Below are 55,738 nucleotides of genomic sequence, written 5' to 3' on the forward strand. Positions count from 1 at the left end.
TTCACCGCTGCGCAGGCGCGGCGCGCCATGGTCGGCGAGCGTCCAGGACACCCACACCGGCTTGCCGCTCTCCGAGGCCGCGGTGACCGCCGCGCGCGCCTCATCGGCGGAAGCCATGGTCTCGCATAGAAACAGGTCGACGCCATCCGCCTGCTCCGAGACGATGCGGCGATAGATATCGAGCGTGTCCTCGAACGATATGGTCAGCGCCGGCGCGTAGCTGCCGAACAAAGGCGACAGGCAACCGGCGATCGCGGTGTCGCCGGCCTCGTCGCGAGCCTGCCTGGCCAGTTCGATGCCGCGCTTCTGCAAAGGCTTGAACAGGTCTTCCGCGCCCTCGCGCGCCAGGCGCTCGGGCGTCGCCGAATAGGTGTTGATGGTGATGACGCGGGCACCGGCGCGGATGAATTCCGCATGCAGATCGCGCACCAGATCGGGCTCGTCGATCAGCACCCTGGCCGACCATAGCGGCGTCGGTTCGGAACTGCTGCGCCGGACCAGTTCCTGGCCCATGCCGCCATCGGTGAGGATGACGGAGGTCATGCCCGCAACCTCTCGTTCTTCGGATCCCAAAGTGGCTCGTCGTTCTGCACGACGGCTTTGAAGCGATCGCCAAAAATCTCGACTTCGACTGCCGTGCCAGGTTGCGTGAGATCCGTGCGCAGCATGCCGAGCGCGATCGATTTGTCGATGCGGTAGCCCCAGCCTCCCGACGTCGTCTCGCCGACGATCTTGCCGTCGTGCCAGAGCGTCGACATAGAGGGCGCATCGCAGTCGCCGGGATTTTCGACGACCAGCGTGACGAAGCGCTTCTTCACGCCCTGCTGCTTCTCGTTGAGCAGCGCCGCCTTGCCGCGGAAGTCGGGCTTGTCCCATTTGACGAAGCGTTCCAGCCCGCCCTGCAGGATCGAATAGTCGGTCGAAAGATCACCCTTCCAGGCGCGGTAGCCCTTTTCGAGCCGCAGCGAATCCAGCGCATACATGCCGAACGGCTTCAGCCCGTGCTTCTGGCCGGCGGTCCAGACAGCCTCGAAGACGGTTGGGGTGTCCGTAGCCCTGGTGTGGATCTCCCAGCCAAGCTCGCCGGCGAAGGAGACGCGCACCAGCTTCGCCCGGCGTCCGGCGATGGTCGTTTCCTGATGCGTCAGCCAGGGCAGGGTCAAATCGGCATCGCACACCTCGGCCAGGATCTTGCGCGAGTTCGGACCGGCGAGGATCTGGGTTGAATATTCCTCGGTGCGGTCTCTCAGCGTGAAACCCGCATCGGCTGGCATGCGCGACTTGAGCCATTCGAAGTCGTGCCACTGCGCCACCGCGGCGGTGATCAGCGTCATCTGGTCCTCGCCATGGCGGACCACCGACATTTCGGTGACGATGCGGCCTTTGTCGTCGGCGAAATAGACGAGGCCGATGCGGCCGGGCTTCGGCACGAGACCGGTGACCTGCAGCGCCAGCCAGTCGGCGGCGCCCGGGCCTTGGAGGTTGAAGCGCGAGAAGCCAGGCAGGTCGAGGATGCCGGCGGCGTCGCGCACGGCAAGGCATTCCTCGCGCACACGCTTCTGCCAGGGTCCGTCGCGGCGGAAGGTCAGTGTCGCTTCCTCGGATGTGTCGTCGCCGGGCTGCGCGTACCATGTCGCGCGCTCCCAGCCATTATAGGCGTCGAACTGGCCACCCAGCGACTTGATGCGATCGTGCAGCGGCGACAGCTTGCGATTGCGCCCCTCCGGCCAGGCATGGCGGGGGAACTGGATGGCGTATTCGTTGCCGTAGATCTCCATGCCCTTGGCAACGCAATAATCTGGCGCGGACGCGAATGACGTGAAGCGGCGCGGATCGCAGGACCACATGTCCCATTCCGTCTGGCCCTCGGTCACCCATTCGGCCAGCACCTTGCCGGCGCCGCCCCCTTGCGCGATGCCGAAGGTGAAGACGCAGGCCTCGAAGGCGTTCGGCACGCCGGGCATCGGGCCGATCAGCGGGTTGCCGTCCGGTGCGTAAGGGATCGGTCCGTTGATAACTTTCGACAGGCCCGCCGTGCCGAGGATCGGCACGCGTGCGACGGCGTCGGCCAGGTAGTGCTCGAGACGGTCGAGATCGTCGGGGAAGAGCTGGAAGGAAAAATCCTCCGGCATCGGATCGTTATGGGTTGCCCAATGCGCGCGGCAATTGCGCTCATAGGGGCCGAGATTCATGCCGCTCTTTTCCTGGCGCAGGTAATAGGACGTATCGACGTCGCGCAGCAGCGGCAGTTTCTTTCCCTGCTCCTTCGACCAGGCCGCGAGCTCGGGAATTTCCTCGAACAGGATGTACTGATGGCTCATCACCATCATCGGCACTTCGCGGCCGAACATTTTTCCGACCTCGGCGGCGCGGTAGCCGGCGGCGTTGATGACGGTCTCGCAGCGGATCTCGCCTTGCGGCGTCGCGACCACCCATTCGCCATTCTCGCGGCGCACGCCGGTGACCGGACAGAAGCGGATGATTTTGGCGCCCATGTCGCGCGCGCCCTTGGCGAGCGCCTGCGTCAGCTGCGCCGGGTCGATGTCGCCGTCGCTCGGATCGTAGAGCGCGCCCTTCAATTCATGCGTCTCGATGAAGGGATAGCGGCGCTTGATCTCGTCAAGGCCGACGACGTCGATGTCCATGCCCTGGTAGCGGCCCATGCCCTTGGCGCGCTGGAATTCCTGCATGCGCTCCTTGCTATGGGCAAGCCGGAGCGAGCCGGTGACATGGTAGTTCATCGGATAGTCGACCGCGTCGGCGAGGCCCCGGTAGAGCTCGGTCGAATAGCGCTGCATGTTCATCAGCGACCATGACGAGGAGAAGGTCGGCACGTTGCCGGCGGCATGCCAGGTCGAGCCGGAGGTCAGCTCGTTCTTTTCCAAAAGCACGCAGTCCGTCCAGCCCGCTTTGCAAAGGTGGTAGAGCGAGGAGGTGCCGACGACACCGCCTCCGATGATCACCACGCGTGCCGTGGTCGGCAAACCGGCCATGCTTTTTCTCCCAGTTCAAAGCGCGCCTTCGCGCTTTGATTTTTGTTTGATGCATGCCGTTGTCCCAAAACCGCTGAACTCTTTTGGGCGGCATGCATTGGTCAATATACCGGCGGTGAAACCACCCAGATGACGACCGCCGGCTCGGCGCCTGGATTGCGCCAGCGGTAGGTTTTGCCCTCGAAGCGGAAGGAGTCGCCTTCGCCAAGCCGATGCCAGACGCCCGCTATCTCGATGTCGAACAATCCTGAGGCGATGTATCCAGCCTCCTCGGTCGGCCGCAGCGCGGGTGCCTTCATTTCCGCGCCGGGCGCGAACACAGAGCGCACCATCTCGAAGCTACCGCCGAGATCGGGTGACAGAAGCTCCTCCACCAGGCCGGATTCACTTGTGCCAAGCACACGCCGGCGGCCGGCGCGCACGATCACGCCGCGCTCCTCTTCGACAGGCACTTCATGGCTGAAGAACAGGCTGATCGATACGCCGAAGAGGTTGGCAAATGCCCTGAGGTCGCCGAGCGAGGGGATCGAGAGACCACGCTCGACCTGGCTGACCCAGCCGACCGAGCGGCCCAGCTTGAGCGCAATTTCAGCGAGTGTGAGGCCGCGCGCCTTGCGAAGCGCACGGATGTCGCCGGCCAGCAGCCGGTCGCCATTGTCCTGCTCCGATTTGGTTGCCGCCGGGGTCAAATGTTTCTCGTGAAAAAATCTGGATAAATTTCATGAGAGAGCAAACCGGTGAAAAAATCAAGAGGATTTTCATGGGCCGCAAGATTTGCTTGCGCGATTTCGGCGGTTGATGCAAAGGCTCGCGCACGAGCGGCGAGTGGGGCGTCCGGTCGGGGACCAGTTTAGCTTATAGTCTGCGGATGGTCGTTGGGGAAATCGGGTTGCGGGTTTCCGGCCATGCCTAAAGGGACGGCCCATGCTTGAGAAGAACATCCGGATCGCATCGGATGCGGAGATTGTCGACGAGGCGATCATATCGCGCCGGTCGGTGCGCGCCTTCCTGCCCGATATGGTCGATGATGACACGATCCGCGCGATCCTGGCGGTCGCCGCGCGCGCGCCGTCCGGCACCAACATGCAGCCGTGGCGCGTCTATGTCACCAAGGGCGAGGTCAAGCAGCGCATCAGCGACGCCATCCTCAACTCGGGCATCCGCGCCGAAAAAGCCGAGTGGGACGAGTACCGCTACTATCCCGACCAATTCTTCGAACCCTATCTCACGCGTCGCCGTGCCAACGGCTTCGGCCTTTATGGCGCGCTGGGCATCGGCCGCCGCGAGGTCGACAAGATGCGGGCTCAGCACGACCGCAACTTCATCTTCTTCGACGCGCCGGTCGGCATGATCTTCACGATCGACCGGAGACTGAACCAGGGCTCGTGGATCGACTACGGCATGTTCCTGCAGAACATCATGGTGGCGGCGCGGGGCAGGGGGCTGCATACCTGTCCGCAGGCGGCCTTCGCGCCCTATCACAGGCAGATCAGGTCGGTGCTCGATATTCCGGACGAAGAGATCGTCGTGTGCGGCATGGCGCTCGGCCACGAGGACACGTCGAAGCCCGAGAACGAGTACCGCACCGACCGCGCGCCGATCGAGGATTGGGTGAGGTTCGCGGAATAGCGTCGGCGCAGGCGTTAGTCGGTGCTCATATGGGCGCCATGACCGCTGACATGGGCGCCGTCCTGCGGCGTCAGCCTCAGATAGGCCGACAGCGCGCAAAGCGTGATCAGCCCTTCGATGACGAACAGGATGCGGTAGTCGTTGATGCTGGCCTTGCCGCCGCCGGCAAGCAGCGACAGCAGTGCCGCCGCGAGGCCGACGCTGATCGCCACCGCAAGCTGCCACAGGATGTAATAGAGCGCGCTGAAGCGCGCGAGCTGCTCCGGCGCGATATCCGAATAGGAAAGATTACCGGTCGAGGCCCATTGCACGGAGCGGAAGACGCCGAAGGCGAAAATATAGGCCAGCACAATCCAGGCCGGCAGGCTTTCGTGCATCAGGGCAAAGCCCGCGACCAACAGGGCGACGATCGGCGTGTTGGTGACCAACACGCGCCTGAAGCCAAAGCGGTTCAAAAGGCGCGGCATGAAGAAGCGCATCATCAATGACCCTATCGCGGCGACGAAAGTCAGCGATCCGGCCTGCACGGCGCTCATGCCGAAGCCGAGCTGGAACATCAGCGGCAGGAGGAAGACCACCGAGCTCAGACCGATCGTGTCGAGACCGCCGCCGGTGAGGAAGGAGATGCGGAAGGTGCGAATGCGCAGCAGCTTGAGGTCGAGCAGCGGATTGCGGGCGCGCAGGCAGTAGAAGGCGGCAACCGTCAGGATGATGATCGCCAGGCCGAGCTGCAGCGCCATGCTGCTTGCGGTCGCATCTTTGGCAGCGACCGAATCCATGCCGAAGACCAGCAGCGCCATGCCGCTGCCGACGAGCAGGAAGCCGGGAAAATCGAATGGCGTGCGAACCGGCTTGGTCGTCGTTGGAAACAGCGAGGCGGCCAGCAGCGCCGCGGTTAGCGCGATAGGGATGTTGATATAGAAGATCCAGCGCCACGAGACATAGGTGGTGAGCGCGCCGCCGACGAGCGGCCCGACCAGCGGCCCCGATTGGCCGGCGAGCGAGATATACATGTTGATCTTGAGCGTGCGGTCGCGCGGGAAGCTAGACAGGATGACGACCTGGCCAAGCGTGCCCATCAGCGCGCCGCCACAGCCTTGCAGGGCGCGCGAGCCGACCAGCATCCAGATATTTTCCGAAAGGCCGCAGAGCGCCGAGGCGCTGGCGAAGACGAGCAGCGCGAAGCAATAGACGTTGCGCAGGCCGAAGCGGTCGGCCAGCCAGCCACCGAGCGGCATGGTGACGATGAGGCTCGCGACATAAACGGTGATCAGCAGGCCAAGCTGGCTTGGCGGGCGATCGAGGCTCTCACCGATGCCGGGGAGCGCCGTGACCACGACGTTCTGGTCGAGGCTGGTCATGAACACGCCGCAGGCGACGGTTGCCGGCAGCAGCATCGACGGGACGTCCGCCGGAGCAAAGCGGGTCGTGGCCGTCGCCGAAGTCTCAACAGTCATGGAAGGGTATGGTCGAACTGGTTGCCTGAGCGGACGTTTGCCATGGCAAACGCCGATGATTCCTTATCTATCGGCCCTGCCGGCCAACGCTCAAGCAGCAGTTGTAGCCGTCGATAGTGCCAGATACCGGCTGGACCGAGGCGTTGGCCCTACTGCACCTCGTAGCCGACTTCCTCGCTGGCGTGGCACAGCGCCTTCCAGAACGAGCGTGCGAATGAGCGGAAGACATAGATGTCGAACTGGTCGGCGCCGCTGCGCTGGATCTGGGCGAAGATGTCGTGATGGTTGGTCGAGCGGCCGGCGCCGAGCGGGAAGGCCGGCAAGGCGAAGTCGATGGCAAAGAATTTCGCCATCACCCATTCGGCCTTCGGGCCGGCGATGCGGATCGCGGTGCGGCCATGCGAAAGATCCGTCAGCGTACCGATGGCCGGCGTGATGGCGCCGGCGAAGGCAGCGGCCAGGCCTTCCGCCTCATCCACCACGGTGAATTTTCCCGGCGCGAAGCCGAAAACGGCATGGCCACCGCTGCTCACGCCGCCGCCGGCGCCGTCGGGCAGAGCGAGCCCGGTGACCTTGCGGATGGCTTCGATCAGCCGCTTTTCTTCGCCCGGCCATGCGGCGAGCTGCAGGATCGAGCCCGGCCGGGTTTCGGACAGGATGACATCGACGCCATGTTCGAAATTGCCATGCGAGCCCGGGTGATACTCCGGCTCGAGGGGCGATTGGCGCTCGGGCAACTGGTGCTCAGCCATGCATGCGGCTCCCGTCCGGATCGTAGAAGTGGTTGGAGACGATCTCGATCGGCCCGAACCGGTTGCGCAGCGGATCGGAGACGAAGGCGCGCGTGCCGTGGCGGCCCTTGCCGCCCTCGACCAACGCAAGCGCTATGTATTTGCCGAGCGCCGGCGAATAGCAGCAGGCGGTGATGTGGCCGATCGAATCGTGCGGATTGGCTTCGTCCAGCTCCTCGACGATATGTCCGCCGCCGTTGAGCGGCCGGTTGTCGAGAGCGACCAGGCCGACCAGCTCCAGCCGGTCTGACGCGACCAGCCCCTCGCGGTCCATCATGGCCGAGCCGATGAAAGGCTTCTTTTTCGACAGCATCCAGTCGAGGTGGAGATCGCGCGCCGTGGTGCGGCCGTCGATCTCTGCGCCGGTGACATGACCCTTCTCGATGCGCATCGTGCCCAGCGCCTCGAGCCCATAGGTGACCAAGCCGAACGGCCTGCCGGCTTCGATCAGAGCCTCCCACACGTGGGTGCCGTGGCCGGAGCCGGAATAGACCTCGAAAGCCATTTCGCCGGAGAAGGACAGCCGGCAGATCAGCACCGGGACGCCGGCGATTCGGCCATGAACGATGCCCATGAAGGGGAGGGTGGCGTTGTCGACGGCGGTGCCGGTGACACAAGAGGCGAGGATGGCCCGCGCGTTCGGTCCGCCGATCGCAGCACCCGCCCATTCGTCCGTGACGGAGGTCACGGTGACCTTCAGCTCCGGCCAGATGACGTCGAGAAAATACTCCAGATGCTGCATCACCTTGCCGGCATTGGCGGTGGTGGTGGTCATCAGGAATTCCTGCTCGCCGAGCCGCCAGGTGGTGCCGTCGTCGAAAGCAAGCCCGTCCTCGCGCAGCATCAGCCCGTAGCGGGCCTTGCCGACGGCTAAAGTGGAGAACATGTTGATGTAGACGCGATCGAGGAACTCGGCCGCGTCCGGTCCTTGAACCGCTATCTTGCCCAGCGTCGAGACGTCGACCATGCCGGCGCTTTCGCGCGTCGCCTTGGCTTCGCGGACATAGGCCTGCTCGACCGTCTCGCCGGCAAGGCCGTAGATCATCGGGCGGTACCAGAGGCCGGCCGAATACATGGTCGCGCCATTGGCGATGTGCCAGTCATGCATCGGCGTCAGCCGTTCGGGCTTGAGGTCGCCGAAACGCTCGGCAGCGAGCGAGCCGATCGACACCGCCGTGTAGGGCGGGCGGAAGCGCGTCGTGCCGACTTCGGGGATCGGCTTGCCCAATGCCTCGGCCATGATGGCCAAGCCCGGCACGTTGGAGTTCTTGCCCTGGTCGGTCGCCATGCCGAGCGTGGTGTAGCGCTTCAGGTGCTCGACCGAGACGAAGCCCTCGCGATGCGCGAGCCGCACGTCCTCGGCGGTCACATCGTGCTGGAAGTCGACAAAACTCTTGCCCTTGGCCTTGATCTCGAAGACCGGCGCCGGATCGGGATCACCGGGGGCGGCTTCGACGACGGGAAGTGGAGCGGGTGATGCAGCCCCGCCGGCGGCCTGAAGGCCAGCCGCACGGCCTTCGGCGATGGCCTCGGCGGTCGAGAAGCTGCCGGTGAAGGCGCCGGCGCCGATCCAGCGCTGTGTCGGTGGCGGCGGCAGGAAGGCCTGCCGGGCCGCATCCCATTCGGCTCTGGCGCCTGCCTGGCTGGCGAGATGGATGGTCGGCGACCAGCCGCCCGACATCAAAAGGCTGTCGGCATGGATGCTGCGATCGTCGCCGCTGAGCGCACCGCTCATGGCGTCGAAGCGTTGCACCTTGAGGCCGGTGAGAGCCTTGCCGCCCTCGGTCGCAACCACGGCATGACCGGCAAGCAGTTCGGCCTCGGCTTCGCTCGCCAGCTTACGCATCTCGTTCGAGACATCGCCGCGGACGTCGACGATGGCAACGACCGCGGCGCCGGCCTTCTTCAAGGCAAGGGCCGAGCGGTAGGCGCTGTCGTTGTTGGTGAAGAGCGCGATGCGCTGTCCCGGCAGCACGCCATATTCATTGGCGTAGCGTTCGGCCGCATGCGCCAGCATGACGCCGGGACGGTCATTGCCCGGGAACACCAGCGGCCGCTCGAAGGAGCCGGTGGCGAGAACCACGGTGCCTGCGCGGATCGCCCAGTAGCGCTGGCGCGGCTCGCCCTTGGCGGCCGCTTCCTTGTGGTCGGTCACCCGCTCGAGCGCGGCAAGCGTGTTGCCGTCGTAATAGCCCCACACCGTCGTGCGCGGCAGCAGGCGGACATTGTCATTGCCTTCGAGTTGCCCGACCGTGCGCTGGGCCCAGTCGGCGGCAGGCGTGCCGTCGATGGTTTCGCCCGACCAGTTGGCGGAGCCACCAAAATGGGCTTCGAGCTCGGCGAGGATGACGCGGGCGCCCTGGTCGGCGGCGGCCTTCGCCGCCATCAGGCCGGCCGGACCGGAGCCGACGACCAGCACGTCGCAAAACGCGTTCATGCGCTCATAGCGCGATGGATCGGGCGCGGTGCCAGCTTTGCCGAGGCCGGCGGCGCGACGGATGAAATGCTCGCAGAACATCCAGAAGCGCGTGCCCTTCAGCGGGCCGATCACCGGGCCCATGAAGGTCTTGTAGTAGAAGCCGGCCGACAGGATCTTGCCGCCGAGCTGGTTGAGCGCGCCGATGTCCCAGGCGAGCGAGGGGGAGCGGTTCTGGCTGACGGCGACGAGCCCGTCATAGATCTCGACCATGGTGGCGGCAATGTTCGGTTCGCGCACTTCGCCGCGCAGCACCGTCACCAGCGCGTTCGGCTCCTCGACGCCGGCGGAGAGCAGGCCGCGCGGGCGGTGGTATTTGAAGGAGCGGCCGAACAGCGTCACGCCATTGGCGAGCAGCGCCGAGGCCAGCGTGTCGCCGGCATGGCCGGTGTAGGGCGCGCCGTCGAAGGTGAAGCGGATGGTGCGCAGCCGGTCGATCCGGCCGCCGGTTTCGGCACGGCGCGGGCTCACGAGCGGCCCTCCGCCTTGTGGCCGCCACGGGCGAAGGCAGTGCTCCGGATCTCATGCGTGAGCGTGTTGCGCACGACCCTCAGGTGCGCGCGGCAGCCGCCGGAATGCTGCCAGATCTCATTGTGGTCTCCCGCCGGGTTCAGCCGGTCATAGACATAGGCGTTCCAGGCGTCGAGGTTCTGCGAGGCCGGCTGCGGCCGCTCGCGGTTGCCGTCGCCCTGGTAGGTGAATTCGATGACGTCGCGCGGGCCGCAATAGGGACAGGTGATCAGCATTTTTGTTCCAGACCCTAATGCAGCCGCGGCGTGGCGCCTTGGCCTTTGTCGTCGATGACCAGGCCGCGATAGAAACGGTCGAGCGTGAAGGGCGCGTTGAACTCGTGCGGCTCGTCCTTGGCAATGGTGTGCGCAAAGCACCAGCCCGAGGCGGGCGTCGCCTTGAAGCCGCCGTAACACCAGCCGCAATTGAGATACATGCCCGGCAGCGGCCCGGTGGTGATGATCGGCGAGCCGTCCATCGTCATGTCGCAAAGCCCGCCCCAGGAGCGCAGCATGCGCACCCTTGCCAGGCCGGGAAACAGCGCCACCATCTCGCTCATCACCTCATCGACGATCGGCAGGCTGCCGCGCTGGGCGTAGCTGTTGTAGCCGTCGAGGTCGCCGCCATAGACGAGGCCGCCCTTGTCGGACTGCGAGATGTAGAAATGGCCCATGCCGAAGGTCAGGATGGTATCGATGATCGGCTTCAGCGATTCCGAGACGAAGGCCTGCAGCACATGGCTTTCGATCGGCATATGCGAAATGCCGGCAAGCTGCATGACGCGACCGGTGCTGCCGGCAACCGCAAGCGCGACCTTCTTGGCGCGGATTTCGCCGCGCGTCGTCGACACGCCGGTGATGCGGCCGCCGTCGCGCAGGAAGCCGGTGACCTCGCAATTCTCGATGATGTCGACGCCGCGCCGGTCGGCGCCGCGCGCATAGCCCCAGGCAACGGCGTCGTGACGGGCGCTGCCGGCGCGCCGCTGCATCAGACCGCCAAGAACCGGGAAACGGGACGACCCGGATACGTCCAGCGCCGGCACAAGCCGCTTGATCTGGTCGACGCTCATCAGGTCCGCGTCGACGCCGAGATGGCGCATGGCGTTGCCGCGCCTCGCATAGTCGTCGAGTTGGGCAGGTGTGTGCGCGAGGTTCAGGCAGCCGCGCTGCGAGAACATGACGTTGTAGTTCAGATCGTGCGAAAGGTTCTCCCACAGCTTCATCGAATGTTCGTAGAAGCGGGTGTTCTGCGGCAGGAGATAGTTGGAACGCACCGCCGTGGTGTTGCGGCCGACATTGCCGGAGCCCAGCCAGCCCTTTTCCAGCACCGCGACATTGGTGATGCCGTGTTCCTTGGCAAGGTAATAGGCGGTCGAGAGGCCGTGGCCGCCGCCGCCGATGACGATGACGTCATAGGAAGCCTTGGGATCCGGCTTGCGCCAGGCGGGCTTCCAATCCTTGTTGCCGGTCAGCGCGTTCTTGAGCAGCGAGAAGGCTGAATATTCCGCCATTCGTCCTATCGTCCTTATGATGCGAGGCGGCAGACTATAGAGCAGGCGGGAAGCGCAAAGCCAAGATTGCGCCATCGCTTTTCGACAGGCCGACTCTCGCCGACACGATCGGGACGGCTTGCCGCCTGATAGGCCGGTCTTTATCAAGGGCGGAAATTTCGAGGATTTTCCGGCCGCGATTCGCCACAACGTCATGTTCTTCCGACTGCTACGCCTGATTCTGGTCGCCATTGTCGCTGTCTTCGGGCAGCCGGCGCTCGACGCGTCGGCGCAGGCGATCGGCCATGGCTCGTCGCAGCTCATCGCCGACCAGACGAAGGTCATCCAGGACCTGACGGCCAAGACCGACGGCCTGGAGAAGAAACTGAGCGACCCCGACCAGGACGATGCGGGGCTTGTCGACATCCGGTTGCAGCTCGAGGATATTTCGCGGGCGGCGCTGACCAGTGCGCTGGCATTCCGGCAGCGCCTCAACGACATCAACAACCGCGTCGAAGTGCTCGGCGCGCCACCGGCACAGGGGCAGCCCCCCGAGCCGGCGATCGTCAGCAACGAGCGCGGCGCGCTCGCCTCGGAGAAGGCCGAGATCAACGCGGTCGTCGCCAGCGCGCAAAACCTGTCGATCCGCGTCAACGGTCTGGTCGACAAGATCGCGGTGATGCGCAGCGAGCTTTTCCGCAGCGTCATCACCAAACATTATGACCTGACCGAAGCGCTGAGCCCGCAGGCCTTTTCCGACGCGCACGAACAGATTACCGGCCTCTACAAGGCGGTGTCGTCCTGGCTGAGCTTCGCCGTCAAGTTCAAGTTCCAGGCGATTCTTGCCGCAACGCTCATGGCGTTGGCGCTGGCGGCCGTGCTGTTGATCGGCGGCAGGCGCCTGTTCGGCCGCATATTCGAGGCCGATCCATCCGTCGATGATCCGTCCTATCTCAGCCGGCTGTCGGTGGCCTTCTGGTCGACGCTGCTGCCAACGCTGGCGCTCGGCGTGTTCTTCGCCTCGGTCGTGTTCTTCTTCAATTATTACAACGTGCTGCGGGGCGATATCGGCACGTTCCTCATTGCCTTGCTGACGGTGATCGGCATGGTGTTCTGCGTCAACCGGCTGACCAATGCAGCGCTCGAACCGCGCCTGCCCAACTGGCGCCTGATCCCGGTCGCGACCGGTCCCGCGCGCTGGCTCGTCGGGCTGACGACCGCCATGGCGCTGGTGCTCGGCTTCAATTACTTCTTGTCGGTCGTCAACGAGAAGATGGGCTCGCCGCTTTCGCTGACCATCGCCAGGAGCTTTGTCGCCACCATCATCATTGGCGTCATCCTGATCCTGATGGGGTTGCTGCGGCCGTTCAGGGCGGCCGACGGCTCATGGCGTCCCTGGCCGGGCTGGCTTCGTTTCATCGCCATCGGACTTGGCCTGTTCACCATTGCCGCGACACTGCTTGGCTATATCGGCCTGGCGCTTTTCGTGTCGTTCCAGGTCGTGGTGACCGGGACCGTCCTGGTGACGGCCTATATCGGCTTCCTGTCGGCCCGGGCGATCGGCGAGGAGGGCGGCTTCGCCGATACTTCGGTCGGGCGCTGGCTTTCGACAAATTCCAGCTACGAGGATACCGCCCTCGATCAGCTCGGCCTGGTCGTCAGCATCGCCATCAACCTGATGATCGTGCTGGTCTTCCTGCCGTTGATCCTTTTGATGTGGGGTTTTCAGCCCGGCGATATCGAGGCCTGGGCCTACAAGCTGGCGACCGGCGTCACGATCGGTTCGGTGACCATCTCTTTCCTCGGCATCCTCAGCGGCATCGTCGTTTTCGTCATCGGCTATTTCCTGACGCGCTGGTTCCAGGGCTGGCTGGACGGCTCGGTGATGGCGCGCGGCAAGGTCGATGCCGGCGTGCGCAACTCGATCCGCCTGGGCGTCGGCTATGCCGGCGTGGCGGTTGCCGGCCTGGTCGGGATCTCGGCGGCTGGAATCGATCTTTCCAACCTGGCGCTGGTTGCCGGCGCGCTTTCGCTGGGTATCGGCTTCGGCCTGCAGAACGTCGTCTCGAATTTCGTTTCGGGCCTCATCCTGCTTGCCGAGCGGCCCTTCAAGGTCGGCGACTGGATCGTAGCCGGCGACGTCAGCGGCACGGTGCGGAAGATCAGCGTGCGCGCCACCGAGATCGAGACCTTCCAGCGGCAGTCGGTGATCCTGCCCAACTCGAACCTCATCAACAATGCGGTCGGCAACTGGACGCATCGCAACAAGCTCGGCCGCGTCGACATCAAGATCGGCGTCGCGTATGGCAGCGACGTCAAGCGCGTCCATGCCCTGTTGACCAACATTGCGCGCGCCCATCCGATGGTGCTGAAGAATCCCGAGCCGTTCGTTCTTTTCGCCAATTTCGGGCTTGCCGCGCTCGAATTCGAAATCCGCGTGTTCGTGGCCGACATCATGAACGGCAGCATCGTGCAGAACGATATCCGCTTCGCCATCTTCGATATCTTCGCGGAGGAGCAGATCGAGATCCCGTCCACACCGCGCGCCGTGGTCGAGACCAAGAAGCACGAAGCCTGGCCGATCGACGATGACAAGATCGAGGCCGAATTCGCGGAGCGCCAGAAGCTGGAGGCGGAAGCCGCCGCCGAGGAGGCACGGCTCGCCAAAATGAAGCGCAAAGGGCGCAAGCCAGATCCCAGCTAGGCTGCATCGGCGTTCAGTTGAGGCCGGCCTGCAAATGGCGGCACGCTGCGCTCATCCGGCGCCGAAACCAATTGTGGCATGAATGCGGCATTCAGTTGCGGTTCAGGTAACATCTCATATAAGCTTCGATGCAAAGGGCGAGAATGCCTTGCAAATTTGAACAGAGGCGGTGTGTGAAACACCGGAATTGCAATGTGGAAGTCTGTCGTTGCCGCCATCGCTTTGCTGGCCCTGGGCGGTTCGGCTTTCGCCGCCAGCGCGATCAACAGGGACGCTCAGACGCGGACCTTGGTCGTGACCGAAGGCGGCGCCAAGAGCGAGCTGACGCTTGGTGCCGGCGAGACGGTGGAGTTCTGCTCGAACGGCTGCTTCGTCACCCTGCCCAATGGTGACCTCGAAGCCCTGACCGGTTCCGAGACGGTCGAAATTTCGGGCGGTGCGGCCCGCATCAAGTAACCGTTGCCGCAAGATTGGCGGCGCAATATTGGCAAAGGCCGGACAGACGTCCGGCCTTTTATCGTTTCCGGTAGCTGTCGCTTAACGATGACGCCGAAAACCCGGAATGACAATGCGTTGCAACCGGGCGTTTTAACGTTCGCTCCGTCATCCCCCGCTATATCCAACCCGAGGACGCCGACACAGGCGTGGGTTGAATTGGCGCGTGGTCCTTTCCGAGATCGGAGTTTCGGGATCCTGCGCTCGATCGGGGCAGGACAATGGACGCGAGATCGGACAGGAACGCAATTCCGCTCGCGGTCGATCTCGACGGCACGCTGATTGCAACCGACCTTCTGTGGGAAGGCCTGTTCATCCTGCTCAAGAAAAACCCGCTCTATTTCTTTCTCCTGCCGTTCTGGCTGACCGGCGGCCCGGCGCGGCTGAAACAGGAGATCGCCAAACGCGTCGACATAGATCCGGCCTCGCTGCCATATCGCCAGGACTTGCTCGACCGGTTGCGCACCGAGCATCGGGAGGGTCGCAGGATCGTGCTGGCGACGGGAACGCCGCGCAAATTCGCGGAAGCGATCGCGGCGCATCTCGGCATTTTCGATCACGTGCTGGCGACCGACGGCCCGCACAACATGACCTCCGGCAGGAAATGCGCCGTGCTGGTCGCCGCCTATGGCGATGCGGGCTTCGACTATGCCGGCAACAGCCGCCACGACCTCAAAGTGTTCGACGCCGCGCGCAACGCGCTCGTCGTGGCGCCCGATCGCAGCGCCCGGCGCTGGCAGGCAGCGCATGATGCCGAGGCCATCCCGGCGCCGAAGCCGACGCTCAGGACATACGTCAAGATGCTGCGCATGCATCAGTGGCTGAAGAATGCGCTGATCGCCGTGCCGATGGTGCTGTCGCACGAATATTTCAATCCGAACATGATCTGGCAGTGCCTGCTGGCGTTCGTGTCCTTCAGCGCCGTGGCGTCCGCCATCTATATCCTCAACGATTTCTTCGACCTCGCACTCGACCGCAAGCATCCGACAAAGCGCAACCGGCCTTTCGCCAGCGGCGCATTGTCTATCCCGTTCGGCCTCGGCGCGATTTCCGCGTTGCTTGCGATCGGCATAGTCGCCGGCCTGTTCCTTCCGATCGAATTCCTCGGCGTGCTTGCCGGTTATTTGGCCGTCACCACCGCCTATTCGCTGTCGTTCAAGCGCATGCTCTTGGTCGATGTGTTGACGCTCGCCGGCCTCTACACGATCCGCGTGCTGGCCGGTGCTGCCGCCACCGGCGTCGACGTGTCCTTCTGGCTTCTTGCCTTCTCGATCTTCTTCTTCCTGTCGCTGGCGCTGGTGAAACGCTTCGTCGAATTGCGCACCACCGCCATTCCGCCGGGCGAGCGCATAGCCGGGCGCGGCTATCGCACCGAGGACCAGGAAATCGTCGCCCAGGCCGGCATGGCATCGGCCTTCTCCTCGGCGCTGGTTCTGGCGCTCTATATGGACAGCCCGGCGGTGCGCGAGCTCTACCCGCATCCGTGGTTGATATGGCCGCTGGCGCCGATCGTGCTTTATCTCACGATGCGCGTCTGGATCCTCGCCCGGCGCGACGAGATGCATGACGACCCGGTCGTCTTCATGATCCGCGACTGGCGCAGCCAGATCGTCGTCGCCATCGGGGCGGTCTTTCTCGTCGCCGGAGGCTGGTGATGGACGCCAAGCGCTTCGGCAGCTTCGGATTGGCGACGCCGCCGGCGCGCAAGGCGATTTCGGCGGACGAGGCGATCGCGCTTTTGAAAAACGGCACGGCCATGCCGGGATCGCTGCTCGGCTACGGCAATGGCCGCTCCTATGGCGACAGCTGCCAGAACGATGCCGGCATGGTGGTCGACATGCGGCCGCTCAACCGCATTCGTTCCTTCAACGCCGAGACCGGCCTGCTCGAAGCGGATGCCGGCACGCTGCTTTGCGACATCATCGCCTGTGCCGCGCCCCATGGCTTCTTTCCGGCCGTGGTTCCAGGCACGCAGTTCGTGACGCTGGGCGGCGCGATCGCCAACGACGTCCACGGCAAGAACCACCATCGGCGCGGTAGCTTCGGCTGCCATGTCGAGGCCTTTACGCTGCTTCGGTCCGACGGCCGAACCTATCGCTGTTCGGAGACCGACAATGTCCGCCTGTTCAGGGCAACGATCGGCGGCATGGGGCTGACCGGGCTGATCCTTTCGGCATCGATCAAGCTGATGCGCGTGCCGTCGCTCGATATCATTGAAAGGGCGACGCGGTTTCGCGACCTCGGCGAATTCTTCGATCTTGGCGAGGCGGCCGACCAGGCCAACGAATATGCCGTCGCCTGGGTCGATCAGCTTGCCGGCGGGCGCGGCCGCGGGCGCGGTCTTTTGTTCACCGGCAATCATGCCGAGCACGGCTCGCACGCCGCCGCGCATGCCGGCGCCCGGCTTTCGGTGCCGGCGCAGCCGCCATTCAATGTCCTCAACCGGCCTTTCCTCACTGCCTTCAACGCGGCCTACCGCTGGAAGAAGGGCAAGTCTCCGGCCCCGCGCCAGGCGGGCTATCAGGGCTTCTTCTTTCCGCTCGATGGCGTGCGTGACTGGAACCGGCTGTACGGGCCGCGTGGGCTTTTCCAGCACCAAAGCGTGGTGCCGGAGGCCAATGCCCGCCACACCGTGCCGGCGCTGCTCGATGCGGCACGGCAAGCGGGCCAGGGGTCGTTCCTGACGGTGCTCAAGCGTTTCGGCGATGTCCGCTCGCCGGCTCTGCTGTCGTTCCCGCGGCCCGGCTACACGCTGACGCTCGATTTCCCCAACCGGGGAGAAAGGACGCTGCGGCTGCTCGCCGAGCTTGACCGCATCACGATCGAGGCGGGAGGGGCGGTCAACCCCTACAAGGACGCCCGGATGGGTCCTGAGATTTTTGCCGCGTCATTCCCGCAATGGCAGCGGCTGGAGGCGCTTCGCGACCCGGCTTTCCTGTCGAGCTTCTGGACGCGGACGGCAAAAAGACTGGATGCGGGAAGAGGAGTTGCGGAAGCCGCGGAATAGATAGGATTTGAAATGAAGTGCTAAACCCAGATTTACTCAAACATTATCGCGGCTTCACGAAATATTTGCAGGTCTTTAGTAGGACTGCTCAAGGCGGGTGGCAACAATGAAATACATAATCTTCATTCTCTTCACTGTGATGACCAATGCCGCGGCGCAGCTGATGCTGAAGCAGGGCATGATGTCGATGGGCTCGATCTCCTTCGAAGGCGTCAATCCGCTCGTCAAGCTCTTGCAGATCGTGTTCAGCCCCTGGGTGTTCCTGGGCCTGTGCACCTTCGTCATCTCGATGGCATCGCATCTTTATGTGCTGTCCAAGGTCGAGCTCAGCTTCGCCTATCCGTTCCTCAGCCTCGCCTATGTCGCCGTGGCGATCTTTGCCTATTTCGTCTTCCGCGAGGACCTCAATGGCTGGCGCATCGCCGGCATCGCCTGCATCTGCGTCGGCACCGTGCTGATTGCGCAGAGTGGCCGAGAAATGGGTGGACGCGGGCATGAGGACCAGACCGCCTCCATCACTCCCGACAAGATCGGCACAAGCGAGATCGTTCGATGAGACATGTGATTTTCGGCGGCGACGGTTTCGTCGGCCGTCACCTTGCCCCCGGGCTCGTGGCGGACGGCGAGAACGTCGTCGTCGCCGACATCGTCAAGAGCGACTTGCCGCATTACCGCTCGGTGCGGTTCATCACATGCGACGTCACCGATCCGGCCTCGGTTGCCGCAGTCGGGCTCAGGGCGGACGACTTGGTCTATAATCTTTCGGCCAAGATGCTGTCGCCGATCCAGGTGCGCGCCAAGCGGCATGATTTCTTTTTCCCGGTGAATTTCCACGGCACCGAGCACATCATCCAGGCGATGGACAAGGCCGGCGCCTCGAGGCTCGTCCACTACACGACCGACATGATCTACGGCCACACGGTGGTGCTGCCGATGACCGAGGATCATCCGGTATCGCCGCTCGGCGAGTACGGGCTGTCGAAGCTCAAGACCGAGGAGCTCGCCGCCGAATGGCGCAAGCGCGGCATGTCGATCTCGCTGTTCAGGCCGCGTCTGATCATCGGACCCGGCCGGCTAGGCATCCTGGAGAAGCTGTTCAAGCTGATCGACTGGAATTTTCCCGTGCCGATGATAGGTTCGGGCAGGAATCCCTATCAGTTCATCTCGGTGTTCGACTGCGCGGAAGCCGCCCGCGCGGCCTGGAAAGCGGGCGTGCCGAACGAGGCCTATAATCTCGGCTCGCTCAATCCGCCGCCGGTACGGAGACTGCTGGGCGACCTCATCCGCCATGCCGGCTCGAAGTCGATCCTGCTGCCGACGCCCGGCTGGGCGGTCAAGCGCACGCTAGACCTGCTCGACCAGTTGAACATGCCGATCATGGATCCGGAACAGTATCTGATCGCCGACGAGGAATGCGTGCTCGACGTGTCCAAGGCCGAGCGTCAGCTCGGCTGGGTGCCGCAACATCGCGACGAGGACATGCTGATCGCCGCCTACAGCGAATACCGTGCCAAGAAGGACGGCCACGCCGTCGCCACCGAACACGTGCCTGCCGAATAAGGGCGACGAAGGGGAGATTTCGAGATGACCGTCATGGCCAAGCCGGAACACACGGGCGCGCGCACGCTGGTCGAAGCGCCTGCGCTTTCGCCCGCAGCAATAGCCAAGCCCGACCTGATCAGCGTCGAGCAGGCCAAGGCGATGGACGTCGCCCGCATCACCGACCTGTTCAAGGCGCATCTTAACCCGGGCCAGTTGCATTTCATGAAGCTGCTCGGCTTCCACAGGGTCAAGATCGAGCGCGCCGAGGGCATGTTCTATGTCGACCAGAACGGCCGCAAGATACTCGACTTCTTTGGCGGCTTCGGCTCGCTGGCCTTCGGCCACAACCATCCGCGCATCCTTGAAGCCCGGACAAAATTCCAGGAGGAAAAGCGCCAGGAGATCGCGATCGCCTTCATGTCGCAATATGCGGCCGCCCTTGCGCACAACATCGCCAAATGCTCGCCGGGCGATCTCGACATGGTGTTCTTGGGTTCGTCCGGCTCGGAGGCCATGGAGGCGGCGGTGAAGCTTGCCGAGCGCGCGGCGGGTCCGAAGCGGCCGAAGGTCGCCTATGCCGAGAATTCCTTCCACGGCAAGACCAAGGGCGTGCTGGCGATCACCGACGGCCAGCTCTACCGTGCCGATTTCAAGGTCGCCGACAATGTCGTGCGCGTTCCCTTCGCCGATATCGACGCCGTCGAGCGCTTGTTCAAAAGTGATCCCGAGATCGGCGTCATTGTGCTCGAAACCATTCAGGGCGGCGGCGGCATCATCCAGGCAGAGGCGCAATACTGGCAGAAGCTGCGCACGCTCTGCGACCGGCATGGCGTGCTGTGGGTCGCCGACGAAGTGCAATGCGGCTATGGCCGTTCAGGACGTTTCTATGCCTTCGAGCACTATGGCGTGGTGCCGGATGTGACGGCGCTGGCGAAATCGCTGGGCGCCGGCAAGGCGGCGGTCGGCGCCATGATCGCCAAACGCGATGTCTACATGAAAGCCTATGGCACGCCGAAGACGGCGATGATCCACGCCATGGCGACCTTCGGCGGCATGGGCGAGGCCTGCGTCACCGCGATCGAGGGGCTGAACGTGCTCTACGACGAGGGGCTGATCGACAACGCCGCCTCGACCGGCGAGTACCTTTTGCAGCGTCTGCAGGCGCTCAAGGAAAAGTACCCCAAGATCATCAAGGATGTGCGCGGCAAGGGCTTCATGATCGGGCTCGAGTTCCACGATTTCTCGCAGACATTGCCGATGGTGCTGCGCCCGGTGGTGAGCGTGCTCGACGACAAGCTGAAGGGCTCGCTGTCGGGCTTTGTCGGCTCGCTGCTGCTGCGCGACTATGACGTGCTCGTCGCCTTCACCGAATACAATCGCAACGTCATCCGGCTCGAGCCGCCGCTGATCTGCCAGCCCGAGCATGTCGACCGCTTCGTCGATGCCTTTGACAGCCTTTTGTCGCGCGGCATCGTGGCGATCGTGAAGGATTTCGTGAAAAGCCAAGTCGGTAAATAGAGGCCGCTGACGATGCTGACCAGGCCGCCCGCTCCGACCAATCCGCTGGAACGGTTGACCGGCGCCGGTCTGGCGTGGGGCGAGGGGGCTTATGCGAAATGGGCCGCGTCGATCGGTGCGGCGGCCTTCTCGCTCTATATCCTGCTCACCGCGGTGACTGCCTGGTTCATGCCCGACGCCAACTGGGACATGTTGCCCTATCTGGCGATCGCCGAGGAAAGCACCTATCCCGATCCGCAGGCCCTGCATGACTATGCCTACAGCACGGTCAGGGAGGGCGTGTCGGCGGGCGATTACAAGACGCTGACCGACGATGGTGGCGGCTTCCGCAGCCATATGGCCGAGAATGCCGCCGACTTCCATTCGCTGCTCGGCATGTACCGGATCAAGTTCCTGTACGCCGAAATCCTGTCCAGCCTCAGCCATGTCGTCTCGCCGGTCGATGCAATGCGGCTGGTGCAGGTGTTCTCGGTGCTTTTGTTCGGCGCCATCACGCTCGCCTGGCTGCGCGCGGAAGGCGCGCTCGCGCTGGCGCCGGTCGTTGGCGCGGTCCTGATCATGGCCGATTTCGGTGACGCGGCGCGTGCCTCGACGCCCGATCTATCGTGCTCGGCGCTGTTTCTCGGCGGGCTTCTTGCCTATGTGCGCAAGCGCGAGGCGGCGACGGCGGTCCTGCTTTTCCTTGCTTTCATGGCCAGGCCCGACAACATCGTCTTCCTCGCCATCTTCGCCGTGCTGCTCGTCGCTTACCGCGAGAGGGCGTGGGGCGCGCTGGCCGGCTTCGCGGTATCCTTCATCGCCTATTTCGCCATTTCGAACTGGGCGCAGCATCCGGGCGGGTGGCCGCATCTGTGGTTTTCCAGCATCGAGCAGCATTACAATATGGTCGGCTTCGAACCGCCGTTCTCGGTAGCGGCCTATCTCAAGGCCTTCGCCGCTTCGGTGATCCGCGCGATCAGCGTCAACAGCTGGGTCGGAGTGTCGGTATTGGCACTGGCCGGATGGTATGGCCTGAGCCGCGCGGGCTTCGGGCTCGACCGTCGCACCGGCATCCTGCTTGCGGCGCTCGTGCTTGGCGTGCTGGCAAAGTTCACCGTTTTCCCGATCCACGACACCCGCATCTATTTCCCCAATCTTCTGCCGCCCTTCCTGCTGCTGGCCGCGCCAACGATGGCGCTGTGGGCAGCGGCCAGCCAGGGCGGGCGCCGCGCCGCGCTGCAGGTCATTCCCGGAGACAAGTCATGAGCTCGCTGTCCAGCTTCGCGCGCGTCTTGCTCTCGCTCAGCCTTCCGTCAGGCCTGCTCGATCGTGGACCGGCGCTGCATGGCACGAAGTTCCTGGCCAAGGCGGCGCTCAAGGCGCGTTTTGGCGGACGGCCGTTCCAGATGGTCAATGTCGGCGCCTGCGACGGAGCGCTGTTCGACGACGTGACGCCCTGGCTGCACCGCATTCCGGGCGCGCGCGCCATGCTGGTCGAGCCGATCCCCTACAACCAGAAGCGTTTGCGCGCCAACTACCCCGATACCAGCCGCTTCGTCATAGAACCGGTGGCGGTGACCAAAACGAAGGGCACGATCACCGTCCACACCTTCGACGCCGCGGCGCTCGAGTCGGGCACGCTTCCGATAGAGTTCATCGGCTGCTCGTCGGTCACCGACACCAATTTGATGTCGGGCAAGAATGCCTGGGGCGAGGCGGACGCCAATTTCAACAGGTTCGCGCCGCATCTGAAGGACATAGAGGTGCCTTCGGAGACCTTGCAGACGCTGCTCGACCGCAACGGCATCACCCATATCGACGCTTTCCTGGTCGACTGCGAAGGCGCCGACTGGATGGTGTTCGATCAACTCGACCTGCAGCGCTACCGTCCCGGCATGATCAAGGTCGAAGTCGGCGCGCTGCCGGCTGCCGAGATCGGCCAGGTCGTGGTCAAGCTGAAGACCGCCGGCTATCAGGTCGGCTTCCAGGCCGAGGACATCTGGGCCTTCGCCTAAGTTTCGTGGGCTGCCTTGTGTTCACGACGGCAATGAGCCGCAATTGCCGGCCGAAGGCGCTTGACAAGATGGCGCCGGCCCGTTCAACCTAAGTCATTCACCAGGGGAGTCCCGGCAAGGGGCTGAGATACTGCTGGCTTTTGCGGCGCAGTGACCCGTTGAACCTGATCCAGTTCATACTGGCGTAGGGACGGTGCAAGCGCTTGCGGGAGATCATGCCCGAGGACCTGTCTCATGCAGCAGGTCGAAGCGTCCTTTCATCCTTCCGGCACAGAACTGGGTCTCCAATGCAACGAGCAAAGGAGCCTCAAATGAATGCCTTGACCCCCACCGTGTCGTCCGGACCGCTGCCGGCGTCGCGCAAGATCCACAAATCCGGCGTCTTCCATTCGCAGGTCAGGGTGCCCATGCGGGAGATCGCGGTCCACCCGACTGCCGGCGAGCCGCCGGTGACGGTCTACGATCCGTCGGGCCCGTATACCGACCCCGCGATTGAAACGGACATCGAAAAGGGTCTTGCCCGCCATCGGCAGGACTGGATCGCCGCACGCGGCGATGTCGTGCCTTATGACGGCCGCCATGTCAGGCCGGAGGACAACGGATTTGCGACGGGAGAGCGCCTGACGCGGGAATTTTCCGTCCGCAACCCTCCGCTGAGGGCAAAGGCAGGCAAGGCGGTAACGCAGCTTGCCTATGCGCGCGCCGGGATCATCACGCCCGAGATGGAATTCGTGGCCATCCGCGAAAACCTTGGCCGCGAGATCGTGCGCGGCAGGCTGCAACAGGATGGCGAGGCGTTCGGCGCATTGATCCCGGATTTCGTCACACCGGAGTTCGTGCGCGACGAGGTGGCGCGCGGCCGCGCGATCATTCCTGCCAACATCAACCATCCCGAAAGCGAGCCGATGATCATCGGCCGCAACTTCCTGGTGAAGATCAACGCCAATATCGGCAATTCCGCCGTCACTTCCTCGATGGCCGAAGAGGTCGAAAAGATGGTCTGGGCGATCCGCTGGGGTGCCGACACCGTCATGGACCTCTCGACGGGCCGCAACATCCACAACATTCGCGAATGGATCGTGCGCAACTCGCCGGTGCCGATCGGCACGGTGCCGCTCTACCAGGCGCTGGAGAAAGTGGATGGCGTCGCCGAGGATCTGAGCTGGGAGGTCTATCGCGACACGCTGATCGAGCAGGCTGAGCAGGGGGTCGACTATTTCACCATCCACGCCGGTGTGCGGCTGCACTACATCCCGCTGACGGTTGGACGGGTTACCGGCATCGTCAGCAGGGGCGGCTCGATCATGGCGAAATGGTGCCTGCACCATCATCGCGAAAGCTTCCTCTATGAGCATTTCGAGGAGATCTGCGACATCGCCAGAGCCTATGATGTCTCCTTCTCGCTCGGCGACGGCCTTCGTCCCGGCTCGATCGCCGACGCCAATGACCGAGCCCAGTTCGCCGAGTTGGAAACGCTTGGCGAATTGACGAAGATCGCCTGGGCAAAGGACTGCCAGGTGATGATCGAGGGCCCTGGCCATGTTCCCATGCACAAGATCAAGCAGAATATGGACAAGCAGCTCGCCGTCTGTGGCGAAGCGCCATTCTACACGCTGGGGCCGCTGACCACGGACATAGCGCCGGGCTATGACCACATCACCTCGGGAATCGGCGCCGCCATGATCGGCTGGTTCGGCACGGCGATGCTCTGCTATGTGACGCCGAAGGAACATCTCGGCCTGCCGGACCGCAACGACGTCAAGACCGGCGTGATCACCTACAAGATAGCCGCGCACGCCGCGGATCTCGCCAAGGGGCATCCGGCGGCGAAGATCCGCGACGACGCGCTTTCGCGGGCGCGGTTTGAGTTCCGCTGGGAAGACCAGTTCAACCTGTCGCTCGATCCCGAGACGGCGCGCTCGTTCCACGACGAGACCTTGCCCAAGGAAGCGCACAAGCTGGCGCATTTCTGCTCGATGTGCGGGCCGAAATTCTGCTCCATGCGCATCTCCCACGACATTCGCGCCGAAGCCCAGAAGGAGGGGATGGCGGCCATGGCGGAGAAATATCGCGCAGGCGGCGATCTCTATATGCCCGTCGAAACGCCCGGGGCGGAAAAACAGGCTTTGGCCCAGAAAGATCAGGAGACGCGCTGAGCTATGCGCCGCGTCCTTGTCAAGGGCGCCGGTGTGGCAGGCCTCACCGTCGCCCATGAATTAGCTGTGCGGGGTGCGTCCGTCACGGTTGCTGAAGTTCGGGGCCAGATAGGCGGCAATGCCTCCTGGCTCGCCGGCGGCATGCTCGCCCCTTGGTGCGAACGCGAAAGCGCCGAGGAGGCCGTTATTACCCTGGGCGAGAATGCGGCCGACTGGTGGGAAAGGACACTGCCCGGTCTCGTGAGTAGGGCCGGCACTCTCGTCGTCGCCCATGCGCGCGACGCCTTCGAGCTTGCCCGCTTTGCGACCCGCACGCGCAATCATCAGACCGCCGACGAAAAGGCGATTGCCGCCCTCGAACCCGACCTTGCCGGTCGCTTTCGCCAGGGCTTGCTCTTTGCCGGCGAAGCCCATCTCGATCCCCGTCGGGCTCTCGAAGCCCTCGCCGGCAAACTGCGCGCGATGGGGGTCGTCTTCCTTTTCGAGGCGGGCGAGGTTGCCCTTTCCGGCTTCGATCAGGTGATCGACTGCACGGGCATCGCGCGAGCCGATGACGACTTGCGCGGCATGCGCGGCGAAATGCTGATCCTGCGCACGCAGGAGGTCTCGCTCGCCCGGCCCGTGCGTCTCCTCCATCCGCGTCATCCGATCTACATCGTGCCGCGGGCCGATCATCACTTCATGGTCGGCGCGACCATGATCGAAAGCGACCACGACGGACCGATCACCGCCCGTTCGCTGATGGAACTCCTCAATGCGGCCTACGCAGTCCATCCGGCGTTCGGCGAGGCCGAAATCGTCGAGACAGGAGTGGGCGTGCGGCCAGCCTATCCCGACAATCTGCCGCGGGTGAAGCGTTGGGGGGACGGCGCGATCACGATCAACGGCCTCTACCGGCACGGTTTCCTGCTCTCACCGGCCATGGCGGACCAAGCTGCCGGCCTTCTCTTCAATTCATCTGCCGACCTGGAGTCTGAAAATGAAGCTGATCGTCAATGGCGAAGCGCTTGAGGTCGAGGCGACGACGCTCGACGCCCTTTTGAGGGAGCTTGACTATGAGGGCGGCTGGCTCGCTACCGCGCTGAACGGCGACGTCGTGCCCGCGGCTGGACGGGCGGAATTCCGGTTGAGCGAGGGTGACCGGATCGAAATCCTGTCACCCATGCAGGGAGGCTAGCCATGTTCGATCTTTTCGGGACAAAGCTGGCGTCGCGCCTGCTGCTGGGCACAGCCCAATATCCTTCGCCGGCGATCCTTGCCGATGCGGTCAAGGCGTCGGGGACCTCGGTGGTGACCGTCTCGCTGCGCCGTGAAATGGCCGGCGGCAAGGCCGGCGAGAAATTCTGGTCGCTGATCCGCTCGCTCGGCGTGAGGGTCCTGCCCAACACTGCCGGCTGCCATTCCGCGAAGGAAGCCGTGACGACCGCGAGGATGGCGCGCGAGGTCTTCGGCACGCCCTGGATCAAGCTCGAAGTCATCGGCAACCACGACACGCTGCAGCCCGACGTCTTCGGCCTGGTCGAGGCCGCGCGCATCCTTTGCGAGGACGGTTTCATCGTGTTCCCCTACACCACCGACGACCTTGTCGTCGCCGAGCGGCTGCTTGAGGCTGGCTGCAAGGTGCTGATGCCGTGGTGCGCGCCGATCGGTTCGGCGCTCGGGCCGGTCAACATCATGGCGCTGCGCTCGATGCGCGGGCATTTCCCCGACGTGCCGTTGATCGTCGATGCGGGGCTCGGACGGCCGTCGCACGCGGCAACCGTCATGGAACTCGGCTTTGACGCCGTGCTGCTCAACACGGCGGTCGCCAAGGCCGCCGATCCGGTGGGCATGGCGCGCGCTTTCAGCAAGGCGGTCGATGCCGGCCGCGAAGCCTATGGTTCGGGACTGCTCGAGCCGCGCGACGTCGCCGTGCCGTCGACGCCGACATTGGGCAGGGCGGTTTTTTCATGAAGCTCGATCCCTTCTACCTGATCGTCGACAGCGCTGCCTGGATCGAGCGGCTGGTGCCGCTCGGCGTCAGGCTGGTGCAACTGCGCATCAAGAATATGGACGAGGGCGGGCTGCGCGCGGAAATCCGCAGAGCGAAAGCCTTGTGCGCCCGACACCATTGCCAGCTCATCGTCAACGATCATTGGCGGCTGGCGATCGAGGAGGGCTGCGACTTCGTACATCTCGGCCAGGAGGATCTCCAGACCGCCGACCTCCTCGAGATACAGGCGGCCGGCATCAGGCTCGGACTGAGCACCCATGATCATGCCGAACTGGAGACGGCCATGGCGGCCGGGCCCGACTATGTCGCGCTGGGTCCGGTCTATCCGACCATCCTGAAGAAGATGAAATGGGCGCCGCAGGGGCTCGAAAGGATCCGGGCCTGGAAGGGCAGGGTCGCGCCAATTCCGCTGATCGCCATCGGCGGCCTCAATCCCGAGCGGCTCGATGGCGTTTTCGAGGCCGGCGCCGACAGCGCGGCGGTGGTGACGGACGTAACGCTGAACCCGGATCCCGAGGCGCGCACCAGGGAATGGATCGAAAAGACGGAGCAATGGCGCTGAAGCAAGACCCGCATGTGCTTGTCGTTGGCGGATCGGATTCCAGCGGAGGTGCCGGGATTGCGCGCGACATCGAGACGATCTCTGCCATCGGCTTGCGCACCTGCCTTGCCATCACTGCGGTAACGGTGCAGACACACGACGCCGTCAGGGATATCCGTCCTATGCAGCCTGGCCTGGTGGCTGATCAAATGCGGGCGGCATTGCAGGCCAACGAGGTGGCGGCCATCAAGATCGGCATGCTCGCAACCGGGCAGATCATCGCTGCGGTCGCCACCGTGCTGCGCGAAAATCCGCGGATACCGGCAGTGCTCGATCCGGTGCTGGCCTCCTCGTCCGGCGGGCCGCTGCTGCAAGCGCGCGCGATCGGCGTCATGAAGCGTGATCTCATGCCGCTCTGCCGTCTCGTCACGCCAAACCTCATAGAGCTGGCGATCCTGACGGGATCGGAACTGGCCGGGGACGACGACGATGCGCTGCGGCAGGGAAGGCGATTGCTCGCGGCCGGGCCGCGGGCGCTGCTCATCAAGGGCGGCCATGCGGCGGGACCCAGATCGACGGATATCCTGTTGAGCTTGGAGCAGGAGCCCATCCGCCTCGACATGCCCAGGCTTGCCGGATCGATGCGCGGGACCGGCTGCATGCTGGCCAGTGCAATCGCCGCGCGTCTGGCCGGCGCGAAGCCGCTCGAGGACAGTGTGCGCGAAGGCAAGCGGCTTGTCTTCGAGAAGTTCCTGCAGAGTTTCGAGCGCGAATCCGGCTCCGGCGCATAGGGAAATCCTCACCGGTGACACCCCGGGCGAGACGCGTTCGGCCGTCAGGGTCGCTCGGCCTTTTCCTAATGTCGCAAACAGGCTTCAATCACCCTACCGCTCGGCCCTATAGTCCGCGCGCTTTACCACTTGGGAGTCGCGGGTCATGGCAGAGTTTCCGAAAAAGGCGAAGGTCGTCATCGTCGGTCTGGGCGGTATTGTCGGCGCATCTGTCGCCCATCACCTTATCGAGCGCGGCTGGGACGACATTGTCGGCATCGACAAGTCGGGCATCCCGACCGATATCGGCTCGACGGCGCACGCTTCGGACTTCTGCTACACGACCAGCCATGACTTTCTCTCGTGCTGGACGACGCTCTACTCCATCGATTTCTACGAGAAGATGGGCCACTACGCGCGTGTCGGCGGCCTTGAGGTCGCGCGCGTTGGCGACGATGCCCGCATGGACGAGATCAGGCGCAAGATCGCCTCGGCCAAATCCTTCGGCACCCGCGCGCGGCTGATCGAGCCGGCCGAGATCAAGCAGAAATTCCCGCTGATCGAGGAGCATCTGGTGCAGGGCGGTCTCTGGGACCCCGACGCCGGCCTCGTCATCCCGCGTTCTCAGACGGTCGCCGGCAAGCTGGTCGACCAGGGTGTCGCATCGGGCAAGCTGCAGGCCTTCGCCAACACCTCGGCCAAGTCGCTGATCGTCGAGGACGGGCGCATCAAGGGCGTGGTGACCGAGCGCGGGACGATCGAGGCCGACTATGTCGTCGTCTGCACCGGCATCTGGGGCCGGCTCACCGCGGCGCTGGTCGGCGAAGACCTGCCCGTCATGCCGATCGACCATCCGCTCACCTTCTTCGGCCCCTACAACGAGTTCGCCGGCACCGGCAAGGAGATCGGCTGGCCGCTGCTGCGCGACCAGGGCAACTCCGCCTATATGCGCGACACCGGCGACCCCAAGACCGCCGAGGGCGGTCAGATCGAATGGGGCTATTACGAGGAGAACAATCCGCGCCTCTGCCATCCGCGCGATCTCCTGGAAAAGGATCAGGCGCGGCTCTCGCCGTCGCAGCGCGACCTCGACATGGAGCAGATCATGGCGCCGCTGGAGCGCGCCATGGAGCTGACGCCGATCCTCGGCGAGCTCGGCTACAACGAAGGCCATTCCTTCAACGGCCTGCTGCAGGTGACAACCGATGGCGGCCCGTCCATGGGCGAAAGCCAGAAGGTGCGGGGCCTGTGGTACGCCGTCGCCATCTGGGTCAAGGACGGCCCCGGCATGGGCAAGCTGATCGCCGACTGGATGACCGACGGCCGCACCTCGATCGACCATCACGCCATCGACTATTCGCGCTTCTACCCGCACCAGACGCAGGAACAGTTCATCTGGGATCGCTGCACCGAGACGGCGATGAAGGTCTACAATCCGGCAGTGCATCCGCGCGAGCCCTTCTCCAAGGGCCGCAACATCCGCCGTTCGCCGTTCTGGGAGCGCGAGAAGGAACTCGGCGGCTATTTCATGGAACTGGGCGGCTGGGAGCGTGCCCACGGCTACGCCGCCAACGAGCATCTGCTCGAAAAATACGGCAACCGCGTGCCGGTGCGCGAGAACGAATGGGACAACCGCCATTTCTGGCGTGTCTCCAATGCCGAGCACCTGGCGATGAGCGAGGATTGCGGCATCGTCAACCTGTCGCATTTCTCGATGTATGACGTCGAGGGGCCCGACCACGTGGCGCTGCTGGAATGGCTGTGCGCCGCCAAGATCGGCGGCGACAACAACATCGGCAAGGGCATCTACACCCACTTCCTCGATGAGGAAGGCATGGTGCGGGCCGACTTCACCGTCATCCGCATGGCCGATCGCTGCCGCGTGATCGACGGCGCCGATGCCGGTCCGCGCGACTTCCGCTATATGCAGCGCACCGCGCAGGACAAGGGTTTTGACGCCACCGTCACCGACGTGACCGAGAAATACGTCACCATCGGCATCTGGGGTCCGAATGCCCGCACGACCCTGCAGAAGGTGGTCGAGAATCCGGACGGCCTTTCAGTCGAGAACTTCCCGTTCGCGGCGATCAAGCCGATCCGCATCGGCGGCAAGGACGTCACCGCCTTCCGCATCTCCTATGTCGGCGAGCAGGGCTGGGAACTGCATATGCGCTACGAGGACGGCCTGGCCGTCTGGGACGCGCTGCGCTCGACCGGCGTCATGCCGTTCGGCGTCGAGACCTATGCCAACACGCGCCGCATGGAAAAGAGCCTGCGGCTGCAGAACGCCGATCTGCTTACCGAGTATAATCTGCTCGAGGCCGACCTTGCCCGTCCGAAGGTCAAGGAGAACGACTTCTGCGGCAAGGCCAAGCATCTGGAGTATCGCGCGCGCGAGCACCAGCCGGCGATGCTGTGCACGCTGGTGATGACCGACAACACGGATGCCAAGGGCGTCGCGCGCTATCCGGTCGGCATCATGCCGGTGCAGGACCCCGCGACCGGCGAGACGCTCGTCGACGAGCTCGGCCGCCGCTCCTTCACCACTTCGGTCGCCTACGGTCCGACGATCGGCAAGAACATCGCGCTTGCCTATCTGCCTTGGGCCTATGCCCAGGAGGGCCGCAAGCTCAATGTGGAATATTTTGGCGAGACCTATCCGGTCGAGGTCGCTGGTGTCGGCTACAAGCCGCTCTACGACCCGGAGAACCTCAAGCCGCGCAGCTGAGACCGCAGGCGCAAAAGCCCGAATGCAAAAGCCCGGCTTCAGTCGGGCTTTTTTCTTTTGCGCGGCAAGATTCTCGCATAGCGTTGCGTCGGGCGGAGTGGGCATCGTGCAACGGTTCGGCTGGGACAGGAAGAACGACGCGTTCGTCTTCAGGATGAAGGGAAGCATTCCCGTTCATGTCAGCTGGACTTTTGCCATTCCCGCCACGCTGCCGTTCCTGCATGAATGGTCGACCCGTCCCAGGAGCGCGCTGACTCATAGCGTCATATTTGGGGTGCTTTTGTTCCTGTCGGTGTTTCTGCATGAGCTTGCCCATGTGTGGGCGGCGCGGCGGCGAGGCATCGGCACCGAAAGGATAGACCTCTACCTCTTCGGTGGGATTGCCTGGTTCAAGCGCGGTGCAGCCTCGCCGTATGGCTGGGCCTGGATCGCCTTCGCCGGGCCTTTGGTAAACATCATCCTGGCGGCGGGCTTTGCCGCTTCCTATTGCCTTTTGGCCCGGTCCTCGTTGTCTGTCGAGGTGGACGGCTTTTTCAACTCGCCTCCGCCGAGGCCGGACACTCTTCTGGAGTGGGCGCTTTGGCTTGGCGCATTGTTGAATACGGTTCTGGCCGTGCTCAATCTTCTCCCGGCCTATCCGCTCGATGGCGGCACGATCGCCAGGCATCTGCTTGCACCACGGTTCGGCGCAGACACTGCCGCACGGATCGTCGGCTTCTGCGGCGTCGTCCTCTCGATCCTGCGCTTCGCGGTCATCCTGCCTGCGGCAACAGCCGGAATCCTGCTCTGGATCCCGCCGTCCTTCAGGCCGAACTGGCGGGTGTTTCGCGCCACCGGCAAGAAGCCCGTCTCACAGCTACCGCCGGCTGAGCCTGCCGATAAGGTGGGCCTGTCAAAAAGTGACCCGCGGCCAAACAGTCTGAACAACTGACGCTTCGGCTTGATGTGCGCGAGGCCAACAGCTTATGTGACCCGTAAGAAGCCCGCGAAAGCAACACGCCCCATGCGCATCCTCTCCGACGCCTTCATTCCCGAACTTCCCAATCGCTACAATGGCAAGGTGCGCGAAAATTACGACCTGCCGGACGGGCGGCGCATCATCATCGCTACCGATCGTCTAAGCGCGTTCGACACGATCCTGGCCTCGATCCCTTTCAAGGGGCAGGTGCTCACCCAGACAGCGCGCTACTGGTTCGAGGAAACCGCCGACATCTGTCCCAACCACGTGCTGGAATATCCCGACCCCAATGTCGTCGTCGGCACGCGGCTCGACATGCTGCCGGTCGAGATCGTGGTGCGCTGCTATTTGGCGGGGACCACCAGCACCTCGATCCTGACCAAGTACAGGAAAGGCGAACGAAGCTTCTACGGGCATAGTTTTCCGGATGGTCTGCGCGACAATGAAAAGCTGCCCTCGGCGATCATCACCCCCACCAGCAAGGCCGCCAGCGGCGGCCACGATGAGCCGCTGTCGGAAGCCGAGATCATCGATCAGCGGCTGCTCACGCAGGAGCAGTGGGACACCGTATCGCGCTATGCCCTGGATCTGTTCGCCCGTGGCCAGCAGCGTGCCGCCGAACGCGGCCTGATCCTCGCCGACACCAAATATGAATTCGGCACCGCGCCGGATGGCGCCATCATGCTTGCGGACGAAATCCATACGCCCGACAGCAGCCGCTATTGGATCGCGGCGAGCTACAATGAGGCGTTCGAAAACGGCGGGCGGCCGCAGAGCTTCGACAAGGATTTTATCCGATCGTGGGTGTCAGCGCGCTGTGATCCCTACAAGGACCCGATCCCGAGGATCCCGGAAGAGATCGTCAATCAGGCCTCGGCGGTCTATATCCAGGCCTACGAAGCAATCACCGGCGCAAAGTTCGCGCCCGACCTTTCCGGCGATACCGTGCTGGAACGCATCCGTTCGAATCTGGCGCGGTATTTTTAAGGTCCTGCGCCGGCGGAAATGCGATGCCCGGGAATTCCCGGCTTTTGCACGCGGCGATTTTCGCCTAACCTTTGTCCCATGTCTGCTTATGCCCGCGTAAGGCATATCGTCTCAGGCAGTGCCGCGCTGGCGCTGGCGCTTTGGCTGACATCGGCAGCTTCTCCCGCCGAGCCGGTCGATGTCGAACTGGTGCTGGCGGTCGATGTTTCGCTCTCCATGTCGCCGGCCGAGTTGGAGATCCAGCGTCACGGCTACGCTGCGGCGCTCACCCATGACAATGTGCTGAAGGCCATCGCCGACGGCGCCAATGGCAAGATCGCCGTCACCTATGTCGAATGGGCGGGCACGACCTGGCAGCGGGTGATCGTGCCGTGGACGGTGATCGCGAACCGCGACGATGCCGAGAAAGTGGTGGCGCAACTCAATGCGCGCCCGCCGGACAGCGCCCGGCGGACCTCGATCTCCGGTGCGCTGACCTTCGGCAGCGACCTGTTCGCCGAAAGCGGCTTTCAGGGCCTGAAGCGCGTCATCGACGTTTCGGGCGACGGGCCCAACAACCAGGGCGCGCCAGTCGACCTCACGCGCGACGAGGTGGTCAAGCAAGGCATCACCATCAACGGACTGCCGCTGATGACGCGGGGCGGGTTCAGCAGCGCCTTCGATGTCGCAAATCTCGACCGCTACTACAGCGACTGCGTCATCGGCGGACCGGGCGCCTTCATGATCCCGGTCAACGACTGGACGCAGTTCCCAGAAGCGATCCGTCGCAAGCTGGTGCTCGAGCTTGCCGGTTCCGCTTCGCCGCGATGGGCGGCGGAAGAGGCCGCGCATCCGCCGGTCGTGTTCGCCGACGACAGGCCGGCCACCGACTGCCTGGCCGGCGAGAAGATGTGGCGCAACCGCGGCTGGGGTCTGGATAGCCACTGAAATGCGAAGCCGGATTGGACCATCGTCCAGTGGGGGCTCCACTTCATTGACAAGCCTTTTGGCGTCTGTGAGACAATCTGCGCTCACCACAAAAAAGGGGAACCACAATGAACAGAACCTCCATCTTCGCGGCGGCGCTGACGGCGGCCGCCGTGCTCAGCGCACCGGCGATGGCCGCCACGTCGCTCACCATCGGCATCAGCGGCTGGACCGGATTCGCGCCACTGACCTTGGCCAAGCAGGCCGGGCTTTTCGAAAAACACGGGCTCGACGTCACGCTCAAGAAAGTGCCGCAGGCGAGCCGCCCGCTGGCCATTGCCAGCGGCGACCTGCAATGCGCGGCGACCACGGTCGAGACCTGGATGGTGTGGAATGCCAGCGGCGTCACCACCAAGCAGATCTTCCAGCTCGACAAATCCTACGGCGCCGACGGCATCGTCGTGCGCAACGACATCAAGACCGTCGCCGATCTCAAGGGCAAGAATGTCGCTTCGTCCGCGCCTGGAACGTCGCCCTATTTCCTGCTTGCCTGGGTGCTCAACAAGAACGGCATGTCGACCAAGGACGTGACGGTCGTCAATCTGGAGCCGGATGCGGCGGCACAAGCCTTCCTGGCGGGGCAGAACGATGCCGCCGTCACCTATGAGCCGTTCATTTCGGCGGTCCGCGACAAGACCGACCAGGGCCATATCCTGGCGACCACGCTCGACTATCCGATGGTGTTGGATACTGTCGGCTGCACGCCCGATTTCCTCAAGGCCAATCCCGATGCCGCCAAGGCGCTCGCCGACAGCTATTTCGATGCGCTCGACATGATCAAGAAGGACCCGCAGAAATCCTATGAGATCATGGGCGCCGACGTGAAGCAGTCGGCCAAGGAGTTCGAGGACTCGGCCAAGTACCTGAAATGGGCCGACAAGGCGGAGAACAAGCAGTTCTTCACCAAGGATTTCCAGGACTTTTCCAAGACCGCGGCGGACCTGCTGCTGCAGATGGGGCTGATCAAGGAAGCGCCGGATGTGACGACACTCGCAGACACCAGCGCGGTCAACAACTGATCGCACGTCTTCCTGCAGGCGGCGGCGATAAGCCGCCGTCCCTCTCTTCAAGGACAGTCTCTGATGCTGCGTCCCTTGCATCCCGTTGCGCCGGGCACGCGAACCGTGTTCGGCATTGCCTTCTTCGTGCTGTTCGTGGCGTTCTGGGCGTGGATCACGCTCGGCGGCCATGTGAACCGGATCTTTCTCGCCGATCCGCTGTCGATGCTGAAGGATGGCTGGCGGCTCCTCGCCGAGGATCGTTTCTGGCTCGATATCCTGATCACCATCTGGCGCGTCTTCGGTGGTTTCGTGCTGGCATCGGTCGTGGCGGTGCCGATCGGCATTGCCATGGGCGCCTGGAAGCCGGTGGAAGCCTTCCTCGAACCGTTCGTGTCCTTTGCCCGCTATTTGCCGGCATCGGCCTTCATCCCGCTGCTCATCCTGTGGGCCGGCATCGGTGAATTTGAAAAGCTGCTGGTCATCTTCGTCGGCTCGGTGTTCCAGATCATTCTGATCGTCGCGGTCAAGGTCGGCGGCACGAGGCGGGACCTGGTGGAAGCCGCTTATACGCTGGGGGCGACCGACAATGGCATCGTCAAGCGCGTCATCATGCCGGCCAACGCGCCGGAGATCGCCGAAACGCTGCGGCTGGTGCTGGGCTGGGCCTGGACCTATGTGATCGTCGCCGAGCTGATCGGCTCGTCGTCGGGCATCGGCTACATGATCATCAACAGCCAGTCGCGGCTGGCGACGGGGCAGATCATCTTCGGCATCATCGTGATCGGGCTGATCGGGCTTTTGTCCGATTTCGCCTTCAAAGCGCTCAACCGCTGGCTCTATCCATGGAGCCTGGCGTGAGCAAGCTTCTGATCGAAGGCGTTTCGCGGACCTTTGCAGGGGTCGGGGGCGGGCAGCCGGTACAGGCGCTGCGGCCGGTTGAGCTGTCGGTCGCGGCCAATGATTTCATCACCATCCTCGGGCCGTCCGGCTGCGGCAAGTCGACATTGCTGAGGATTGTCGCCGGACTGGAGGCGCCGAGCACGGGTCGCGTGCTGCTGGACGGCAAGGCGGTCACCCGGCCGGGACCGGACCGCGGCATGGTGTTCCAGTCCTATACTTTGTTTCCCTGGCTGACGGTTGCCGAAAACATCGGCTTCGGCCTGCGTGAACGCAGCATGCCAGAGCGGGAGCGAACCGAGATCGTCGCTTCCTACGTCGATCTCGTCGGCCTCAAAGGTTTCGAGAACCATTGGCCGAAGCAGCTTTCGGGCGGCATGCAGCAGCGCACGGCAATAGCGCGGGCGCTTGCCAACGACCCGGCGATCCTTTTGCTCGACGAGCCGTTCGGCGCGCTGGACAATCAGACGCGCGGGCTGATGCAGGAATTGCTGCTCGGCATATGGGAGCGGCGCAAGAAGACGGTTCTGTTCGTCACCCACGACATCGAGGAGGCGATCTTCATGGCGTCGCGGGTGATCGTGATGAGCGCCCGGCCCGGCCGCATCAAGTCGGACGTGCCGGTCGACCTGCCGCATCCGCGCCACTATACGCTGAAGACCAGCCCGGAATTCTCAGCGCTCAAGGCGCAGCTCACCGAAGACATCCGCGTCGAGGCGATGCGGACGGCGCAGGGGCAGTCCACTTAGACTGCGTTTGCCTGCTTAAGCCGCCAGCAATTGCTTGCGGTCGACGCGCTCCTGCTGCGGCGAACGGGCGTAGAGCTCGCGGTAGCATTTGGAGAAATGCGAGGCGGAGACGAAGCCGCAGGCGACGGCCACCTCGACCACCGGCATCGACGACTGGATGAGCAGGTGCCTGGCGCGGTCGAGCCGGATCTCCAGATAGTAGCGGGCAGGGGAGCGGCCCATCTCGGTGCGGAACAGGCGCTCGATCTGCCGGCGGGAAAGATCGACATGGTCGGCGATCTCGATCAGCGACAGCGGCTCGGAAAGGTTCGCCTCCATCAGCTCGATGATGGTGAGCACCTTGGAGTTCTGCACGCCGAGGCGGGCGCGCAGCGGCAGGCGCTGGCGGTCGGTCGGGCTGCGCACGCGGTCGGTCAGCACCTGCTCGCAGACGCGGTTGACGAGGCTCTCGTCGAAATCGTCGCCGATCAGCTTCAGCATCATGTCGAGCGCGGCGGTGCCGCCGGCGCAGGTGTAGACGTTCTGATCGATCTCGAAGAGGTCGGCAAAGACATTGGCTTTCGGGAAGGCTTCGGAGAAGCCCGGCAGGTTCTCCCAATGGATGGCGCAGCGCTTGTTGGACAAGAGGCCGGCGGCGGCCAGAATATGCGCGCCGGTGCACAGGCCGCCGACGGCGACGCCGCGATTATACTCCTCGCGCAGCCAGGCGAAGGCCGACTTGTTGTGGTAGCGCTCGACATTGACGCCGCTGCAGACGATTGCCATGTTCGGCCTGTCCGGCCCGGCCATCTTCTTGCGCTCTTCCTCCAGCGAGGTGTTGACGGCGCATTCGACGCCGTTCGAGGCGCGCACCGGCTTGCCATCGATGCTGGCCAGACGCCAGCGATAGGCTTCGTAGCCGAGCATCCGGTTTGCCGAACGCAGCGGGTCGAGCGCCGTGGCGAAGGCGATCATGGTGAAATCAGGAATAAGGAAGAACACAAACGATCTCTTGATCGCATGCTTTACGGCATTCACGGGGTAACCTCACGCTGCCATGACGCGAACAGGATGTCGCGAACAGCATAGCGACATCAGGAAAAACCATTCCTGTCAATCGGGTAGGCGGCTAAGTGAAGATTAAATTTGCGACACGGGTCGCAAATGGGCAATTCGTGCAGCCGCAGCGGGCCGCTGCAGGGGGGACGCGTGCCAGCGCCCAAGCGAAAACGCCGCCTCGGCGAAGCCGGGCGGCGTTGAATTCAGTATACCGATTGTCTCAGGCGACGAAGCCGAGGCGGGCAGCGGCCACGGCGCCGGTCTGGCCGGGCATGGTCTTGGCAAGGCGCTGACGCTCGAGAGCGGTCGTCAGGTTCATTTCGCGGCGGGCGAACAGGCGGGCAAAGAGCTTCATCATCATCTCCATTTGGTTGCTCAGACGGGTCGCCTTCGCTTAAGGAGTGGGGCAGCTCGTTTGCTGACGCTGATATAGGCTCGCTTCAGCAAAAACTAAATCGCAAAAACGAAGCGCTTGATATGAAAAGCGACATGATGTGCGACATTTTTGGGCGGCATGCCCAAAATTTCCTATCATTTACAATGATTTAATTCGCAAATTAACCCGCTATGCGATTGGTTCATATGCGTCATGCAGTGGCCGCATGGCTGGAAAAGTCGTTTGAATGCAAACAAAAAGGCCTGCCGAGCTGACACGGCAGGCCTTCAGAACTCCTTACACACTTTGATTACTTTGCTCCGGCCCAGCTTCCGATGCCGAGGCGCAAGCCGTTCTTGGCATCGGCGGCTTCCGGCCAGCCGATATCCTTCTGCAGTTCGATCGGCAGCGCATGGATGGCGCGTTCGGTCTGGTAGCGGGCGCGAGCCGCGCTGAATTCGGTCGCAAGCCGACCGATGGATGACAGGATAGACATTTTCTTTCTCCTCTATGCGGGCTGGGAGGCGCCCGACATTGCGTTAAGTCAGGTCTGTTTCAGCTTCATTTCATGTCGATTGCAGGACTGTGTCAGGGTCGTTTCGTGGCTGCTTTTGGCAGCATCCTGCATCGATCGAGTTGACTATGCGCCTGGAGTGATGTTCAATCAAACGAAATGGAATGATGGATTGCATCAGAAAAATTGAAGGCAGACCGCCATGAATGCCCCACTCAATCATCCTCTACCGCTGCTTGATCTCGATGTGCTGCGCACCTTCGTGGCGATCGCCGAGACCGGCAGCTTCACCACCGCGGCCAATGCGGTGTTCCGCACGCCGTCGGCCGTCTCCATGCAGATCAAGAAGCTGGAGGACATCCTCGGCCGTTCCGTCTTCGCGCGCGACGCGCGTTCGGTGACGCTGACCACGGATGGCGAGATGCTGCTCGGCTATGCCCGCCGGCTGTTGTCGATCAACCGCGAAGTGGTGTCGAAGTTCATCATTCCCGACATCGTCGGCGTGGTGCGCCTGGGTTCGCCTGACGATTATGGCGAGCGCGTGCTGCCGCATGTGCTGAAGCGTTTCGCGCAGTCGCATCCCTCGATCGCGGTCGACGTCACCATCGACCAGAGCATCAATCTGCGCCGCCGCATGGATGACCGCGCGCTCGACATCACGCTGCTCACCAATTCCTACAAGACAAGCGCGATCGGCGCCGAGGTTCTGCTCACCGAGCCGATTGTCTGGGCCGGCGCCAAGGGCGGCTGCGCGCATCTGCGCGAGCCGTTGCCGGTGTCGCTGTGGGAGGAGGGCTGCGCCTGGCGGGCCGGCGCCCTGGAAGCGCTTGGCCGCGAGGGCCGCAACTACCGCATCGCCTATATGAGCGCCCACACGGCCGGCCAGCGCGCCGCGATCATGGCCGACCTCGCGGTGGCGCCGCTGCCGAAGTCGTTCCTCGGCGACGACATGGTCTCGCTGGGTGCCAAGGACGGCATGCCGGAGATCGGCACCTACAATCTCGCCATGGTGGTGGCGCCCGACGCCAGCGCGCCGGTGAAGGCCGTCGCCGACCATATCCGCGCGACGTTCGAACTGTTCCGCGAAACCGGTAAGTTCTGAGCTATTCGACGGCCGGCGCGGGGCGGGCCGCGAAAGCGGCTTTTGTCCTGCGCCGCGCACGGGCCCGGCGCGCGGCAGGAACGCTAAGGAAATCGACGATGCTGTCGCGCGCGCGGCGCGCTTCCGGCATCTCGATCAGCGGCCAGACGTGGAACATGCCCTCCTCGTAGACCACGTCGACCTCGACGCCGGCGGCGCGCGCGCGTTCGGCGAAGATGAGATTGTCGGGGCTGAGCAGATCGCGCGAACCGGTCAGCAGCAGCGTCTTCGGCAGCACCGAAAGATCGCCGTAGAGCGGGCTGATGTGCCAGTCGGAGCGCTCGAAGCCGGCGCTGTAGAGCCGGATCGCTTCCAGTCCGCCCGGAATGCCGAGCCAGGGATCGTTGCGCTCGGCCTCGAACACTTCCGGATTGGACAGCGACATGTCGAGGCCGGGCGAGATCAGCACATGGCGCGATGGCGAGGGCAGGCCCTCCTCGGCGGCCATCATGGTCAGCACGACGGCCATGTTGCCGCCGGCGGAATCGCCCATGAAGACGATGTCCTCGGCGTCGGTCCCTTCGAGCATGCGCCGGTAGACGTCGCCGACCATGCCGAACATGTCATGGAAATCATGCTCCGGCGCGATCGGATAGACCGGCACGGTGACGCCGAAGCCGAGACGCTCGGCCATCTCGGCGATCAGCCCCCAATGATATGACGTGATCTGAAAGACAAAGGCGCCGCCATGCATGTAAAGGATGCGCCGGCGCTCGCCCGCTTTCGGGGCGATCTCATAGACGGGAAAGCCGTCGATTTCGGTCTCGGCGATGTCCAGCCGTGCCTTAAGCAAGGCCGGCGGATGATGGTCCTCGGTCTTGCGGGCGTAGGCGATCCAGCGCTGCAGGTTTTCGGGACTGGAAAAGGCCTTCTTGCGGCTGTGCCGGAGAACGAACGAAACGAGATGGCTTTTCAAGCTGGGCATACGGATACACGGATCTCGGCAGAGCCGACTAAGAGAATTCCCCTGCTCTGCGAAGATCGTAGCTCAGTTAAAAAGTTTCAAGGTTTCGCCGCTGGCACATCGGCGTGATCCGATGGGGCCAGCGTCAGCGCCGCTTCGGCAGCAGCGTTGCGCGCAATTTGTTGTCGCCGGTCGCCGGGGCCGCGTTCCGGCCCCGGCGCTTGCCGAGCAGCTTGCACTTGTCGGCGAAGGTCATCAGCGCGGCGTACCCAGGAGCAGCTTATGAAGGGCTGCCTGCGGGTCGCTCGGCGGCGAGGCCGGCCAGCCGATGTCCTTCTGGACATGCGCCGGCAGGCTGTTCAGCTGACGGATCGCCTTGTTCTTGGCATGGGCGTGCCTGATGGTCACACCGAAGCGGCTGAGGCTATCGTACATCGACATTTTTCATCTCCCTTGAAGAGGCGGCGGCTGTTGCATGGTTCTCCGGCCGCTGCTTGATGTCCGTTTAATGCGTGACGCATGTATCGGATCGATTTCACGAAAACAGCGTTTCGGTTTCCGGATCGCGCGAATCCGGAAACATTTGCATACAAACGAATTGAGCGGGCCGTATGCCGGTTTCCATCTGGATAGCGGCCATCAGCGGTTGACAGCGGCGGCCGGCTGCATAGTTATTGTGCAATGCGACGGGGGCTGTGTGCGCTGCAATATGGCGCGATTTGGACCGGAGCATCGTAACGAGCATCCACAGCATTCAATATCTGCGGGGCCTCGCCGCATGCGCGGTGGTTTGCTTCCATGTCAGCGAGCAGTTCGGCGGTCCGTTCGACGTCGGAGCAGCCGGCGTGGACATCTTCTTTGTCATCAGCGGCTTCATCATGTGGGTGACGACGGCGGGCAGGCCGGCTGACCCCTGGCGTTTCATGGGGCGCCGCATCACCCGCATCATGCCTCTGTACTGGATCGTCACGGTCCTGACCGCGGCGGGCATCCTGATCAAGCCGCAGTTCTTCTACGGCCATTTCTTCAGTGTTCCGAATTTCGTCGGCTCGCTGTTCTTCGTGCCGGTGCTGCAGGAGAATGCACTGCATCCCATCGTCATACAGGGTTGGACGCTCTGCTATGAAATGATGTTCTATCTGGTTTTCACCCTGGTCCTGTTCCTCGGGGAGCGCTGGCGGTTCGGCGTTCTTACCGGCGCCCTCGTTGCCATCGTCGCGCTGCATTCGATTTTCCCCGCGGGATATGCGCGTGCCTTCACCGATCCTGTCGTGCTCGAGTTCGCGGCCGGCGTCGTCGTTGGCCGCTTGTGGCTCCAGGGCGCAAGGCTCCCGCTCGGAGGAGCGCTGGCGATGGCTGGCGCGGGGTTTCTGCTCCTTGCGGCCAGCCCGCTGTTCGATGACGAGATGCCCCGGGCCTTGCGCTGGGGGCTTCCGGCCGCACTGATCGTGGCGGGCGCGGCCTTTGCCGAGCGGGCGCGGCCGTTCAAGCCCAGCGCCTTGCCCAGCCTTCTCGGCGATGCGTCCTATTCGATCTATCTATGGCATGTCTTGGTCGGCGTCCTGACGACGGGTGTCGTGCTGAGGATCGGACTTCCCGCGGAGTTGCAGCCGGCGGCAATCCTAATCGGCACGCTTGCGTTCTCGACGGTGCTCTATCTGGTCGTCGAAAAGCCGCTGGTCGCATTGCTGCACCCGCAACGCCCCAAGGGCGCCGTGAAGGCAAGAAACGCCGCGGCCGCAGGGGCCGCGGAATGAACTCGCTACACGCTTGAACCTGGTTTAGTCGCGGCCACGCCGTGCCGCGCGTTCTTCGCGCGAGCGCCGGCGCGGGGTGGCGTCGCCGGCGGTGCCGTCCTCGCTCATCGCCTTGCGCGGCGGCAGCTTCACCGCCGCCGACAGCTTCGGGAACGGGTCGACCTTGTTCGGCAGCGCCATGGCGTAGACAAAGTGCTCCTGGAATTTTGGCTCGAGCGCCGTCTCGATCTTCTCGATCCTGCTCACCGTTTCCTCGATCTCGCGGCGGTAGCCGCGATTGAGCAGCGCCATGCGGGCGCCGGCGCCGGCGGCGTTGCCGACGGCCGAGACCTTGTCGAGGTCGCAATCGGGGATCAGGCCGAGCACCATGGCGTATTTCGGATCGATGAAGGAGCCGAACGCGCCGGCGAAATGGATGCGGTCGACATGGTCGGTGTGCTGCTTTTCCATCAGCAGCTTGGTGCCGGCATAGAGTGCTGCCTTGGCAAGCTGGATGGCGCGCACGTCGTTCTGGGTGATGGTGATCTTCGGCTCGCCTTCCTTCAGCACGTAGGAGAAGGTACGGCCGTTGGCGACAACGCGCGGCGAGCGCATGCTGAGCGATCCATCGACGACGCCATCTTCGGAAATGATGCCGGCGAGATACATCTCGGCCACCACCTCGATGATGCCGGAGCCGCAGATGCCGGTGACGCCGGTCGCCTGCACGCTTTCGGCGAAGCCCGGCTGATCCGACCACAGCTCCGAGCCGATGACGCGATATTTCGGCTCCAGCGTTTCGGGGTCGATGCGCACGCGCTCGATGGCGCCGGGCGCCGCACGCTGGCCGCCGGAGATTTCCGCGCCCTCGAAGGCCGGTCCGGTGGGGGAGGAGGCCGCCACGACGCGCGTTGAGTTGCCGAGCACGATCTCGGCATTGGTGCCGACATCGACGATCAGCATCATCTCGTCCTGCCGATGCGGGCCTTCCGACAAGGTGACGGCGGCGGCATCGGCGCCGACATGGCCGGCGATGCAAGGCAGCATATAGAGGCGCGCGCCCTGATTGAGCTTCAGGCCGATATCGGAGGCCTTGATGCGCACCGCGCCGGAAACGGCCAGCGCGAAGGGCGCGCCGCCGAGCTCGGTCGGATCGATGCCGAGGAACAGGTGATGCATGATCGGATTGCCGACGAAGACGGAATCCAGGATGTCGTTGCGCTGAACATTGCCTTCCGCGCAGACCTTGTCGACGAGGCCGGAAATGGCCTCGCGCACGGCGACCGTCATGCCTTCGCGGCCGTCCGGGTTCATCATCACATAGGAGACGCGGCTCATCAGATCCTCGCCGAAGCGGATCTGCGGATTGGACGTGCCGGAGGACGCGGCGACGCGGCCCGACAGCAGCGACACCAGATGCATGGCGATGGTGGTCGAGCCGATGTCGCAGGCAAGGCCGTAAGCTTCGTTCTTCAGGCCGGGCCACAGAGCGATGACACGCGCGATGTCGCTATCGGCATCCTTGTGGATGGCGGCGGTCGCGGCCCAGTTGCCCTTGCGCAGGATGCCCTGGACCTGCGGCATAAGGTAGAAGTCGAATTCGAGGTTCTTGAGGCCCCAGTCCTTCATCAAGGCGATCTTGAGCCGGTCGAGATCGCCGAGCGGCTTGTGCATGTCGGGCTCTTCGATCTCGACATAGCACATGCGGATCGCCGTATCGCGGGCGATCACCCTGGTGTCGGCGTCCTTGCGGATGGTCTGCGCGTTGATGACCGTATCCTGCGGCACGTCGATGACGAGGTCGCCGAGGATCTGAGCCGAGCAGGAGAGGCGACGGCGCTCGGGCAGGCCGCGCACGCGCTCGTAGCGCTCTTCCTTGGCGCCCTTGGGCGAGATGTGGCCGTTGGACGAGACGATCTTGTGCTTGGCGAAATTGCCTTCCTGCACCTCGATCTGGCAGCGACCGCAGGTGGCGCGGCCGCCGCAAACGCTTTCGACATAGACGCCAAGCTGGCGCGCGGCATCGAGCACCGGCGTTCCAATGGGGAACCGGCCGCGCTTGCCGGACGGCATGAACAGCACGAGCGGATCGGTGATGTTGGGCGGAGGGTTCATGCTGGCACGTGTCTCGATGGCAATTGCCGATGCCGTTTAACGGATCGTTTTACTGTTGGGTGGAGAGTCTGCTGGTCCAGGGGCCAACCATGTCGGATCTGCTGCTCTGCGCCATCTTCACCGCCTTCACCATGGTGCGCGTGATCAAGGGCTCGTGGCTGCGCAATCCGCAATACCTTGCCACCGGGATTCTCGGCGCGGTCGTCGGTGCGCTGCTGCTCCACGCGTTCTGGCCCGCCTATGACGATGATTTCATCGTCGGCGGGGTGACGGGGATCTTCGGATCGTGGGCGGGAATGGCGTTGTTCGACGCCATATTGGGCATGGCCTGAGCGCAAAGCAGAGCTGTCCGACCGCATCCACGATGCGATCGGACCAGCCTTGTTTGCGGTGCGGCTCACGATTGCGCGCTTATCCCCTGGCCATGCGGGCTTCACGGCCGCCACGGCGACGGCCGCCATTGCCGGCGCCTTCCCCGGGAGCGTTGACCGCCGTCGGAGCCGCGACCGCCTGACCGCCTTCGGCGGGCTTATAATCCTTGTAGGTGCGGATCCAGTTGGTGCAGTTCTCATCGGTGCCGTTGAGCACGTTGGCGCCGCGCACGGCTTCCATTTCCTGCGGACGGACCGGGTTCATGATTGCCGAGGTCATGCCGGCGCCGATCACCATCGGAATGAAAGCGGCGTTGATGCCGTGGCGGTGCGGCAGGCCGAAGGAGATGTTGGAAAGGCCGCAAGTGGTGTTGACCTTGAGCTCCTCACGCAGCCGGCGCAGCAGCGCGAACACCTGACGCCCGGCATCGCCCAGCGCGCCGATCGGCATCACCAGCGGGTCGACGACGACGTCATGCGCCGGAATGCCGAAATCAGCGCAACGTTCGACGATCTTCTTGGCGACGGCGAAGCGGACGTCCGGGTCCATCGAAATGCCGGTCTCGTCGTTGGAGATGGCGACGACCGGGACGTTGTATTTCTTGACCAGCGGCAGGATGGCCTCGAGCTTTTCTTCCTCGCCGGTCACGGAGTTGACCAGCGGGCGGCCCTTGGCGACCCTCAGTCCGGCCTCGATCGCGGCGCTGACGGAACTGTCGATCGACAGCGGCAGATCGACCAGGCCCTGCACGATCTCCAGCGTCTGAACCAGCAGGCCCGGCTCCGTCTCATTCGGGTTGACCGAGGTGACGCCGGCATTGACGTCGAGCATGGTGGCGCCGCAGGCGGCCTGCTCCAGCGCGTCCTTGATGACGGTCTCGAAATTACCGGCAATCATTTCGGCGGCCAGCTTCTTGCGGCCGGTCGGGTTGATGCGTTCACCGATCACGCAGAAGGGCTGATCGAAGCCGATGACGATTTCTCGGGTCGCCGAGGCGACGATGGTGCGGGTCATGCGATCTCTCCGTCGGGATATAAAGAGTTCTTTATATCGTTATCTGATTTCGTTCAAGCGAATGCGTGTCGGCAGCGCCTAGACTCTAAGATGTATGTCGTTGTCCCAAAACCGGTTCCCACTTTTGGGCGACATAGATCAATGCGCGGTCTTCACCATATCCACCTGGGTTTCGGTAATCTCGTCGTGCAGTATGTGGTCGAGCCGCTCGGCAACCAGCTGGTCATCGCGGCGGATCTCCCGTTTCCAGGGCTGGCGGCCTTTCAGCACGCCGGATTCATCGACGATCTCGGCGACATATTCCTCCTGGCGATAGGCCATCACATGGATGCCGGCGACGCCAGGGATTTCCTTCACCTCGTTGATGATGTCGATGCAGAGCTGCTTGCCTTCCTTCTTCTGGTCCTGCGCCCCTTCCAGCCGCTTGATCACCGCATCGGGGATGTGGATGCCCGGCACGTTGGAGCGGATCCATTTCGCCGTCTTGGCGGAGGCGAGCGGACCGACGCCGCAGAGCAGGAAGAGCTTTTCGGTGTGGCCGAGGTCGCGGGCCTTCTGCATGAAGGTTTTGAACATCGGGACGTCGAAGCAGTACTGCGTTTGCGCGAATTGCGCGCCGGCGGCGATCTTCTTGCCGAGGTGGATCGGGCGGAAGTCGTAAGGCGGCGCGAACGGGTTGACGGCCGCACCCAGGAAAATCTGAGGCGGCGTCGTCAGCTTGCGGCCGGAGAGGAACTTGCCGTTATCGCGCATGATACGGCATGTCTCGAGCAGCGACATCGAATCGAGGTCGAAGACCGGCTTGGCGCCGGGCTGGTCGCCGGCCTGCACGCCATCGCCGGTGAGGCAGAGCATATTGGCGACACCCATGGCGGCACCACCCAGGACGTCGCCCTGGATGGCGATGCGATTCTTGTCGCGGCAGGCGATCTGCATGATCGGCGCATAGCCCATGCGGGTGAGCAGCGCGCAGATGCCGACCGACGACATGTGGCAGTTGGCGCCCGAGGCATCGACCGCGTTGATGGCATCGACCCAGCCGTCGAAAATCCTGGCGCGGTTGTAGACATCTTCCGGATCGGCGCTGTCGGGCGGGTTGAGCTCGGTCGTCACCGCGAACTCGCCGCGGCGCAGCACGCGCTCCAGCCGGCCGCGCGACGTGTGGCCGGGCAGGGGATCGAGCGGCAGGTGAATGCCGGCCGGGTTCTCGTCGCGCTGGTGGGCGGTCATGCCGAAGCTCCCGGGTTCTGGGTCGTTTCACGCGCGGCGGCGGCCTGAGCCGTCACCCGGAGCCAGGCCGAGGTTTCACGCAGCGACTGATCGACCGGCTTCTGCACGGTAAGGATCTTGTCGCCATTGACCATGTTGCGCGAGCCTTCCCAGGCCTTGACCCAGACGCAAGGCATGTCCGGCTCGACCTCGCAATTGCCGTTGGCGCGCACGCCACCGCAAGGGCCGTTGCGCAGCTGCTTGGGGCAGTTCATCGGGCACGACATGCCGGTGGAGGAGAGCACGCACTGGCCGCACATGCGGCAGTCGAACATGAAGCCCTTGACCCGCTTCTCGACGAATTTCACCGGAGCTTCGACGCGGCCGTAGCCGATGCCTTTCCACAGCGGGTGCAACAGCAAGAAGGCGTCGGCGAACCTGCTGTAGAACCATTCGAGCAGTCGCGAGTGCCGGATGGACCACAGCCTCACCGCAAAAGTGCGCTGGACGCGCCGCTGCGGCGACACGTCGGCAGGCTTGTAGTCGGATTTCGGCGCTGCCTTCTTGACCAAAGTGGCCTGGGTAACCGTCGGCTGCTTGTCAGACATTTTCTTTCCCGCCAGCCTTGACCAGAGCGACCAGCCGCTCGCGGTCATATTTCGTATCGAGTTGCTGATAGGCCTTCTCGACCTCGGCCTCGATGTCGTCGCTGACCGGGACCGGGTCGGCTTTGCGCCACTCCGCCAGATAGTCGTCGGTACCGCCGGCGCCGGTGCGCATGGCGCACATGTCGATCGCCTCGGTGAAGCGCAGCGGCAATTCGCGCTTGGCGTTCTGCCGGCCCTTCCTGACGATGACCTGGGCAGGGATGTCGCGCCAGTAGACGACGATCAGATCGGCCATGAATTCTCAACTCCTCGAAGTCTTGGAGCATTGCCGCATGCGCTGTTGGGCCGCTTGTTATGGGACGACGCGCGCGCCTTCAAAAGCGACGCTGCCGGTGTCGTTAAGGAAGGGGGGAGTTTTTTGATCGAGCATCCCGTCAGATGCGCTGCCCCGCATGCTCTCGAAGCTTGCCTTATTCGTAGCCGAAGCCGCTTTCTCTCAAGTCGGCGATACGCACGATCATGCTCCGTTTCGGATCGAATGGCAGGTCTTCGAAATCGAAGCTGCGGTAGAAGTCTCTCACGGCCTCATCGAGCGGATGCGTGAGGATGCCGAAGCAACCGATGTCGGCCGACAATCGTACCGCGGTGCGGAATGCAAAGAGGAGAAGCGAGCGTCCGCAGCCGCGATTTTGAAAGCGAATATCCACGGCAAGTGGGCCAAGCAGTATCATGGGGATGGGATCAGGGCGATTGCGTTGCGCGGACTTTGGCAGATATGCCCGTTCGATCTGGCCGGCGCTGAGGGTGACATAGGCGGCAACGAGACTGTTCGCGGGGTCGCAGATGACGCTGGTGCGTGAGACCCCATCTTGTTGGTTGCGCCAGGCATTTCGGCGAAACCAGTTGTTGAGCGACTCGCGTCCGCAGTCGAAGGCATCTCTGTAGTCTTCCGCCGCAAGCGGTCGAGGCGGCGTCAGTCTTGCCATACAGGCCGCGACGCAGCGAGCTTTTGCAGACCGGCGCGCGCCCGCGGCGGCGACTTCGCCCAGGCCTCGAACTTTTCCCAATCCGCCGCCGGAATCGTTACGATACGTCCATCCAGCACCTCCATTTCGGCGGCATCGACGGCCTTGCGGCGGATGAAGTCACTGAGATTGGTGTTGGCCTGGCTTGCGGCGGCTTCGAGTATTTCGCGTTCGTCCAGCGTCACCCGGACGCTGAGGGGGGCCATTTTGGACATCGTAGATCTCGCTTTTCTGTATGACAATAGCATACAAATCGCTGGACTGACAACGCTACCAGACGCGCCTGGTCAGGCCGGTCCAGAGGTAAGACCAAATCGTCGGGTGATACCACTGCTTCGACGGTAGGGCCGGATCGATCGTTTCCAGTTTACCGGCCAGTGCATTTGTGACCGCCTCGACGCAGATATCGCGCGAAAATGCCGCCTGGCGCAGCGCGTAGCTGGCGATGGTGTCGCCGGTTTTTGGCTTGCCGCGCGCCTGCTTGAGCACGCCGCCAGTGTCAACGCCGGCATCGACGAGATGCACGGTGGTGCCGAAGTTCTGCGCGTCGCCGGATGCCAGCGCCCAGTAGCCGCCATTCATGCCGCGATATTTGGGGGCGATGCCGGCATGATAATTGAGCACCGGGCAAGGCATTCCTGCCAGCATATCCTTCGACAACAGTCTGCAGCCGGAAAGCAGCACAACGCCCGGTTTGATGTTCGCGATTTCCTTCAGGCATTCCGGCCCGTTGGCCGAAGGCACATGGACGATCGTCTGGCCTTGCCGCGGCTCGGTGTCGAGCTTCTCCTCGGCAATCAGTCGCGCGGCGTGGCCGGCAAGGAAGCGCTTGCCGAGCCTGGTCAGCACCATGGTGCCGAGCTGGCCGATGGCCGAGATCCAGCCTTGCCGGCGCGCGCGGCCGATGAGCAGGCGCTTTTTGGATTCAGGAGCTTCGAGGACGACGCTGACAGGACCGACGCGATCGATAATCGCATTGACGATGGCCCAGATATGCGGGCCACCCTCGGTGACGACCACGATCGGTCGCGTATTCGATTCCGACGCTGCCACGGTAAGCACCCGCTTTGAAGACCGGACGGATGCTATTCGGCGTGGGTTAATCCTTGGTGTGCCGGGGGCCTTCAGTCAGGCGTCAAGGCTAGGCTCAGCGCTTGAATTCCATGATGTCGAGTTTCGATTCGTAATAGGGCGCGGGGAATTCGATGCGCCATTCGCTGGCGCTGTTGCGGAAGGCGTAGCCGACCTGGTCGCTTTCGGGGCCGCTGCCATAGGGCTTGGCCTTGTCATTGTTCACAGAGAACGAGCCGAGATAGATGGCACGTTTCTCGCCGTCGTCGAAGAAGCGGCCTGCGGTGCGTTGCGAGCCGCTGATCTTCTCAAGCCGCCAGCCTGAACCGTCGTCGGTGACCTTGCATTTGAACCAGCCATAGATGACGAGCGGGCTCAAGCCGCCCGCCTTGATGGTGCGGCACTTCCAGTTGCCGGTGAGATCCTTGTCGGAGAAGGCGACGAGAGGCCTGGCGAGCAGTTCATCCAACTGCTTGACCGCCGCCGGATCGCCGGCCTTGGCCTCATCGAGAGCTGCCTTGCGCGTTTCGCCATACTTATCCAGTCGCGCCTTGTCGGCGGCCGTTATCTGCTTCTGCACCCCGCCATCGGCTTGGGCCGGCAAGGTGAGGGCGACGACCGCGAGGGCGGCAAAGAGCGGGCCAGGGGTTATGAAATTCTGTCTCCTCAAATCAATGGCTGGAACAGTTTTTTCTATCGCTGGCGCACAACTTACCGGTTCGCCATCGTCTGTCATCCGTGCTTAACAGCGTGAGCTCGGAAAAATGGTGGTTCGATCGATGCGGATCTTGCTCACGGGATCGTCCGGCTGGCTGGGCAGCGGGCTTGAGCCAAGGCTCAAGGCGCTTGGCCATGACGTCGTCGGCCTTGATCCGGTTGCCTCGGCGCGCACGCAGATCGTCGGCTCGATCGCGGATCGCGATCTCGTCCTGAAGACGGTCCGCGACAATCGCATCGAGGCCATCATTCACAGCGGCGCGCTGCACAAGCCGAACATCGAGCACCGCGAAAATGCCGACTTCGTCGCGACGAATGTGCAAGGGACGCTCAACCTGCTCGATGCGGCCGTTGTCTGCGGCGTGCAGCGCTTCGTCTTCACCTCGACGACATCGCTGATGATCTCGCAGGCGATTCGCGCCGGCTTCCAGGGCGGCGCGCGCAAGGCGGCCTGGCTGACAGAGGAAATGTCGCCGGAGCCGCGCAACATCTATGGCGTGACGAAACTCTCAGCCGAGCATCTGTGCCGCCTCTATCATATCGAGCATGGATTGCCGGTCGTGGTGTTGCGCACGGCGCGCTTCTTTCCCGAAGCCGACGACATGGCGCATGCGATCGAGCAGTCCGACGCCAACACCAAGGCGAACGAGTTGCTGTTTCGGCGGCTGACGGTAGAGGATGCGGCCGAAGCCCATGTCGCGGCCCTGGAGAAAGCCCCACAACTCGGTTTCGACACCTTCATCATTTCGGCGCCGACGCCGTTTGGGCCGCAGGATTGCGCCGAATTGATCGCCGACGCGCCATCGGTCGTCGCGCGCTACTTCCCGGATTATCCGAGGCTCTATGCCGGGAAAGGCTGGACGATGTTCTCCTCGATCGACCGCGTCTACGATTCGTCGCGGGCGAGGGAGCGACTGGGTTTTGCCTGCAAGACAGGTTTTGCCGATGTGCTGGCGGCGCTCGAAGCGGAGGCGTGACGGCCTCAGGCCGCGCCCTCTGCCGCCCGTGCCAGTTCCACGGTCAGGTCGCCATAACCGGTCGAGCGGCGTTCATAGGCGAGGCCGAGCATGGCCGCGGCTTTCTCGGCGACTTTGTCGAGCGCCGGATCGTCGGTCTGGGCGAGATAGATCAGCTTCTCGTAGTTGCCGAAATAGTCCTTGACCAGTTCGGGATGCCTGTCGAGGCCAAGCGGCTTGATGAAGAACGCCTCGAACTGGCGGCAGAGGAAGTCGGTCATGTAGAACGACATCATGTCGTCGTCGGCGACCTTCGCATAGGCGTCCATGCCCTGGTAGAAGGCAAAGCAATGCGGCCCCGCCATGCGCTCGACGCCATGCTTCTCGATGACGCGGTCGAGCAGGCCACCGGTGCCGCAATCGGCATAGCCGACGAAGATGTGCCCGTAGCCTTCCGACTTGGCCTTCTCGATCGCCTTGTCCATGGCCGGCGCGATGCGGTCCGGATAGAAATGGAACTCGGCCGGCAGGCAGGTCAGTTCGAGGTGGTCGAGCTTTAGCTGTTGCTTGACGGCCAAAACTTCGCGCGCAATCATCCCGCAGGCGATGACGAGCAGCCTGTCTGTTTGATTCGGTTTCGTTTTTTGCGTTTTGACCAAGTCGGGCCGGCTTTCGCTGCGGGGGCTTAATATCTGTCGAGGGAGACACAGTCCATGAAACTGCTACGTATCGCGCCGATGGCCATCCTTGCCTGCGCGCTTGCACTCACGGCCTGCGCCAACACCGTTCGGGGTGTCGGCAAGGACGTCAAATCGACGGCAAGAGCGGTCAAAGACACTGTCAACTGATCGGCAGCCTCGTCCATCATCTGGGAACAAAAAGGCCGCGCTGCAAGGCGCGGCCTTTCTTACCGGTCCATCCTGATGCCTTGAATCAGGCGGAAGCGCGCACGTTGTGCTTGCGCTTCATGTAGTCCTTGGCGGTCTCGACCGCCACCGCCGCGTCGCGGCAATAGGCGTCGGCGCCAACGGCCTTGCCGAATTCCTCGTTGAGCGGCGCGCCGCCGACCAGCACGACATAATCGTCGCGGATGCCCTTTTCCTTCATCGTGTCGATCACGACCTTCATGTAGGGCATGGTGGTGGTGAGCAGCGCCGACATGCCGATGATGTCGGGCTGGTGCTGCTCGATCGCGTCGAGGTATTTCTCGACCGCGTTGTTGATGCCGAGGTCGATGACGTCGAACCCGGCGCCTTCCATCATCATGCCGACGAGGTTCTTGCCGATGTCGTGGATGTCGCCCTTGACGGTGCCGATCACCATCTTGCCCTGCTTCGGCGCGCCGGTGGCGGCGAGCAGCGGGCGCAGTATGAACATGCCGGCCTTCATCGCGTTGGCGGACAAAAGCACTTCGGGCACGAACAGGATGCCGTCGCGGAAATCCTCGCCGACGATGCGCATGCCTTCGACCAGCGCCTCGGTCAGCACCTTGTAAGGCGCCCAGCTGCGCTCGAGCAGGATTCGCGTGCCTTCCTCGATCTCTTCCTTCAGACCGTCATAGAGGTCGTCGTGCATCTGCTGCACAAGCTCCTCGTCGGAAAGCTCGGAAAGGATGATCTCGTCGTCGGACATTTTTCTCGGGCTCCTTGCTGCTCGGAATGACTGCGGCAGCCTAAAAATCGATGCGCCAATACCTAACCCGCGAGGGCAAGCTAGCCATAGCTGATTTGCGACTTCCCGCAAAAGGAAAGCGACTGAAAAGTTGGCGCTTTTCTTGTCGATTTTGCGACAGGCGTTGGCGCTGGCGGGCCGTTTCCAATAGGGTGCATGGCTACGATCCGGCAAGAAGCGGCGGCGATGGGCCGCCAAGCCAATTCAGGCCAAGTTATAGGAAGAACGATCATGAGCGATAACGCGGCAGTCGAGCAGGAAGCGTCAGGCGGGCGGCGCGGACGCGGCGCCAGCGGCGGCGCGGCGGCACGCCGGGCGGCCCGTTCGGGCGGCGGTCCAGGCACCCAGCTCACCTACATCAAGCGCAAGATCAACGTCTATGAGGTCCTCAACGAGGAAGGCCTGGCGCTGATCGAGAAGAACACCGATACGGTGCTTGAGGAAATCGGCATCATTTTCCGCGACGACGCCGAAGCGCTCGCGCTGTGGAAGGAAGCGGGCGCGGATGTGAAAGGCGAGCGCGTGCATTTCCCGAAAGGGCTCTGCCGCTCGCTCTTGAAGACCGCGCCTTCGATCTACACCCAGCATGCGCGCAACCCGGAACGTTCGGTGCAGATCGGCGGCAATGCGACGGTGTTCGCGCCGGTCTACGGCCCGCCCTTCGTGCGCGACCTCGACGGTAACCGCCGCTACGCGACGATCGAGGATTTCCAGAATTTCGTGAAGCTCGCCTATATGGCGCCATCGATCCACCATTCGGGCGGCACTGTGTGCGAACCGGTCGACGTGCCGGTCAACAAGCGCCATCTCGACATGGTCTACAGCCACATCAAATATTCCGACAAGCCGTTCATGGGCTCGGTCACCGCGCCGGAGCGCGCCGAGGACACGGTGGCGATGGCCAAGCTCGTGTTCGGCGACGATTTCGTCGAGAACAACACCGTGCTGACCAGCCTGATCAATGCCAACTCGCCGATGGTCTTCGACGAGACCATGTTAGGGGCGCTGAAAGTCTATTCGCGCCACAACCAGGCCTGCATCGTCACGCCGTTCATCCTGGCCGGCGCGATGAGCCCGGTGACGGTTGCCGGCACGCTGACGCAGGTGCTGGCCGAAGTGCTCGCCGGCGCATCGTTCACACAGTTGATCAGGCCTGGCGCACCGGTGCTGTTCGGCACCTTCGCTTCCTCGATCTCGATGCAGTCGGGCGCGCCGACCTTCGGCACGCCGGAGCCGTCGCTGGTGTCCTATGGCGCCGCCCAACTCGCGCGCCGGCTCGGCCTGCCGTTCCGCACCGGCGGCTCGCTCTGCGCCTCGAAGGTCCCCGATGCGCAAGCGGCCTATGAGAGCGCCAACACGCTCAACTCGACGATCCTTGCCGGCACCAATTTCGTGCTGCATTCGGCCGGCTGGCTCGAGGGCGGTCTCGCCTCCTGCTACGAAAAATTCATGATGGACATTGACCAGCTCGGCATGCAGCAGAAATTTGCCGAGGGCGTCGACCTGTCGGAAAACGGCCAGGCGATGGATGCCATCCGCCAGGTCGGTCCGGGCAGCCATTATCTCGGCTGCGATCATACCCAGGCGAATTTCCAGACCGCCTTCTACCGCTCCAACATCGCCGATAACAATTCCTTCGAGCAGTGGCTGGCCGAAGGCCAGAAGACAGCGCCGCAGCGCGCCAACGAGCTCGCGCGCCGTTGGCTGGAAAGCTACGAGGCGCCGCATCTCGATCCGGCGATCGACGAGGCGCTGAAGGAGTTCATCGCCAAGAAGAAGGGCTCGATGCCCGACGCCTTCACTTGAAAGGAGCCCGAGTCAGGCCGGGCTAAAGTGGCCGACATCATCCACAAGGAAGTCTGGCGGAGCGCATTCTCCGACCCGGACCGCAAGGGATGACTTTTTCCCGCAGTCCGGTCGGGGAAATCGCGACCGCGCTCGCGGCCAACGGCCTGATCCTTCGCGGCGGCTTTCGTTTTGCCAATGATGAAGTAGCGCCCTCTGGTATTTCAGGGGGTGCCGCCAGGTCCGTGCTGCTGGTCGGGCAGGCGGGCGCGGCGCCCTGGCCGCATTTCAAGCGCTGGCTCGAGGGGCAGCCGCAACCCATCGCCGATCCGCTCGACACATGGTCGCGCCAGGTGATGAACGCCGTGGCCGATAAGTTCGGCGCGCGCGCCGTGTCGCCCTCCGACCGGCCCTATCGGCCGTTCCAACAATGGGCGATGCGGGCCGAGGGGCTGAAACCGTCGCCGCTCGGCATCCTGATGCATCCGAAATATGGGCTCTGGCACGCCTATCGCGGCGCGCTGCTGTTCGAGCAGGAGATCGCGATCCCCGAAGCTGACGCGGCGATTCACCTTTGCGACGCATGCATTGAAAAACCCTGCCTAAAATCTTGTCCGGTCGGCGCCTATTCGGTGGACGGCTTCGCGCACCAGGCGTGCCTGGCGCATGTGCGCGGCCCTCGCGGCGCGCCTTGCCGGAACGGCGGCTGCCTCGACCGCAACGGCTGTCCCTATGGCGCAGAGTATCGCTACCCGGCCGATGTCCAGGCTTTCCATATGGCGGCGTTCGCCGCACTGTAGGCATTCTTCCGAACCGCACGGAAACTTGACTGCGGTCGAGTGGTTGCGGCTTGCCCTGGCGGGCGGCGCGGATATCTATCGCCTGGCAACCGGCGGAGCGCGCGATGACGAAGCAGGACATCGAGATCAAGACCCAGGACGGCACGGCGAAGGCACGGCTGTTTCGTCCAGCCGCGCCGGCCAAGGCCGGCGTCATCCTCTACGTGGATATTTTCGGTCCGCGTCCGGCGCTCGACCAGATGGCCGAGCGCCTCGCGGGGCATGGCTATGCCGTGCTGGTGCCCGATCTCTTCTACCGCTATGCGCCCTATGGCCCGTTCGATCCTAAAACAGCC

At 63.6% G+C, this 55,738-nt stretch carries 55 protein-coding genes and 1 riboswitch (2 of these 56 cut by a window edge); of the genes, 31 read left to right on the plus strand and 24 right to left on the minus strand.

From position 1 onward, the window contains the following. The 3 genes from RFM98_RS00590 to RFM98_RS00600 form a co-directional block, all read right to left on the minus strand. A protein-coding gene (locus RFM98_RS00590; protein ID WP_320307024.1) for a homocysteine S-methyltransferase family protein crosses the window boundary here: on the minus strand, nt 1–543 show its 5' portion. 357 nt of this gene lie to the left of the window's left edge; 543 of the gene's 900 nt are visible here — the first part of the coding sequence; the start codon lies at nt 541–543; the stop codon falls past the left edge of the window. Further along, nucleotides 540–2,993 (minus strand): GcvT family protein, encoded by a 2,454-nt coding sequence (locus RFM98_RS00595; RefSeq protein WP_320307025.1) that lies wholly within the window; start codon nt 2,991–2,993, stop codon nt 540–542. The genes RFM98_RS00590 and RFM98_RS00595 overlap by 4 nt, the downstream gene beginning before the upstream one ends. 101 nt (nt 2,994–3,094) lie before the next feature. Beyond that, nucleotides 3,095–3,682, minus strand: coding sequence for a helix-turn-helix domain-containing protein (locus tag RFM98_RS00600; protein WP_430682231.1), 588 nt, complete (start codon nt 3,680–3,682; stop codon nt 3,095–3,097). A gap of 235 nt (nt 3,683–3,917) precedes the next feature. Between RFM98_RS00600 and RFM98_RS00605 the strand changes: the two genes are divergently transcribed. Next, complete coding sequence (locus RFM98_RS00605; RefSeq protein WP_320307026.1) at nt 3,918–4,622, plus strand: nitroreductase; 705 nt, start codon at nt 3,918–3,920, stop codon at nt 4,620–4,622. Nucleotides 4,623–4,636: 14 nt separating this feature from the next. On the opposite strand, the gene RFM98_RS00610 is transcribed toward RFM98_RS00605, so the two are convergent. From RFM98_RS00610 to RFM98_RS00630, 5 genes are all read right to left on the minus strand, one after another. Beyond that, the gene (locus tag RFM98_RS00610; protein WP_320307027.1) at nt 4,637–6,079 is read right to left on the minus strand and encodes an MFS transporter; all 1,443 of its coding nucleotides are present in this window, start codon (nt 6,077–6,079) and stop codon (nt 4,637–4,639) included. 149 nt (nt 6,080–6,228) lie between these two features. Next, nucleotides 6,229–6,816, minus strand: a complete 588-nt coding sequence (gene soxG, locus RFM98_RS00615) for a sarcosine oxidase subunit gamma family protein (RefSeq protein WP_320307529.1) — start codon at nt 6,814–6,816, stop codon at nt 6,229–6,231. A 7-nt stretch (nt 6,817–6,823) separates the two neighbouring features. Beyond that, nucleotides 6,824–9,817: a sarcosine oxidase subunit alpha gene (locus tag RFM98_RS00620; protein ID WP_320307028.1), complete on the minus strand. Its 2,994-nt coding sequence runs from the start codon at nt 9,815–9,817 to the stop codon at nt 6,824–6,826. Then, a complete protein-coding gene (locus RFM98_RS00625; RefSeq protein WP_320307029.1) occupies nt 9,814–10,092 on the minus strand; it encodes a sarcosine oxidase subunit delta in 279 nt (92 codons plus the stop codon). The genes RFM98_RS00620 and RFM98_RS00625 overlap by 4 nt, the downstream gene beginning before the upstream one ends. A 14-nt stretch (nt 10,093–10,106) precedes the next feature. Then, the gene (locus RFM98_RS00630) at nt 10,107–11,366 is read right to left on the minus strand and encodes a sarcosine oxidase subunit beta (protein ID WP_320307030.1); all 1,260 of its coding nucleotides are present in this window, start codon (nt 11,364–11,366) and stop codon (nt 10,107–10,109) included. Nucleotides 11,367–11,559: 193 nt separating this feature from the next. Between RFM98_RS00630 and RFM98_RS00635 the strand changes: the two genes are divergently transcribed. From RFM98_RS00635 to RFM98_RS00740, 22 genes are all read left to right on the plus strand, one after another. Next, the gene (locus RFM98_RS00635; RefSeq protein WP_320307530.1) at nt 11,560–14,049 is read left to right on the plus strand and encodes a mechanosensitive ion channel family protein; all 2,490 of its coding nucleotides are present in this window, start codon (nt 11,560–11,562) and stop codon (nt 14,047–14,049) included. Between the two features lie 192 nt (nt 14,050–14,241). Further along, the gene (locus tag RFM98_RS00640) at nt 14,242–14,505 is read left to right on the plus strand and encodes a hypothetical protein (protein ID WP_320213113.1); all 264 of its coding nucleotides are present in this window, start codon (nt 14,242–14,244) and stop codon (nt 14,503–14,505) included. 260 nt (nt 14,506–14,765) lie between these two features. Then, nucleotides 14,766–16,199, plus strand: a complete 1,434-nt coding sequence (locus tag RFM98_RS00645) for a UbiA family prenyltransferase (RefSeq protein WP_320307031.1) — start codon at nt 14,766–14,768, stop codon at nt 16,197–16,199. After that, entirely contained in the window at nt 16,199–17,551 is a 1,353-nt protein-coding gene (locus RFM98_RS00650) for an FAD-binding oxidoreductase (protein ID WP_320307032.1), read from the plus strand. The genes RFM98_RS00645 and RFM98_RS00650 overlap by 1 nt, the downstream gene beginning before the upstream one ends. Nucleotides 17,552–17,657: 106 nt before the next feature. Then, nucleotides 17,658–18,107: an EamA family transporter gene (locus RFM98_RS00655; protein WP_320307033.1), complete on the plus strand. Its 450-nt coding sequence runs from the start codon at nt 17,658–17,660 to the stop codon at nt 18,105–18,107. Beyond that, nucleotides 18,104–19,111, plus strand: coding sequence for an NAD-dependent epimerase/dehydratase family protein (locus RFM98_RS00660; protein WP_320307034.1), 1,008 nt, complete (start codon nt 18,104–18,106; stop codon nt 19,109–19,111). The genes RFM98_RS00655 and RFM98_RS00660 overlap by 4 nt, the downstream gene beginning before the upstream one ends. A 24-nt stretch (nt 19,112–19,135) precedes the next feature. Next, on the plus strand, nt 19,136–20,611 hold the full coding sequence (locus RFM98_RS00665; RefSeq protein WP_430682232.1) for an aspartate aminotransferase family protein: 1,476 nt from the start codon (nt 19,136–19,138) through the stop codon (nt 20,609–20,611). A 12-nt stretch (nt 20,612–20,623) separates the two neighbouring features. Beyond that, a complete protein-coding gene (locus tag RFM98_RS00670) occupies nt 20,624–21,856 on the plus strand; it encodes a hypothetical protein (protein ID WP_320307035.1) in 1,233 nt (410 codons plus the stop codon). Further along, complete coding sequence (locus RFM98_RS00675; RefSeq protein ID WP_320307036.1) at nt 21,853–22,605, plus strand: FkbM family methyltransferase; 753 nt, start codon at nt 21,853–21,855, stop codon at nt 22,603–22,605. The genes RFM98_RS00670 and RFM98_RS00675 overlap by 4 nt, the downstream gene beginning before the upstream one ends. A gap of 92 nt (nt 22,606–22,697) precedes the next feature. Further along, nucleotides 22,698–22,814: riboswitch (TPP riboswitch) on the plus strand. A 102-nt stretch (nt 22,815–22,916) separates the two neighbouring features. Continuing rightward, entirely contained in the window at nt 22,917–24,761 is a 1,845-nt protein-coding gene (thiC, locus tag RFM98_RS00680; protein WP_320307037.1) for a phosphomethylpyrimidine synthase ThiC, read from the plus strand. Nucleotides 24,762–24,764: 3 nt separating this feature from the next. Next, complete coding sequence (gene thiO, locus RFM98_RS00685; protein WP_320307038.1) at nt 24,765–25,772, plus strand: glycine oxidase ThiO; 1,008 nt, start codon at nt 24,765–24,767, stop codon at nt 25,770–25,772. Next, on the plus strand, nt 25,741–25,938 hold the full coding sequence (gene thiS, locus RFM98_RS00690; protein ID WP_320307039.1) for a sulfur carrier protein ThiS: 198 nt from the start codon (nt 25,741–25,743) through the stop codon (nt 25,936–25,938). Before thiO ends, thiS begins: the two co-directional genes overlap by 32 nt. A gap of 2 nt (nt 25,939–25,940) precedes the next feature. After that, the gene (locus RFM98_RS00695) at nt 25,941–26,714 is read left to right on the plus strand and encodes a thiazole synthase (RefSeq protein WP_320307040.1); all 774 of its coding nucleotides are present in this window, start codon (nt 25,941–25,943) and stop codon (nt 26,712–26,714) included. After that, nucleotides 26,711–27,316 (plus strand): thiamine phosphate synthase, encoded by a 606-nt coding sequence (locus RFM98_RS00700; RefSeq protein ID WP_320307041.1) that lies wholly within the window; start codon nt 26,711–26,713, stop codon nt 27,314–27,316. Before RFM98_RS00695 ends, RFM98_RS00700 begins: the two co-directional genes overlap by 4 nt. Then, a complete protein-coding gene (locus RFM98_RS00705; protein ID WP_320307042.1) occupies nt 27,307–28,086 on the plus strand; it encodes a hydroxymethylpyrimidine/phosphomethylpyrimidine kinase in 780 nt (259 codons plus the stop codon). Before RFM98_RS00700 ends, RFM98_RS00705 begins: the two co-directional genes overlap by 10 nt. 145 nt (nt 28,087–28,231) lie before the next feature. Continuing rightward, complete coding sequence (locus tag RFM98_RS00710; RefSeq protein WP_320307043.1) at nt 28,232–30,793, plus strand: GcvT family protein; 2,562 nt, start codon at nt 28,232–28,234, stop codon at nt 30,791–30,793. A gap of 106 nt (nt 30,794–30,899) precedes the next feature. Continuing rightward, entirely contained in the window at nt 30,900–31,724 is an 825-nt protein-coding gene (locus RFM98_RS00715; protein ID WP_320307044.1) for a site-2 protease family protein, read from the plus strand. A 72-nt stretch (nt 31,725–31,796) separates the two neighbouring features. Continuing rightward, a complete protein-coding gene (locus RFM98_RS00720; protein ID WP_320307045.1) occupies nt 31,797–32,738 on the plus strand; it encodes a phosphoribosylaminoimidazolesuccinocarboxamide synthase in 942 nt (313 codons plus the stop codon). A gap of 78 nt (nt 32,739–32,816) precedes the next feature. After that, entirely contained in the window at nt 32,817–33,665 is an 849-nt protein-coding gene (locus RFM98_RS00725) for a DUF1194 domain-containing protein (RefSeq protein WP_320307046.1), read from the plus strand. Nucleotides 33,666–33,772: 107 nt separating this feature from the next. Next, nucleotides 33,773–34,723: an ABC transporter substrate-binding protein gene (locus RFM98_RS00730; RefSeq protein WP_320213754.1), complete on the plus strand. Its 951-nt coding sequence runs from the start codon at nt 33,773–33,775 to the stop codon at nt 34,721–34,723. Nucleotides 34,724–34,789: 66 nt separating this feature from the next. Next, nucleotides 34,790–35,563, plus strand: coding sequence for an ABC transporter permease (locus RFM98_RS00735; protein ID WP_320307532.1), 774 nt, complete (start codon nt 34,790–34,792; stop codon nt 35,561–35,563). Continuing rightward, complete coding sequence (locus RFM98_RS00740; protein WP_320307047.1) at nt 35,560–36,351, plus strand: ABC transporter ATP-binding protein; 792 nt, start codon at nt 35,560–35,562, stop codon at nt 36,349–36,351. The genes RFM98_RS00735 and RFM98_RS00740 overlap by 4 nt, the downstream gene beginning before the upstream one ends. A 15-nt stretch (nt 36,352–36,366) precedes the next feature. Here RFM98_RS00740 and RFM98_RS00745 read toward each other — a convergent pair whose 3' ends face one another. The 3 genes from RFM98_RS00745 to RFM98_RS00755 form a co-directional block, all read right to left on the minus strand. Further along, nucleotides 36,367–37,305, minus strand: a complete 939-nt coding sequence (locus RFM98_RS00745) for a GlxA family transcriptional regulator (RefSeq protein ID WP_430681752.1) — start codon at nt 37,303–37,305, stop codon at nt 36,367–36,369. Nucleotides 37,306–37,609: 304 nt separating this feature from the next. After that, on the minus strand, nt 37,610–37,744 hold the full coding sequence (locus tag RFM98_RS00750; RefSeq protein WP_108702985.1) for a hypothetical protein: 135 nt from the start codon (nt 37,742–37,744) through the stop codon (nt 37,610–37,612). A gap of 331 nt (nt 37,745–38,075) precedes the next feature. Continuing rightward, on the minus strand, nt 38,076–38,261 hold the full coding sequence (locus tag RFM98_RS00755; RefSeq protein ID WP_320307048.1) for a hypothetical protein: 186 nt from the start codon (nt 38,259–38,261) through the stop codon (nt 38,076–38,078). 220 nt (nt 38,262–38,481) lie between these two features. Between RFM98_RS00755 and RFM98_RS00760 the strand changes: the two genes are divergently transcribed. Beyond that, on the plus strand, nt 38,482–39,381 hold the full coding sequence (locus RFM98_RS00760; RefSeq protein ID WP_140627085.1) for a LysR substrate-binding domain-containing protein: 900 nt from the start codon (nt 38,482–38,484) through the stop codon (nt 39,379–39,381). A 1-nt stretch (nt 39,382) separates the two neighbouring features. Here the strand turns inward: RFM98_RS00760 and RFM98_RS00765 are convergent, their stop codons facing one another. Beyond that, nucleotides 39,383–40,345 (minus strand): alpha/beta hydrolase, encoded by a 963-nt coding sequence (locus tag RFM98_RS00765; RefSeq protein WP_320307049.1) that lies wholly within the window; start codon nt 40,343–40,345, stop codon nt 39,383–39,385. A gap of 234 nt (nt 40,346–40,579) precedes the next feature. Beyond that, nucleotides 40,580–40,765, minus strand: coding sequence for a hypothetical protein (locus RFM98_RS00770; RefSeq protein WP_320213749.1), 186 nt, complete (start codon nt 40,763–40,765; stop codon nt 40,580–40,582). A 233-nt stretch (nt 40,766–40,998) separates the two neighbouring features. Here RFM98_RS00770 and RFM98_RS00775 point away from each other — a divergent pair, with 233 nt between their 5' ends. Then, nucleotides 40,999–42,081 carry an acyltransferase family protein gene (locus RFM98_RS00775; RefSeq protein WP_320307050.1) on the plus strand — a complete coding sequence of 361 codons (1,083 nt, stop codon included), beginning with the start codon at nt 40,999–41,001 and terminating at the stop codon, nt 42,079–42,081. Between the two features lie 24 nt (nt 42,082–42,105). On the opposite strand, the gene RFM98_RS00780 is transcribed toward RFM98_RS00775, so the two are convergent. Next, a complete protein-coding gene (locus RFM98_RS00780) occupies nt 42,106–44,175 on the minus strand; it encodes an ASKHA domain-containing protein (RefSeq protein ID WP_320307051.1) in 2,070 nt (689 codons plus the stop codon). Between the two features lie 89 nt (nt 44,176–44,264). On the opposite strand from RFM98_RS00780, the gene RFM98_RS00785 reads away from it, so the two are divergent. Next, nucleotides 44,265–44,507, plus strand: coding sequence for a hypothetical protein (locus RFM98_RS00785; protein ID WP_320307052.1), 243 nt, complete (start codon nt 44,265–44,267; stop codon nt 44,505–44,507). A 79-nt stretch (nt 44,508–44,586) separates the two neighbouring features. On the opposite strand, the gene RFM98_RS00790 is transcribed toward RFM98_RS00785, so the two are convergent. The 8 genes from RFM98_RS00790 to RFM98_RS00825 all read right to left on the minus strand — a co-directional run bounded on the left by RFM98_RS00790 (nt 44,587) and on the right by RFM98_RS00825 (nt 50,126). Continuing rightward, the gene (locus tag RFM98_RS00790; RefSeq protein WP_320213745.1) at nt 44,587–45,561 is read right to left on the minus strand and encodes a methyltetrahydrofolate cobalamin methyltransferase; all 975 of its coding nucleotides are present in this window, start codon (nt 45,559–45,561) and stop codon (nt 44,587–44,589) included. A 138-nt stretch (nt 45,562–45,699) separates the two neighbouring features. Beyond that, nucleotides 45,700–46,791, minus strand: coding sequence for a methylenetetrahydrofolate reductase (locus RFM98_RS00795; protein WP_320213744.1), 1,092 nt, complete (start codon nt 46,789–46,791; stop codon nt 45,700–45,702). Beyond that, complete coding sequence (locus RFM98_RS00800; RefSeq protein WP_320307053.1) at nt 46,788–47,378, minus strand: methylenetetrahydrofolate reductase C-terminal domain-containing protein; 591 nt, start codon at nt 47,376–47,378, stop codon at nt 46,788–46,790. The genes RFM98_RS00795 and RFM98_RS00800 overlap by 4 nt, the downstream gene beginning before the upstream one ends. Beyond that, nucleotides 47,371–47,673 carry a virulence factor gene (locus RFM98_RS00805; protein ID WP_320213742.1) on the minus strand — a complete coding sequence of 101 codons (303 nt, stop codon included), beginning with the start codon at nt 47,671–47,673 and terminating at the stop codon, nt 47,371–47,373. The genes RFM98_RS00800 and RFM98_RS00805 overlap by 8 nt, the downstream gene beginning before the upstream one ends. 175 nt (nt 47,674–47,848) lie before the next feature. Then, the gene (locus RFM98_RS00810) at nt 47,849–48,364 is read right to left on the minus strand and encodes a GNAT family N-acetyltransferase (protein WP_320307054.1); all 516 of its coding nucleotides are present in this window, start codon (nt 48,362–48,364) and stop codon (nt 47,849–47,851) included. Further along, nucleotides 48,352–48,618 carry a type II toxin-antitoxin system TacA family antitoxin gene (locus RFM98_RS00815; protein ID WP_320307055.1) on the minus strand — a complete coding sequence of 89 codons (267 nt, stop codon included), beginning with the start codon at nt 48,616–48,618 and terminating at the stop codon, nt 48,352–48,354. The genes RFM98_RS00810 and RFM98_RS00815 overlap by 13 nt, the downstream gene beginning before the upstream one ends. 55 nt (nt 48,619–48,673) lie before the next feature. Continuing rightward, nucleotides 48,674–49,456 carry a formyl transferase gene (locus RFM98_RS00820; RefSeq protein ID WP_320307056.1) on the minus strand — a complete coding sequence of 261 codons (783 nt, stop codon included), beginning with the start codon at nt 49,454–49,456 and terminating at the stop codon, nt 48,674–48,676. A 94-nt stretch (nt 49,457–49,550) separates the two neighbouring features. Then, nucleotides 49,551–50,126, minus strand: a complete 576-nt coding sequence (locus RFM98_RS00825) for a DUF4893 domain-containing protein (RefSeq protein WP_320307533.1) — start codon at nt 50,124–50,126, stop codon at nt 49,551–49,553. Between the two features lie 127 nt (nt 50,127–50,253). Between RFM98_RS00825 and RFM98_RS00830 the strand changes: the two genes are divergently transcribed. After that, the gene (locus tag RFM98_RS00830; RefSeq protein WP_320307057.1) at nt 50,254–51,168 is read left to right on the plus strand and encodes an NAD-dependent epimerase/dehydratase family protein; all 915 of its coding nucleotides are present in this window, start codon (nt 50,254–50,256) and stop codon (nt 51,166–51,168) included. A 5-nt stretch (nt 51,169–51,173) separates the two neighbouring features. On the opposite strand, the gene RFM98_RS00835 is transcribed toward RFM98_RS00830, so the two are convergent. After that, nucleotides 51,174–51,806, minus strand: a complete 633-nt coding sequence (locus RFM98_RS00835; RefSeq protein WP_320307058.1) for a DUF1638 domain-containing protein — start codon at nt 51,804–51,806, stop codon at nt 51,174–51,176. A gap of 54 nt (nt 51,807–51,860) precedes the next feature. On the opposite strand from RFM98_RS00835, the gene RFM98_RS00840 reads away from it, so the two are divergent. Continuing rightward, nucleotides 51,861–51,995: an EncA/B family entericidin gene (locus RFM98_RS00840; RefSeq protein ID WP_320307059.1), complete on the plus strand. Its 135-nt coding sequence runs from the start codon at nt 51,861–51,863 to the stop codon at nt 51,993–51,995. 85 nt (nt 51,996–52,080) lie between these two features. Here the strand turns inward: RFM98_RS00840 and RFM98_RS00845 are convergent, their stop codons facing one another. Further along, the gene (locus tag RFM98_RS00845) at nt 52,081–52,779 is read right to left on the minus strand and encodes a cobalamin B12-binding domain-containing protein (RefSeq protein WP_320307060.1); all 699 of its coding nucleotides are present in this window, start codon (nt 52,777–52,779) and stop codon (nt 52,081–52,083) included. Between the two features lie 270 nt (nt 52,780–53,049). Between RFM98_RS00845 and RFM98_RS00850 the strand changes: the two genes are divergently transcribed. From RFM98_RS00850 to RFM98_RS00860, 3 genes are all read left to right on the plus strand, one after another. Beyond that, complete coding sequence (locus RFM98_RS00850; RefSeq protein WP_320307061.1) at nt 53,050–54,624, plus strand: trimethylamine methyltransferase family protein; 1,575 nt, start codon at nt 53,050–53,052, stop codon at nt 54,622–54,624. Nucleotides 54,625–54,713: 89 nt separating this feature from the next. After that, nucleotides 54,714–55,403: a hypothetical protein gene (locus tag RFM98_RS00855; RefSeq protein ID WP_320307062.1), complete on the plus strand. Its 690-nt coding sequence runs from the start codon at nt 54,714–54,716 to the stop codon at nt 55,401–55,403. 104 nt (nt 55,404–55,507) lie between these two features. Then, nucleotides 55,508–55,738, plus strand: the beginning of a protein-coding gene (locus RFM98_RS00860) for a dienelactone hydrolase family protein (RefSeq protein WP_320307063.1). Its footprint extends 501 nt past the window's final position; 231 of the gene's 732 nt are visible here — the first part of the coding sequence; its start codon is at nt 55,508–55,510; its stop codon lies off the right edge, out of view.

Origin of the sequence: Mesorhizobium australafricanum (assembly GCF_033977265.1) — a bacterium.
GTDB classification, from domain to species: Bacteria; Pseudomonadota; Alphaproteobacteria; order Rhizobiales; family Rhizobiaceae; genus Mesorhizobium; species Mesorhizobium australafricanum.

What these genes read in the sequence shown, in the direction of transcription:
- RFM98_RS00770 (WP_320213749.1), bottom strand. Translation starts at nt 40,765, where the DNA reads ATGTCGATGTACGATAGCCTCAGCCGCTTCGGTGTGACCATCAGGCAC.
- RFM98_RS00700 (WP_320307041.1), top strand. Translation starts at nt 26,711, where the DNA reads ATGAAGCTCGATCCCTTCTACCTGATCGTCGACAGCGCTGCCTGGATC.
- RFM98_RS00705 (WP_320307042.1), top strand. Translation starts at nt 27,307, where the DNA reads ATGGCGCTGAAGCAAGACCCGCATGTGCTTGTCGTTGGCGGATCGGAT.
- RFM98_RS00645 (WP_320307031.1), top strand. Translation starts at nt 14,766, where the DNA reads ATGGACGCGAGATCGGACAGGAACGCAATTCCGCTCGCGGTCGATCTC.
- RFM98_RS00695 (WP_320307040.1), top strand. Translation starts at nt 25,941, where the DNA reads ATGTTCGATCTTTTCGGGACAAAGCTGGCGTCGCGCCTGCTGCTGGGC.
- RFM98_RS00855 (WP_320307062.1), top strand. Translation starts at nt 54,714, where the DNA reads ATGACTTTTTCCCGCAGTCCGGTCGGGGAAATCGCGACCGCGCTCGCG.
- RFM98_RS00665 (WP_430682232.1), top strand. Translation starts at nt 19,136, where the DNA reads ATGACCGTCATGGCCAAGCCGGAACACACGGGCGCGCGCACGCTGGTC.
- RFM98_RS00675 (WP_320307036.1), top strand. Translation starts at nt 21,853, where the DNA reads ATGAGCTCGCTGTCCAGCTTCGCGCGCGTCTTGCTCTCGCTCAGCCTT.
- RFM98_RS00595 (WP_320307025.1), bottom strand. Translation starts at nt 2,993, where the DNA reads ATGGCCGGTTTGCCGACCACGGCACGCGTGGTGATCATCGGAGGCGGT.
- thiC (WP_320307037.1), top strand. Translation starts at nt 22,917, where the DNA reads ATGAATGCCTTGACCCCCACCGTGTCGTCCGGACCGCTGCCGGCGTCG.
- RFM98_RS00830 (WP_320307057.1), top strand. Translation starts at nt 50,254, where the DNA reads ATGCGGATCTTGCTCACGGGATCGTCCGGCTGGCTGGGCAGCGGGCTT.
- RFM98_RS00725 (WP_320307046.1), top strand. Translation starts at nt 32,817, where the DNA reads ATGTCTGCTTATGCCCGCGTAAGGCATATCGTCTCAGGCAGTGCCGCG.
- RFM98_RS00750 (WP_108702985.1), bottom strand. Translation starts at nt 37,744, where the DNA reads ATGAAGCTCTTTGCCCGCCTGTTCGCCCGCCGCGAAATGAACCTGACG.
- RFM98_RS00850 (WP_320307061.1), top strand. Translation starts at nt 53,050, where the DNA reads ATGAGCGATAACGCGGCAGTCGAGCAGGAAGCGTCAGGCGGGCGGCGC.
- RFM98_RS00650 (WP_320307032.1), top strand. Translation starts at nt 16,199, where the DNA reads ATGGACGCCAAGCGCTTCGGCAGCTTCGGATTGGCGACGCCGCCGGCG.
- RFM98_RS00630 (WP_320307030.1), bottom strand. Translation starts at nt 11,366, where the DNA reads ATGGCGGAATATTCAGCCTTCTCGCTGCTCAAGAACGCGCTGACCGGC.
- RFM98_RS00660 (WP_320307034.1), top strand. Translation starts at nt 18,104, where the DNA reads ATGAGACATGTGATTTTCGGCGGCGACGGTTTCGTCGGCCGTCACCTT.
- RFM98_RS00780 (WP_320307051.1), bottom strand. Translation starts at nt 44,175, where the DNA reads ATGAACCCTCCGCCCAACATCACCGATCCGCTCGTGCTGTTCATGCCG.
- RFM98_RS00840 (WP_320307059.1), top strand. Translation starts at nt 51,861, where the DNA reads ATGAAACTGCTACGTATCGCGCCGATGGCCATCCTTGCCTGCGCGCTT.
- thiS (WP_320307039.1), top strand. Translation starts at nt 25,741, where the DNA reads ATGAAGCTGATCGTCAATGGCGAAGCGCTTGAGGTCGAGGCGACGACG.
- thiO (WP_320307038.1), top strand. Translation starts at nt 24,765, where the DNA reads ATGCGCCGCGTCCTTGTCAAGGGCGCCGGTGTGGCAGGCCTCACCGTC.
- RFM98_RS00845 (WP_320307060.1), bottom strand. Translation starts at nt 52,779, where the DNA reads ATGTCCGACGACGAGATCATCCTTTCCGAGCTTTCCGACGAGGAGCTT.
- RFM98_RS00670 (WP_320307035.1), top strand. Translation starts at nt 20,624, where the DNA reads ATGCTGACCAGGCCGCCCGCTCCGACCAATCCGCTGGAACGGTTGACC.
- RFM98_RS00640 (WP_320213113.1), top strand. Translation starts at nt 14,242, where the DNA reads ATGTGGAAGTCTGTCGTTGCCGCCATCGCTTTGCTGGCCCTGGGCGGT.
- RFM98_RS00720 (WP_320307045.1), top strand. Translation starts at nt 31,797, where the DNA reads ATGCGCATCCTCTCCGACGCCTTCATTCCCGAACTTCCCAATCGCTAC.
- RFM98_RS00765 (WP_320307049.1), bottom strand. Translation starts at nt 40,345, where the DNA reads ATGCCCAGCTTGAAAAGCCATCTCGTTTCGTTCGTTCTCCGGCACAGC.
- RFM98_RS00795 (WP_320213744.1), bottom strand. Translation starts at nt 46,791, where the DNA reads ATGACCGCCCACCAGCGCGACGAGAACCCGGCCGGCATTCACCTGCCG.
- RFM98_RS00760 (WP_140627085.1), top strand. Translation starts at nt 38,482, where the DNA reads ATGAATGCCCCACTCAATCATCCTCTACCGCTGCTTGATCTCGATGTG.
- RFM98_RS00655 (WP_320307033.1), top strand. Translation starts at nt 17,658, where the DNA reads ATGAAATACATAATCTTCATTCTCTTCACTGTGATGACCAATGCCGCG.
- RFM98_RS00625 (WP_320307029.1), bottom strand. Translation starts at nt 10,092, where the DNA reads ATGCTGATCACCTGTCCCTATTGCGGCCCGCGCGACGTCATCGAATTC.
- RFM98_RS00610 (WP_320307027.1), bottom strand. Translation starts at nt 6,079, where the DNA reads ATGACTGTTGAGACTTCGGCGACGGCCACGACCCGCTTTGCTCCGGCG.
- RFM98_RS00755 (WP_320307048.1), bottom strand. Translation starts at nt 38,261, where the DNA reads ATGTCTATCCTGTCATCCATCGGTCGGCTTGCGACCGAATTCAGCGCG.
- RFM98_RS00810 (WP_320307054.1), bottom strand. Translation starts at nt 48,364, where the DNA reads ATGGCAAGACTGACGCCGCCTCGACCGCTTGCGGCGGAAGACTACAGA.
- RFM98_RS00800 (WP_320307053.1), bottom strand. Translation starts at nt 47,378, where the DNA reads ATGTCTGACAAGCAGCCGACGGTTACCCAGGCCACTTTGGTCAAGAAG.
- RFM98_RS00730 (WP_320213754.1), top strand. Translation starts at nt 33,773, where the DNA reads ATGAACAGAACCTCCATCTTCGCGGCGGCGCTGACGGCGGCCGCCGTG.
- RFM98_RS00605 (WP_320307026.1), top strand. Translation starts at nt 3,918, where the DNA reads ATGCTTGAGAAGAACATCCGGATCGCATCGGATGCGGAGATTGTCGAC.
- RFM98_RS00710 (WP_320307043.1), top strand. Translation starts at nt 28,232, where the DNA reads ATGGCAGAGTTTCCGAAAAAGGCGAAGGTCGTCATCGTCGGTCTGGGC.
- RFM98_RS00815 (WP_320307055.1), bottom strand. Translation starts at nt 48,618, where the DNA reads ATGTCCAAAATGGCCCCCCTCAGCGTCCGGGTGACGCTGGACGAACGC.
- RFM98_RS00805 (WP_320213742.1), bottom strand. Translation starts at nt 47,673, where the DNA reads ATGGCCGATCTGATCGTCGTCTACTGGCGCGACATCCCTGCCCAGGTC.
- RFM98_RS00790 (WP_320213745.1), bottom strand. Translation starts at nt 45,561, where the DNA reads ATGACCCGCACCATCGTCGCCTCGGCGACCCGAGAAATCGTCATCGGC.
- RFM98_RS00785 (WP_320307052.1), top strand. Translation starts at nt 44,265, where the DNA reads ATGTCGGATCTGCTGCTCTGCGCCATCTTCACCGCCTTCACCATGGTG.
- RFM98_RS00745 (WP_430681752.1), bottom strand. Translation starts at nt 37,305, where the DNA reads ATGATCGCCTTCGCCACGGCGCTCGACCCGCTGCGTTCGGCAAACCGG.
- RFM98_RS00635 (WP_320307530.1), top strand. Translation starts at nt 11,560, where the DNA reads ATGTTCTTCCGACTGCTACGCCTGATTCTGGTCGCCATTGTCGCTGTC.